Source organism: Thauera sp. (assembly GCF_034003485.1).
In the GTDB taxonomy this organism is placed as follows: Bacteria; Pseudomonadota; Gammaproteobacteria; order Burkholderiales; family Rhodocyclaceae; genus Thauera.
On sequence record NZ_JAVEYL010000022.1, the window covers coordinates 1 to 57,671 of the forward strand.

A 57,671-nucleotide genomic window follows, 5' to 3' on the forward strand; every position below is an offset into this window, starting at 1 on the left:
ATGCCGACGCAGATGCCGACGCAGATGCCGACGCAGATGCCGACGCAGATGCCGACGCAGAAGCCGACGCAGATGCCGACGCAGATGCCGCCGCAGATGCCGACGCAGAAGCCGACGCAGATGCCGATGCCGCTGCGGACGCCGATGCGGACGCCGATGCCGATGCAGACGCGGACGCCGATGCCGATGCCGACGCCGATGCAGACGCCGATGCCGATGCCGATGCCGATGCCGATGCCGATGCCGATGCGGATGCGGATGCCGATGCGGATGCGGATGCCGACGCCGATGCGGACGCCGACGCTGACGCCGACGCTGACGCCGACGCTGACGCTGACGCGGATGCCGACGCAGATGCGGATGCGGATGCGGATGCGGATGCCGATGCAGACGCCGATGCAGATGCCGATGCCGATGCCGACGCAGATGCCGACGCCGACGCAGATGCCGACGCGGATGCCGATGCCGACGCCGATGCCGACGCCGATGCGGATGCCGATGCCGATGCGGATGCCGACGCCGACGCAGATGCAGATGCAGATGCCGATGCCGATGCGGATGCCGATGCCGATGCCGACGCCGATGCGGATGCGGATGCGGATGCGGATGCCGACGCAGATACCGACGCAGATGCCGACGCAGATGCCGACGCAGATGCCGATGCCGATGCTGACGCGGACGCCGATGCCGATGCAGACGCCGATGCCGATGCAGACGCCGATGCCGATGCGGATGCCGATGCGGACGCCGACGCTGACGCGGATGCCGATGCGGACGCCGACGCTGACGCTGACGCGGATGCCGACGCAGATGCGGATGCGGATGCGGATGCGGATGCGGATGCCGATGCGGATGCGGATGCAGATGCCGATGCAGACGCCGATGCAGATGCCGATGCGGATGCCGATGCCGATGCGGATGCCGATGCCGATGCCGATGCCGATGCCGATGCGGATGCCGATGCCGATACGGATGCCGATGCCGATGCGGATGCCGATGCCGATGCCGATGCCGATGCCGATGCCGATGCGGATGCCGATGCCGATGCCGATGCCGATGCGGATGCCGATGCCGATGCGGACGCCGATGCGGATGCCGACGCCGATGCGGATGCGGATGCCGACGCCGACGCCGACGCAGATGCCGACGCAGATGCCGACGCAGATGCCGACGCAGATGCCGACGCAGATGCCGATGCGGATGCAGACGCCGATGCAGATGCAGATGCCGATGCAGATGCAGATGCCGATGCGGACGCCGATGCCGACGCCGATGCCGACGCCGACGCCGATGCCGACGCAGATGCGGATGCCGATGCGGATGCGGACGCCGACGCCGACGCCGACGGCGACGATGACCCGCCAGATCTCCCCGGTGGCTTCTGGATCTCTCCTCAGGGCAACAGGAATGAGGACCAGACCTATTCGCTCAAGGAAGGCGCCGGCAACAAATCCGAGAAGACCTTCAACGTCCAGTACGGAACGGAGCTGATGCCGAACGGATCAATGAGCGCCTCCGGCGATAAATCGCTGGGCGCGGGCGAGTCGGCAACGGTGACATTCAAGGTTTCAGGTATTGAGGGTCATCCCGCCGCATCGATGAACGATTTTGAGTTCACTGCAGCCTCTAACCGCTTCGATGTCTCGTATGAAGTCGAGGGCGACGAGATTAAGGTGACGCTGACCAACAACGGCGACTCGGATCAGAACCTCACTGGAAATCCGCTCGAAGTGACGATTCAGGCGCTCGAGGATGGTCAGTCCGAAGGGCTCGAAGGGCTCAAGCTGACTATCGTCGATAGCATCTGGCCGGAAGAAAGCAATTTCATCCAGTTTGAAATCGACGATGCGGGTGCCGGGAACGGGGGTGGATCAGGAGGGGGTAATCAGGCTGCTTCGAGGATGATGTCCTTCAGTGAAGAGGAGCTCGTGGCGATGCCGACAGCGTTTGCTGAGCAGAAGTCGTCGGCGCCCGAAGAGCCTTCGGAGCAGGACAGTCTGGATGTCAGGGAGGTTCTGCCCGAGGAGGAGGATGAAGATCTCCTTTCCGGACTCTCCTCATCAAGTTCTGATGCGGGTCGCGGCGAGCCATCCGATGAGGCTGGGCAGATCGATGGCGGAATCGAGCCTCTGGACGCCTTTGAACCGGATTTCGGGGAGCTTGGGGTAGGCGACAATCAGGTTGACGGTGCGATCGACGACCTCACCAAGCCCGCATCCGAGTAAGAACGGCGCCGCCAAGGCGTAACGAGGGCCCTGCTTCGCCGAATGGTGAGGCAGGGCTCGATATTTTCGTGTTCTGGCCCTTGTATCTGCCTGCGCCCGGGTGCTTGCTCAAGGCAAGACGGCGGGACGTGGTGGGCGCTCAGAAACGCTCTTCGGCAGGTGCCGTGGGCCCTTGGGCGGCCTGGATGCACGCCTGAATTGTCTTCAGACCAACCCCGCCGAGGAGATCGTGAAATCTGGGCGGGCTCGCCGGGATGTCTCGGAGTTCGACGTGGTGTCCTGCTTTTGCCACCACGTCGGCAAACTTCTTCTGCAGGTCAAATGGGGTGACCTGGTCTGCGGCGTTGCCGAGGACGTAGATTCTGCGTGAGGGGCTGAAGGCGATGCCTTCGACATGATGCAAAGGGTCGAATGGGGCGTTGACACCAGTTGTGTCACGATTCTCCGCTTCGCTGCGCCCTGTCGCCGCAGCGCGCCGGCGGGCGCGTTCGTCGAGGTCGAACGCGCCCGAGCTCAGGACCGCACAAAGGATATCTTCTCGTCCGAGTGTGAGGATACCGGCGGCTGCGGTTGCGCCCCCGCTATGTCCAAGCAGGGCAAACTGGCCGATCCCGTACCGTTTTTTAAGGGACGATAGCGCTGCATCCAAGGCGCGATATTCCCGTGCCTGGCGACGTTTGAGATGGTTGCCCGAGGAGCCGTAGATGCCCGGTCTAGAAACCAGCACGACAGGAAGACCAGATTGCCGTGAAAACTTGGCAGCGATCGCTTCACGTGAGCGACGTGTATTGCCGGGGATTTCGTCCGACCTGTATTTCAGAAGTCTGTCCCGGTCGCCGCTGAAGATCGCGACGACGATCGGTGCCTTTTCGAGATCGCCCGCTGCAAAATAGCGGATGCAGTCGCTGCCCTCCGGATGGGTGACCCAGGCAAAACTTGACGTGTCCGGGCAATGTGCTCGCTCGGCTGCAGCTCCCCAGGGGAGCGGCACCTCATGGTCCGGTTCTTCAAGCGCGAATGCCCTGCATTGCAGGTTGATCAGCGCACAAGCGATCAGGGCGTGTCTTATTGCGAAACGGAACATAGGGTAGCGCCAAGCTTATAGCTACTGAGGCAGTCGGCCCCCCGCGGGAGGCCGGCAAACACCGTCTTCAATCAAGCGTTCGAAGCTTGTGCAAGCAAGGACGGGATGAGGCCGAAGTCGGAGTCCCTGCGTGAGCCCTTGACGAGGACTACGTCACCAGCTCTCAGCGTCTTTGTCATGTACTCAACGAGTTCAGGTGCGGAGGAGAAATGCGGTCCCAGCATCGTTGAAGGCAACATTTCACGCAGGTAGCACATTTCAGCGCCGTGCGTCACGACGTGATCCACGCCGTTGGCCAGGAGCGGCTCCGCGAGGCATTCATGGAGCGCTTGTGCTTGATCTCCCAGATGGACGATTCGGCCGAGCACTGCGATGCGTCTCGCCTCGCTCGATACCTTGTGCATGGCGAGAACCTCGAAGGCGTGAATCATGGAGGCGACCTCGGCGTTATAGCTATCGTCGATTAACGTCACCAGGGAGCCATTTATACGGATTTCCCCGGGCACGAGCCTGCCTTCCGGTGAGCGATATCCTGAGAGTCGCGCTGCGCATTGTTCGACATCGTAGCCGAGTGCATAAAGCGCGGCCAATGCCGCCAGTGCATTGCGCAGCATGCCTTTTCCCGCCACTGGGAGCTCAAGCGCAACAATGCGACCGCCGACAGACAGTGTCGCGGACTGGCTCAGAACGCCAGGCCTTGATTCGAGCAGCCGCACCTCGGCGGTTGCGCTTTCTCCATAGACGACAATCCTTTTCGCGAGCCCACGCGCGCTATCGGCGATGCGCTGGAATCCATGCAGGTGATCACCGATTACGGCGATTGCCGGGCCGCTCAGACCTTCGAAAATCCTCGACTTCCAGCGAACGACATCGTCGATGTTTCTTACCATCGCGTTCGTTTGGGAGAGCGCGATTTCCGTGATGATGGAGACCCAGGGTCTCACCAAACGGGTAATCGGGCCGCGCCGCATCCAGAGTGCGCTTTGTGCGATTTCGAGGAGTGCTGCGTGATCGTCGGCTGCGAGGCTTGCAAGCATGGCTGGAACACCGACGCGCGAGTTGTAATTGTCGATTGTCGTAAGGGCCCGTCCATGCACTCTGAGCATTTCCTCGAGCATGTGCAGCGTGCTCGATTTCCCGACCGTGCCAGTGATGGCGATCACCGGATGCTTGTACCTGCTTCGTGCGGCCAGGCCGAGTTCGATCAAGGACCGGATGGGATCCTCCACCTGAAGGATGGGAAAGGTGGTTGGCAATCGTGATGAGATTTCCGGGGTGCGAACAAGCGCCCCGGCCAAGCTCGAGACCTGTCCGGAAATCACCGAGTGGCGGTCGAAGTTCTTCGCGGGCAATTTGCTTTGTTCGTGCCGACAACGATCGTGTGAGTCGTGTCCGATGAACAGCGTGGGTGCAGGCAGCAGGTCAATGTGCTTTGTACCCGCGACCACCGAGCGCACGAACCAGCCTTCCGGGGGGCGTACCAGCCATTTCCCGCCCGTCACGGCTTCGAGTTGCGCTGCCGTCCAGGTCTGGCCGGGAAGGCAGTCGTGGATGATCGAGGGGAATTCGGTGCGATAGCTTGGGGTGGTCGGCGCGGGGGGCGCCTCGTCCTTGCCGGGCACGGCAAGGCGCACGAAATACGGCAGTGTGGTCGTGCACGGTGCGTGCTGCCTTGAAATGATGCCGATGCTCAGTTGCAGGTCGACGTTCTTCCAGTCCTTCAGGTAGGGGGGGCGCAGCCCGTAATGGTCACGGTAGATCACGCCCGGCTGCCAGCGGCTGGTGGGCATCATCCAGTCACAGGGATCGTGGTCCATGCCTTCGCCCCATGGACGCATCGTGGTCGGGCGCACCGGGACGCCGCGGATATCGAGACGAATGTCCTCGTCGATGGGCCCATCACTACGCCAGAAGGTCTCCACCCACAGCATCCGGCGGCGGGTGAGCGCCTCCAGGGGCTTCATGCGCACACCGAGCAGGGTGAGTGGCCCGAAGCGCAGGGGTTCGATGCGTGCGTCTGAAGGGACCTCCTTGACTTGCCAGGCGTCGGTCCCCTGCGCCTGCATCTCCTCGAGACAAGCCAGGTCGTAGCGGGTGGTGGGCGCAGGCGGCAACGGGCGGTGTGCTCGGGGCGGCGGATGCAGGTCAATAAAGGCAAGCCCTTCCTGGGTGAGTTGCAGGTGAGTGCCCATGGTTTCGCAGCATCGTGCGTAGTCGCGGGCAGCGGCCACGGCCTCGGCGCCTGAATGCTGCGCGGAAAAGCCGAAGCCGACGCCGACCGGTACGAATGTCACGCGCTTGACGCCGTCGGCGCCGAGTTCCAGTTGGAACACGCCGCTCTGGCCCGGCGTCTTGCGTATCGAGTCGAACAACAGGTCGCCCGCGTCGTAGATGATCGGGCGTCCCTGATGGATTTCAATGCCTTGCAGTACGTGTGCGGAGGCGCCCAGTACAGCGTCCGCCCCCGCATCGATGAGTGCATGGCCTGCGGCGATCTCGTCGGCACCGGGCTCGCGCGCGAGATTTGCGCCCCAATGCACCGCGACCAGGACGATGTGAGCCTGCACGCGGGCGCGCGCGATGAGAGGGGCAAACCTGGCCTTCCAGGTCGCAGGGTCCTGTAGAGGCAGGTGGGCGCAGCCGGGGGTGTCGATCGTGGCCGCAAAGCGGTGCTGTGTCGCATCGAGCGCGAATACGGCCACATTCAGACTGCCTGCCCGCCGCAGTGCTGGCGTGAACGCCTGTTCGGCGTTCTTGCCACTGCCGGCGTGGGCAATACCGAATGCATCAAGCCAGCCTGCCTGCTCCAGCAGCGCTTCAGGACCGTAATCGCCACTGTGATTGTTGGCCACGGTGACGAGGTCGATGCCCGCGCTCGCGAGTACGCGCAGCATCTCCGGGCGGGCGCGATAGTAGTACGGACCCCCTTCGCCTTTGCGGACGCCTTGCTCACCCTGGGTGGCGACGACGCATTCGAGGTTGACGATGCGAAGGTCTGCATCGCGCAGGGCGGGAATGCGCAGGACCTTGTCGGCACCCAGCTCCGCGGTGCGATAGTGCTGGCGACGGCCTAGATTTACGTCGCCCCCCCATGCGACGACGGGGCCACGAGGCTCGCTGGCCGCGGGAGATGGCAATGGATCGTTGTCTGCCTCAGGCGGCCGGCGCGGACTGGAGAGCAGTTTCCAATACGCCACGAACCCCGACAGATAATGCTCGACGTCATCGATCCGCACCCGGAAGCTGTGATGGCGAATGAAGAAGCTGCCGACGACACTCTCCGGCCTGGCGAAATACATCGCCAGCTCCGGCCAGAAAAAGCCGTTCAGCAGATAATGGGCACGGTGATGCAGGGCCCGGTGGAATTTGTCGACATCGAATCCATCGAGCACATGCTGCATCTCGGGGATCTGGCGGATGCGACCGAGCATTTGCTCGAAAGCCATGGCGAGCTCGAGCAGGGTCGGGAAAGTTGTTTCGCGCGTGAGGATGAAGTCGAGGTAATCGGCGATGTTCTGCACGCCGAAGCGGAAGTATTTCTCTTCCGGCTTGTAGCGCGTGAGCTCGTTGGCGCAGTAGGACAGCCAGTGGTCGTGCGCCTTCCAGTGATCCGCGGCGAGGAAGTGGTCGAAGGCCTTTTCGACGATCGCCAGCCAGCGTGGGTCGCGCGTGAGGCCGTAGAGGCGCATCAGTCCGAAAGCCGCCTCGCCGTCGTAGTAGATGATGCGAAAGGCGTCCTTGGTCGACAGGTCGGCGGCGTTGAGGACGTGGATGAACTTACCGGTGGAAGCATCCTGCATCTGCGCGATGCCGAGCGCCAGCCCCTCCATCAGGGGGCGGTAGCGATCATCGCCGGTGAGTTCCTCATACTTGACGAGGGCGAGCAGGCTGACCGCATTGGCGCCGAGCTTGATCTCGTCGTTGATATCCACGTTGAAGGCGATCGTGCCGCCGTCCGGGCGCGGGTAATGGCGGATCAGCTTTGCGGTGAGGTAGTCCAGCGCGCGCTCGATCGCCGCCATCAGCGGGGCAGCGCGGGTGAGCTCCCAGGCTTCGAGCATCGAATAGACCGAGCTGGCGTGGCGCAGCGCGTTGTAGGTGGGGATCTCGCGGCCGAAGCAGGGGAAATGGCCGTAAATGAAGCGACCATCCGCCTGCACCTGGCGGGCGAGGAATTCACTGCTGCTGCGGATGAGCGCGAGCGTGGCGTCGGTATCCAGAGGGGAGACGTCGCGGTGTCCGCTCTCGAGCGTGAGTGCGCTTTTCCAGCGCGCGTGGGGTGCGGTGTCGGGCCCAGGGAGGGCTTGCGCTGCGCTGCCGCCCGGCAGGGCGCTCAGCGCGGGCTCGTCCGAGAGGAAGAGGCCTTCGCTGGCAAAGCGCCAGACCGGCGTTTCAGCCGCGAAGTCGGGCTGGAAGGTGGCGCCGAAGCGTCGGGACAGGTAAGCGGCAAAGTTGTGGGTGTTGCGCCGTGCTGCGGCAAGCTCGTTGCCGCCGTACAGCATGGCGTTGGCGTTGAGCTCCTGCTCGAGCAGGGCGTGCTCGAAGCCTGCGTCAAAGGCCAGGCCGTAGCGAAAGTAGTTGCGTTTGGTCTTGGCGAGATCTGCGTCGAGCTCGCCCCAGGTGGTGGCGAAGACTGCGCTCACCCAGTCGACTCGCAGCCAGCTGACCTCGAGCTCGCGGGTCTGAGCGAGGCGCCGGCAGCGTGCTACGCCCTCTTTCCATGCGGCAGAGAAGTCCGCACCGCTTGCCCGGCAAACGCGCGCCCGCGTCTTGCCGTCCGAAATGGAAAAAAAAAGGATACAGGCGGGATGACGGGGGGCTAACTGGGTGTGCTCTCCAAGACGACCAGTCACCAAGGGCTGCGCGCCAGCCAGCAGGGATGAGAGCGACATCGACCGGGGTCTCCGCTGTATCAGGCGACCTTTCTCCGGCGGGTGAACCCAAGCACGGCAACCCCCAGGCCAAGAAGCCCCAGCGCGCCGGGCTCCGATACGGGCTGCGGCTTCGCGTTGGCAATGGTCATGTCATCGAAGCCGAACCAGTCCGTGCCGGAGTTCGAGTTGCCAAAGCGGATCGATGAAAATGGGTTTTCCGCGTCGATCAGCCCCCAGTAGAGGACCCCGCCGCCAGGGGAGCGGTAGGTGTCGTCGAGTGAATAGCTGGTCGATACGCCGTTGGGGCGGAACACCTCGAGCGTGAAGCGTCCGCTGAAGTCACCGATGTCGATACCGTAGAAGCCGAAGGCCGAAACAGGCTGCGAAAAGTTGAGCTGGAAATGGCTTGAGCTGACCTGCAGATAATTGAGGCCGGAGATGGCATAACGGCCCTTGGTGTTGGTCGTGCCCAAGGCGACGGCATCGACCCACAAGGATTTGTTGTTGTCGGTGCTCTGCAGTGTGCTGGTGCCGAGGGCACCGAAATCGAGCGAGAGGCCTGTCTGGTAGCCGGCGTACTCGCGGAAGCGCTCGAAGTCTTCGGTGATCGCGTCGTCAAGCCGGGCGAGGAAAGCGTCGCGTGCGGCGTCTGCATTTGCGGTGGTCGTCAGCCGAACCTGTTCGCCCAGTCCTCGGTCGTGGCCATACAGGACCAACGGGGCTGCATGGGCGGCGATGGGGAGGAGGAGCGTGCATGCGAGTGCGGGCAGGATTCTCATTTTCATTGGGGCTCACGGTTGCTGAATCCGGGCAGGCCCTCGAGCTTCGCGGCAGGGCGTGCGGACGATAGTAATGCCCATGAGTCTAGGGCTGGGCACCCTTGTCGAGTGCCAACTTGGGCACGAACCCGTTTCGATTGCTTGTCTGTCGGGGCTTGAGCTCCCACCCTCGATCGAACTGGATTACTCGGGCCTGTGCTGCGAACCCAGCGCCCCGCTTACCGACACGCCATCCACGCCCAGCGCGAACAGTTGCCGAGCGCGACCCTCGTCCGAGATCTGCTCGGCAATCGCGATCATGCCGATGGAGTGCACCAGCGAGCACAGGCCGCGCAGGAAGGCGGTGCCGGCATTGCCGTCGTCGTCGGTCGTGAGCGCGAGGCTGATCTTCAGGTAGTCCAGGCCGAGATCGTGCAGCCCCTCGAGGGTGCTGAAGTGCTGTCCGGCATGCTTGAGCCCGACCTTGCAACCCAGCGCGCGCAGTTGCATGCACAGGGTACGGAAGGCTGCGGGGTGGCGTAGCGCGCTGCCCTCAAGGACGTCGATCCAGAGTCGTCCGGCGGCGTCCGGGTGGGCGCGCAGGGTGGTCTCGAACTGGGCGTGGAAGGCGACATCCCTGACCGCGTCGTCGGACAGATTGATCGCCAGACCGACCAGATTCGGGTCCGCGTCCAGCGCGCGGCAGGCGGCTTCGAGCACGGCGCCGTCGATGCGGGTCAGCAGGCCGAGGCGCGTCGCCCAGGGCAGGAACTGCCCCGCGTTGCGCCACTCGCCTTCCAGGTGCAGACGTACCGGGGCTTCATGGTGCAGGGTCTGCTGCAGGTCGTTGGCGAGCACGGCGAACTGCGCGAGTTTGAGGTGGCCATGATCCAGCGCTTCGCCCAGCGCGCTGCGCCAGGCGTCGAGGCTGGGGTAGAGCATCGGGTGGTCCGACGCAAGCAGCAGCTCGCGTTTGTTCTCCTGCTCGCCACTGGCCAGGGCGCCGTCGAGTCGCATGAGCACCTTGCCGAGCGCGTCACCGGCTTCGTAGTGGGTTGCGGCGATGAACAGCTGGTCGGCCAGCAGCGGGTTGCCGTGCTCTGCCTTGACGAGCGCTTCGATTTCACCCCTGATGTCCTCGGTGGCAAGCACACCAGGGGCCAGCAGGGCGAACTCTGCGGCGTTGAGCCGCCCACACTCCCAGGAGGGGTGGCGGGAGACGCACCGATCCAGGCGCCTGGCGAAATCGACGAGGTGGTGGTCGGTGGCGTTGCGGCCGAATTGCCGGTTGAACTCGGCCAGCTGGGCGAAGCGGATCACCACCACGACCCCGGATGCTTGCGCGTCGTCGCGTGCCAGCGCGGCCTCGAGCTCCTTGATGAATTGACGGCGGTTGAGCAAACCGGTCAGTTCGTCGTGCTGGGATTGCTTGCGCAGGGTTTCGAGTCGCTGCGTTTCTTCGGCCAGCATGCTGCGCACCCGGTCGGAGAGGGCGTTCATGGCCTGCACGACCCGGCGGAATTCCTCGGTTCGAGGGGCTTGGGTGGTGATGAAGCGGCGCTGACCGATGGCCTCGGCCTGGTTGACCATGCTGCCGAGCGGGCGGGTGATGTATTTGAGTGCGAGCGTTCCGATCAATCCGGCGAGAAGGCCTGCCCCCACGAACCAGAGCAGCAGGTGTTGGGTGGCTCTCCAGAGCGCGTCGTAGGCGTAGCGGCTGTGGGTTTCGACGGTAAGCGTGCCGAACTGGTGCCAGCCGTCCTGCACCTGCGCAATGCCGGGGGCGACCTCGATCGGGATCAGACTGACGAACCACTCGGGCGTGCTGCCGTTGCTGCCCTCGTAGGTGCGCTCGACCAGCGTTTCCCCGGTGGGGCTGCGCAGTCGGATCTGGCGATAGTGACCGGTGTCGAATTGTGCGGACACCTGCAACTCGACGGTCACCTCGTCCTTGGGGAGCTGCGACAGGGACAAGGCCAGTGACGTGGCGTTATCCATGTTCTTGATGGCGAGCTCCTGCGCCATGTAGTTGCGCGCAGAGAGCGTGCTGACGACGAAGCTGCCGCCCAGGCAGGTGAGCGAGATCAGGATGATCGCGATCCAGAGTTGCTTGATCAGGGACATGAAATGCGTGCTCCATGACTTCGGGCCGCGCGTGTGAGCGAGCGCGGCTTCATTGTGTGAGCGTTAGCCCTTCCCGTTGCATGCGCGCGAGGACATCGCGCCAGCGGGACAGGCGGGCGGTGGGGTCGGCGGCCGAGGTGCTTGCGCCTGCGACCCAGAGCCCCGCGCTGTTGAAACTGAAGACCGGCGTGAGGTCGGGTCGGCGCGTCGCTGGCCGGATCTCGCCGGTGAGGTTGTCGAGAATGAGCGGGTCGGCGGTGGGCGTCTCGAAGTAACCCAGCACCATATGTGCCTGGGAGACGCCGCTGCTCGGACCGCCGATCTGAGCGCGGACGTAGATGAGGCGCAGTCTGTCATCCGGGACGCCGAGCAGCCTCAGCGTGACGTACTTCGCGATCGCAAAATCCTCACAGTCGCCAGCCCTGCGGCTCAGGCTCTCGATCGGGGTTGCCCAGTAATCCTTCACCTTCCATATTTCGATGTCATCTTCGAAGCGAAGCCGACGGTTGAAGAAGGTGTTCGTCCGTTCGAGTTGCTGTGCGGGGGGAAGGGCGCTGACTTCCTCCTGCATGCGTATCCACTCGGACACCTGCGTGCCCGTTTCGGCGCCGTGAGCACTCGTCGCCCGTCTTTCCAGTGTGACCAGGGCAGGGTTGCCGAGGGCTCCAAGGTGGACTGACAGGCATGCGACGAGCAGCAGTCGAGCCAGGGAGCGAGCTCCGGGCCGAGGTGCGTCGGGGCGTTGCGTGGCAGGCTTGTGCATCGAGGTCCAGTGCGCCGTGCGGGGGGTGGGCAGTGTCTCGTGAGGGGGGGCGTGCCATGCAGTGTGATCCATAGCGTTGCATAGTTCGCGGTCGGCGCCGGGGGATCAGGATAGCATTCGCTTCAGTATGGTTCGCGACAGATCGCTTGCGACCTGCTCCAACTACTCCATGTGAGACGCACCGTGACACTGAAAAATCTCCGTCTGGGCATCATGTTCGTGGTGAGCGTCATGCCCATGACCGCGCTCGCCGAGATCCCCGAACAGTTGCGTGACGCCGCACGTAAGGCGGTGGTTTCCAATCCGGAAGTGCAGGCCAGGTGGAACGCGTTTCTGGCCTCCGATGCTGCGCAGGATGTGGCGCGTGGAGGGTACTACCCGCAGGTGCAGCTCTCGGGCGGCGTCGGCCGTGAGAGTACCCGCTCACCCGCGGGGGTGACCGAGCGCTTTTCCACGCGTGGCGCGCAGGTGAGCCTGAGCCAGGTGGTGTACGACGGCTTCTACACCAGCAGCGAGGTCGAGCGCTTCGCCTACCAGCGCCTCGGCAGTTACTACGCTTTACTGGAGGCCTCCGAAAGCGCGGCGAGCGAAGCGATCAGGGCTTATGCGGATGTTTTGCGCTATGGCCGCCTTGTTGACCTTGCCAAGCAGAACTACGTCGAACACAAGGTGGTTCACGACCAGATCGCGGAACGCACCGCGGCAGGTGTCGGCCGTCGGGTCGATCTCGAGCAGGCGAGTGGCCGTCTCGCCCTGGCCGAGTCGAATCTGCTGACCGAGGTGACGAACCTTCACGACGTCAGCGCCCGCTATCAGCGTATCGTCGGTGAGTTACCCGAAGGCAAGCTGGCGGACTTGCCCGCGAGCATGGCAGGAGAGTTCATGCCGAAGTCGGCTGTCGAGCTCTTGCGTGAGGGCTTCAACGCCAGCCCCAGTCTGAATGCGGCGGTGGAGTCGGTGCGAGCGGGTCAGGCTCAACTCAGCGCCTGGCGCTCGGCGCATCACCCGCGGCTGGATCTGCGTGCCCGCCAGTCGCTGAACCACAATCTCGACGGCGCTTCCGGAAATACCCGGGAAAGCGTGGTGGAGCTCGTGCTCACCTACAATCTGTTCCGTGGTGGATCGGATCAGGCGCGGATCAGGCAGGCGGCCGACGAGTTGAACGTCGCGAAAGATCTCCGCGAGAAGGCGTGCCGCGACGTGCGCCAGAACCTGACGATTGCCTTTAACGAGACTGCGCGTCTCGGCGAGCAGCTCGGTTACCTCGACCAGCATCAGCTCTCCATCGAGAAGGCGCGTGAAGCGTACCGGCGTCAGTTCGACATCGGGCAGCGCACCTTGCTCGACCTGCTCGATGCGGAAAATGAATACTTCCAGGCGCGCCGCGCTTATGTGATCGCGGTCTATGACAAGGCGACTGCCGAGACGAGGACGCTCGCGGGCATGGGGCGTTTGATGCAGGCGCTGGGTGTCGCGCGGGATGACTTGCCCAAGCTCGCCGAACTCGAACGCAGCCGCGAGCAGATCGACGTGGCCGACCTGTGCCCTACGGATGCACCTGCGTTCGTCGAGATCGACAAGGACGCCTTGTTTGCCGAGGCGATGCGTGAGGCCGGGAAGTAAGCAGGTCTGTCAGGTCTGTCGGCTCAACGCCCCGAGAACTGCGGCGAGCGCTTGTTCAGAAACGCGTCCAGCCCCTCCCGATAGTCTTCCGTATCGAGAAAGGCGAACGCGTCCCGCTTTTCTGTCTCGCTCAATACCCCGCCCGCCATCAGCCGCCGCACCCACTGCTTGTGCCAGCGCGCCACCAGCGGCGCGCCCGCACAGATTCGCGCGGCGCAGGCGGCGGTCTCCTCGAACACCTTCTCGTCGTCCACCACCCTGCTCAGCAGGCCCTTCTGCAGTGCTTCGCGCGCAGACAGGATCCGCCCTTCGAGCAGGATCTCCAGCACCACCGCCGGCCCTACCAGCGCGAGCAGGCCGGCCATCTCTCCCGGGTACATCGAGAACCCCAGGCGGTTGATCGGCGCGCCGAAGCGCGACGATTCCCCCGCGATGCGGATGTCGCAGCAGCCCGCGATCTCCAGCCCGCCGCCGACGCAGGCGCCGCGAATGGCGGCCACCGTGGGTACGGCGCAGTCGCGGATCGCGTTGAGCGCGCTGGCCACCAGGTCCTCGTGGTAATGCAGCGCGTCGTCGACGTTGGCGCGCACGCGCACGAACTCCTCGATGTCGCCGCCCGCGGCGAAGGCGTCGTCTCCGGCGCCGCGCACAATCACGCAGCGCACGCTGTCATCGCCCGCAATCTGCGCCATCGCTGCGGACAGGCCGCGCCACATCGCGGCATTCACCGCGTTCAGCTTGGCCGGGTTGTGCAGGGTGACGGTGGCGAGTCCGTCGCCGATTTCGAGGTCGATGCGTGTGCTCATAGGAGGAGACTTTTCGATAAATAAAATTTTTCCATACGGACCTGTATGGAGTCTTATGGATGATATATCATCCGCTCGCTCGACAAGCCGCGTCAGACGGATCGGTCGACAGGAGGAGGGTGGAGGCGAAGCGTTTCGTGCGTTGCTTATCCATGGGAGGGAGAAAGTGTCTATTTCAATGTATGCGCATATCAGGCGCAATCCGCGGTTTACGGAACTGGTGGCCAAGCGGACCCGCTTCGCGGGCATTCTCGCGGCGATCGTCCTGATCGTCTTCTACGGCTTCGTGCTGCTCGTGGCCTTCGCGCCCGAGCTCATCGGCATGCGCCTGTTCGAAGGCAGCAACCTCACCTTCGGCATCCTCGCGGGCCTGTTGCAGTTCATCTTCTTCTGGGTCCTGACCCTGGTGTACGTCCGCCGTGCCAACGGCGAGTTCGACGACATCAACAAGGAGCTCGTCAAGGCCGCATGGAAGGACGAAAAATAATGACCGCCAAGTTCCTTTCGCGCTTCGGCGCCGGCCTCCTGGCCCTGTCCGTCAGCCCGCTCGCGCTCGCTGCCGGCCCGGCAATGGACTCCGCAGAGAAGCAGCCGCTCAATCTCCATGCCATCGGCATGTTCTTCGTGTTCGTGCTGCTGACCCTGGGCATCACCTACTGGGCGGCCAGCCGCACCAAGACGACCGCCGACTTCTACACGGCTGGCGGCGGCATCACCGGTTTTCAGAACGGCCTGGCGATCGCGGGTGACTACATGTCCGCGGCCACCCTGCTCGGTCTCACCGCGATGATGTACGCGCAGGGTGTCGATGCCTACATCTACATGCTGTCCTTCTTCGTCGGCTGGCCGATCATCCTGTTCCTGATGGCCGAACGCCTGCGCAACCTCGGCAAGTTCACCTTCGCCGACATCACGGCCTACCGCCTCGACCAGGGCAAGGTGCGCACGATGGCGGCGATCAGCTCGCTGGTCGTGGTGTGCTTCTACCTGGTGGCGCAGATGGTCGGTGCCGGCCAGCTCATCAAGCTGCTGTTCGGTCTGGACTACAACATCGCGCTCGTCGTCGTCGGCGCGCTGATGATGGTGTACGTCACCTTCGGCGGCATGGTCGCCACCACCTGGGTGCAGATCATCAAGGCCTGCATGCTGCTGATCGGCGGCACTGCGGTGGGCGTGCTCGCGTTCAGCCAGTTCGGGTTCTCGTTCGACGAACTCACCACCCGTGCGATGGAAGTGCACAAGCTGGGGCAGGGGCTGCTCAACCCCGGCAGTCTGCTCGCCGACCCGGTTACCGCGATCTCGCTCGGCCTCGGCCTGATGTTCGGTACCGCCGGCCTGCCGCACATCCTGATGCGCTTCTTCACCGTGACCGACGCCAAGGAAGCGCGCAAGTCCGTGCTCTACGCTTCGGGCATCGTCGCTTACTTCTTCAACGTCATCGCCATCATGGGCCTGTGCGCGATCGTCATCGTCGGCCAGAACCCGCAGTTCTTCGAGGGCGGCGTCATCGGCGGCAAGGTCATCGGCGGCGGCAACATGATCGCCATGCACCTGGCCAACGCGGTCGGCGGCAACCTGCTGCTCGGCTTCCTGTCGGCGGTGGCGTTCGCGACCATCCTCGCGGTGGTGGCCGGCCTGGCGCTGGCCGGTGCCTCAGCGATCTCGCATGACATCTACTCACGCGTGATCATGAAGGGCAAGGCCGACGAAGCTACCGAACTGAGGGTGTCGAAGTTCGCCACCATCGGCCTCGGCGTGGTCGCGGTGCTGCTCGGCATGGCGTTCGAGAAGATGAACATCGCGTTCATGGTCGCGCTCGCCTTCGGCGTGGCGGCTTCGGCCAACTTCCCGGTGCTGATCCTGTCGATGTACTGGAAGGGCCTCACCACCAAGGGCGCCCTGGTCGGCGGCTACTCCGGCCTGATCAGCGCGGTGCTGTTCGTGCTGCTGTCGAAGTCGGTTTGGGTGGATGTGCTGGGCAACGCCTCGGCGATCTTCCCCTACACCCAGCCGGCGCTGTTCTCGATGCCGATCGCGTTCTTCACGACCTGGCTGTTCTCGACGCTTGACAGCAGCAAGGCTGCCGCGGCCGAGAAGGAAGCCTTCGAAGACCAGTACGTGCGCGCCCAGACCGGCGTGGGTGCGTCGGGCGCTTCGTCGCACTAAACGTCCGCGCCGCCCGGCCTGTGTCGTGCAGGCCGGGTGTTGCGGATCGCAGATCGTCTCCCTGGGAGCGGGCTTGCCCGCGAACCGGGCGACTTTCGCGGGCAAGCCCGCTCCCACCGAATGCGTTGGGGGCGGGCTTTTTCGTCAACGGGGCGCGCCGCAGTGCCAACGGCGCCTGGCGGCAACGCCTGCAGGCAGCGGGTGGTAGACTCCTGCGGCTGATTACCCGTGGTTTTGCCGTCCGGCGGGGCCTTCATCCCAAAGGAGCGTCGTTGTGCCGTTCAACGAGCTGTTCGTCATCCTGCTGCTGATTGCGGCGAGTGCCTTTTTCTCGATGGCCGAGATTTCGCTTGCCGCCTCACGCAAGATCAAGCTGCGCCTGCTGGCCGAAGCCGGCCATGTGAATGCCCAGCGAGTACTGGCGCTGCAGGACAGCCCTGGTACCTACTTCACCGTCGTGCAGATCGGCCTCAATGCCGTGGCCATCCTCGGTGGCATCGTCGGCGAGCAGGCCCTGTCGCCCCACGTGGCGGGACTGCTGCGGGCGGTCTATGACGGCCCGGCGCTCGGCACCCTGAGTTTCGTCTTCTCATTCGTGTTCGTGACCTCGCTGTTCGTGCTCTTCGCCGACCTCATGCCCAAGCGCCTGGCGATGCTCCGACCCGAGCGCATCGCGGTGGGCGTGGTGCGGCCGATGCAGGTGTGCATGTGGGTCCTTGCGCCGCTGGTGTGGGTCTTCAACGGTGCGGCCAACCTGATCTTTCGCTGGTTCAAGGTGCCCAGCGTGCGCATCGAGGACATCACCGCCGCCGACATCATGGCCATGGCCGATGCCGGGGCGCAGGCCGGCGCGCTGTTGCGCCAGGAGCAGCACCTGATCAGCAACGTGTTCGAGCTCGACTCGCGCATCGTGCCGTCGGCGATGACTTCGCGCGAGAGCATCGTCTTCCTCACCCTCTCCGAATCCGAGGAGAGCATCCGGCGCAAGATCGCCGGACATCCGCACGGCAAGTTTCCGGTATGCGAGGACGGCATCGACAGCGTCATCGGTTATGTCGACGCCAAGGACATCCTGCCGCGCATCGTGCAGGGGCAGGATCTGTCGCTGCGCACCCAGCCGATCGTGCGCAAGGTGTTGATGCTGCCCGACAGCCTCACCCTGTTCGAGGCGCTCGAGCGCTTTCGCGATGCCAAGGAAGACTTCGCGCTGATCCTCAACGAGTACGCGCTGGTGGTCGGCCTGCTGTCGCTGCAGGACGTGATGAACACGGTGATGGGCGACCTGGTGAGTCCCTTCCAGGAAGAGCTGATCGTGCGCCGCGACGACAATTCCTGGCTGATCGACGGCGTCACGCCGATCGAGGACGTGATGCAGGCGCTCGAGATCGACGTCTTCGAGGGCTTCCAGAATTACGAGACGGTGGCCGGCTTCCTGATGTATCGCCTGCGCAAGGTCCCCAAGCGGACCGACTTCGTGACCTACCTCGGCTACAAGTTCGAGGTGGTCGACATCGACAACCATCGTATCGACCAGGTCCTGGTGACGCGCGAGGATCCCGCACCCCCCGGCGAGGGTGGGCGCACCGGCAAGTAGCGGCCTGGTCGACTTCCCCGGTCCCGCCTCGGGTGCGGGTGTCGGTGCGGGGTGTCAGGCGGCAGTGGTGGTCTTGGTCGCCGCGATGCGGGCGAGCGCGGCGCGTCCGCTCAGGATGTGCGTGCGCATCAGTTCTTCGGCGCGGCTGCCGTCGCGGGCGAGCAGGGCCTGCAGGATGTCGCGGTGCTCGGCAAGCGACTGCGCCAGACGACCTTCGGAGAACAGCGAGTGGTGGCGCGACAGCTTGATGACCTTGCGCAGGTCCTCGATCACCTGCAGCAGCCAGCGGTTGTCGGCAATTTCGTGAAGGGCGAGATGGAAGGCCTGGTTGGCCTCGAAGAAGCCGTCGATGTCGCCTGCGGCGGCGGCGTTCTCCAGGTCGGTGTGGATGGCCCTCAGGCGCTCGAGATCGGCCGCGCTGGCTTTCATGGCCGAGGTGCGCGCGCATTCGCCTTCGAGCATCGACATCACCGTGAACACCTCGTCCAGGTCGCGTTCGGAGATCTCGGTCACGTAGCAGCCGCGGCGCGGCTTGAGCGTGACCAGCCCTTCGGAGGCCAGCACCTTCAGCGCTTCGCGCAAGGGCGTGCGCGAGATGCCGTAATGCTCGGCCAGCGCCTGCTCGTCCACCCAGGTGCCGGGGGGCAGTTCGTGCGAGAAGATGCGCTGGCGCAGCCGCTCGGCCACTTCCTGGTACAGCGCGATGGGGGCGATGCGTGTTGCGTTCATGGGCGGATTCGGGTGTGCAGGCTGCGGAGCGTTGGCGCAACGTCGGTCGATGTCATTCCAGCGCGTGGACCATTGCGTTCATAATTATGGATAAAGTATTATTTTACTGTTAAGCAAGTCAACTTCCACGCGCGACGCGTCATGGGAGGCGCCGGACATGTTCCGGCGGAAGAGAGGGGGCGCGTCGTTTCCTGGAGCGTCGACGGCCGTCCGCGGTTTCTGCTGCGGACGGCACCGTCGCCGCATGGTCTCTGCCTGCCCGGGGATGGACCCGCGATGTCGCCCCGAGCATCCGATTTTGTGCCCGCAGCCCTCGAGGCTGCAGATTTCTAGAGGTTTTTCATGTCGCAAACCTACGACGCCAATGAGCCCGTCTATCCTCAGCCCGACCTGGAGGCCTGGAGAAAAGCTGCAGCCAAGCATTCTCCGGGTGGTGATGTCGAAAAGCTCAACTGGATCACGCCCGAAGGCCTGACCGTCAAGCCGCTATACACCAGGGCCGACACCGAAGGCCTCGCGCACACCGACACGCTGCCCGGCTTCGAGCCCTTCCTGCGCGGCCCGCAGCCCACCATGTATGCGGTCAAGCCGTGGACCATCCGCCAGTACGCCGGGTTCTCCACCGCCGAGGCCTCCAACGCCTTCTACCGCAAGGCCCTCGCCGCCGGCGGGCAGGGCGTGTCGGTGGCCTTCGACCTCGCCACCCATCGCGGTTACGACTCCGACCACCCGCGCGTCACCGGCGACGTCGGCAAGGCCGGCGTGGCGATCGACTCGGTCGAGGACATGAAGATCCTGTTCGACAGCATCCCGCTCGACAAGGTCTCGGTGTCGATGACGATGAACGGCGCGGTGCTGCCGATTCTCGCCGGCTACATCGTCGCCGCCGAAGAGCAGGGCGTCAGCCAGGACAAGCTCTCGGGCACGATCCAGAACGACATCCTCAAAGAGTTCATGGTGCGGAACACCTACATCTATCCGCCCACCCCGTCGATGAAGATCATCGCCGACATCTTCGGCTACACCGCGCAGCACATGCCGAAGTTCAACAGCATCTCGATCTCCGGCTATCACATCCAGGAGGCGGGCGCGAACCAGGCGATCGAACTGGCCTTCACGCTCGCCGACGGCGTCGAGTACGTGCGCACCGGCATCAACTCCGGCATGGACGTCGACACCTTCGCCGGCCGCCTGTCCTTCTTCTGGGCGGTGGGCATGAACTTCTACCTCGAGATCGCCAAGATGCGCGCCGCGCGGCTGCTGTGGTGGCGGCTGATGAAGCAGTTCAACCCCAAGAGCCAGAAGTCGATGATGCTGCGCACGCACTCGCAGACTTCGGGCTGGTCGCTCACCGAGCAGGACCCGTACAACAACGTCGTGCGTACCACCATCGAGGCCATGGCCGCGGTGTTCGGCGGCACCCAGTCGCTGCACACCAACGCGCTCGACGAGGCGATCGCGCTGCCCACCGAGTTCTCTTCCCGCATCGCGCGCAACACCCAGATCATCATCCAGGAAGAGACCCACATCTGTAACGTGGTCGATCCGTGGGCCGGCTCGTACATGATGGAAAAGCTCACCCAGGACATGGCCGACAAGGCCTGGGCCCTGATCGAAGAGATCGACTCCATGGGCGGCATGACCAAGGCGGTCGAGTCCGGCTGGGCCAAGATGAAGGTCGAGGAATGCGCTGCCGACAAGCAGGCACGCATCGATTCGGGCAAGGACGTCATCGTCGGCGTCAATAAGTACAAGCTCGACAAGCAGGACCCGATCGACATCCTCGATATCGACAACCACGCGGTGCGCGAGTCGCAGATCGCCCGCCTCAACAGCATCCGCGCCAGCCGCGACGCCGCCGCCGTGCAGGCCGCGCTCGATGCGCTCACCCGGTGCGCCGAGACCGGCGACGGCAACCTGCTCGACCTGTCGGTGAAGGCCATGCGCCTGCGCGCCACCGTGGGTGAGATCTCGGATGCGCTCGAGAAGGTGTTCGGGCGCTATCGTGCCAACCCGCAAGCCGTGTCCGGTGTCTATGGAGCCGTCGTGGAAGAACAGGAAGACTGGAAGGCCCTCAAGGCCGACATCGAGGCCTTCATCGCCGAAGAAGGCCGCCGCCCGCGCGTGATGATCGCCAAGCTCGGCCAGGACGGCCACGACCGCGGCGCCAAGGTCGTCGCCTCGGCCTTCGCCGACCTCGGCTTCGACATCGACATCGGCCCGCTCTTCCAGACTCCGGAAGAAGCCGCCCGCCACGCGGTCGAGAACGACGTCCACGCGGTGGGCTGCTCCAGCCTCGCCGCCGGTCACAAGACGCTGGTGCCGGCCGTCATCAACGAACTCAAGCGCCTTGGCGCCGACGACATCATCACCTTCGTCGGTGGCGTGATCCCGGCGCAGGACTACGACACGCTCTATGCCGCCGGCGCCAAGGGCATCTTCGGCCCGGGCACGCCGATCCCGGCCGCAGCGCGTGAGGTGCTCAAGCAGATCCGCGCCGCACGCAAGACGTCCTGAGTTCGCGCAATCACGGCCCCGCGCGGACCAGTCGCCGCGCGGGGCCGCGCAACATTCCTTTTCGATGCCGATGAACAAGCCCGAACCCCTGTCCGCCACCGTGTCCGTCCCCGTGGTCGAACCGCTCGATGCGGCCGATCAGGCCCTGGTCGATGGCGTGCTGGCGCGCCAGTTGCGTCCGCTGGCCAAGACCATCACGCTGACCGAGTCCTTGCGCGAAGACCACAAGGCGCGCGCGCAGAAGGTGCTCGAAGCGCTGTTGCCGCACACCGGCGGCGCGATGCGAGTGGGTATTTCCGGTGTGCCGGGCGTGGGCAAGTCCACCTTCATCGAGGCGCTTGGCCTGCATCTGATCGAGCAGGGCTTGCGGGTCGCCGTGCTGGCGGTGGATCCATCGTCGTCGGTGACCGGCGGCTCGATCCTCGGCGACAAGACGCGCATGGAGTTGCTGAGCCAGAACCCGGCGGCGTTCATCCGTCCGAGCCCATCGGCCTGCAGCCTGGGCGGGGTGGCGGAGAAGACGCGCGAGACGCTTCTGGTGTGCGAGGCCGCCGGCTTCGACGTGATCATCGTCGAGACCGTGGGCGTGGGGCAGAGCGAGACCGCGGTTGCCGGGATGACCGACATCTTCTGCCTGCTGCAACTGCCCAACGCCGGCGACGACCTGCAGGCGATCAAGAAGGGGATCATGGAGATCGCCGACCTGATCGTGATCAACAAGGCCGACATCGACCCGGCTGCGGCGATGCGTGCGAAATCGCAGATCAAGACCGCGCTGCACATGCTGCGCCCGGCCAGCCCCAACTGGACGGTGCCGGTCTTGACGCTGTCGGCGCTGAAGAAGGACGGCGTCACCGAGTTCTGGGACACGGTGATGGATTACCGCAAGGCGCTGACCGCGTCGGGCGAGCTCGCTTCCAAGCGCCGCCATCAGGCCCTGGCCTGGATGTGGGAAATGATCGACTCCGAGCTGCGCAGCCGTTTCCGCAGTCATCCGCAGGTGAAACAGGAACTGCCCGGGCTGGCGCAGGCCGTGGAGGCGGGGGAGGTCACCCCCTCGGCCGCGGCGCGCCGGCTGCTTGGCCATCTTTGAATCAAATCAAGGGCCCGCGCCTGGCGCGGGCAGACAATCGTAGGATCTGACAGGAGATCATCAATGCACGACATCATTCGCCAGCTGGAGGAAAAGCGCGAGAAGGCCCGCCTCGGCGGTGGCCAGAAGCGCATCGACGCCCAGCACGCCAAGGGCAAACTGAGCGCCCGCGAACGCATCCTGCTGCTGCTCGACGACGACAGCTTCGAAGAGTGGGACATGTTCAAGGAGCACCGTTGCAACGACTTCGGCATGAACGCCGACCACATCCCGGGTGACGGCGTCGTCACCGGCTACGGTACGGTCAACGGGCGCCTGGTGTTCGTGTTCTCGCAGGACTTCACCGTGTTCGGCGGTTCGCTGTCCGAGACCCACGCCGAGAAGATCTGCAAGGTCATGGACCACGCGATGAAGGTCGGCGCGCCGGTGATCGGCCTCAACGACTCGGGCGGCGCCCGCATCCAGGAAGGTGTGGATTCGCTCGGCGGCTACGCCGACGTGTTCCAGCGCAACGTGCTGGCCTCGGGCGTGGTGCCGCAGATCTCGCTGATCATGGGGCCGTGCGCAGGCGGTGCGGTGTACAGCCCGTCGATGACGGACTTCATCTTCATGGTCAAGGACTCGTCCTATATGTTCGTGACCGGTCCCGAGGTGGTGAAGACCGTGACCCACGAAGAGGTCACCGCCGAAGAACTCGGTGGTGCCGTCACCCATACCAGCAAGTCGGGCGTGGCCGACCTCGCCTTCGAGAACGACGTCGAGGCGCTGATGATGACCCGCCGCCTGGTGGGCTACATCCCGGCGAGCAACCGCGACAAGCCGCCCGTCGTGCCTTGCGTCGATCCGGCCGACCGCCTCGACTTCTCGCTCGACACCCTGGTGCCGAGCAACCCGAATCAGCCCTACGACATGAAGGAGCTGATCATCAAGATGGTGGACGACGGCGACTTCTTCGAGCTGCAGCCCGATTACGCCAGGAACATCATCATCGGCTTCGCGCGCATGGAAGGCGCCCCGGTGGGCATCGTCGCCAACCAGCCGCTGGTGCTGGCCGGCTGCCTCGACATCAAGAGCTCGATCAAGGCCGCGCGCTTCGTGCGCTTCTGCGATGCGTTCAACATCCCGGTCGTCACCCTGGTGGACGTCCCCGGCTTCATGCCCGGCACCGCGCAGGAATACGGCGGCATCATCAAGCACGGCGCCAAACTGCTCTACGCCTACGCCGAGTGCACCGTGCCCAAGGTCACCCTGATCACGCGCAAGGCGTACGGCGGTGCCTACGACGTGATGTCGTCCAAGCACCTGCGCGGCGACGTCAACTTCGCCTGGCCGAGCGCCGAGATCGCGGTGATGGGTCCGAAGGGGGCGGTGGAGATCATCTTCCGCGAAGAAAAGAACGACCCCGAGAAGATCGCCGAGCGCGAGGCGATGTACAAGCAGCGCTTCGCCAACCCCTTCGTGGCAGGCGCGCGTGGCTTCATCGACGACGTGATCATGCCGCACGAGACGCGCAAGCGCGTGTGCCGCTCGCTGGCGATGCTCAAGGACAAGCAGCTCGAAAACCCGTGGCGCAAGCACGGCAACATCCCGCTCTGATCCGCGCACGAGGAAAACATACATGTTCAAGAAGATCCTGATTGCAAACCGTGGCGAGATCGCTTGCCGCGTCATCAAGACCGCCCGCAAGATGGGCATCGCCACCGTGGCGGTGCATTCGGAAGCGGACAAGGATGCGCTGTTCGTAGATTTGGCCGACGAGGCCGTGTGCATCGGCCCGGCACCGTCCAAAGAGTCCTACCTGGTCATCGACAAGATCATCGCCGCCTGCAAGCAGACCGGTGCCGAAGCGGTGCACCCGGGCTACGGCTTCCTGTCGGAGAACGCCGAGTTTTCGCGCCGTCTGGAAGAGGAAGGCATCAAGTTCATCGGCCCGAAGCACTATTCGGTCGCCAAGATGGGCGACAAGATCGAGTCCAAGAAGCTCGCGATCGCAGCGGGCGTGAACACCATCCCCGGCTACAACGACGCGATTGCCGGTCCCGACGAGGCCGTCCAGATCGCGAAGAAGATCGGCTACCCGGTCATGATCAAGGCCTCTGCCGGCGGTGGCGGCAAGGGCCTGCGCGTGGCCTTCGACGACAAGGAGGCGCATGAAGGCTTCTCGTCGTGCGTCAACGAAGCGCGCAACGCCTTCGGCGACGACCGCGTCTTCATCGAGAAGTACGTGCTCGAGCCGCGCCACATCGAGATTCAGGTGCTGGGCGACTCGCACGGCAACTACGTGTACCTGAACGAGCGCGACTGCTCGATCCAGCGCCGTCACCAGAAGGTCATCGAGGAGGCGCCGAGCCCCTTCGTCGACCCGGCGATGCGCAAGGCGATGGGCGAGCAGGCGGTGGCGCTGGCGCGTGCGGTGAACTACGAATCGGCCGGCACGGTCGAGTTCGTGGTGAGCGGCGCGACCAAGGAGTTCTACTTCCTGGAGATGAACACCCGCCTGCAGGTCGAGCACCCGGTCACCGAGTTGATCACCGGGCTGGACCTCGTCGAGCAGATGATCCGCGTGGCCTACGGCGAGAAGCTGCCGCTGACCCAGGCCGACGTGAAGATCGACGGCTGGGCGATGGAGTGCCGCATCAACGCCGAAGACCCGTTCCGCGGCTTCCTGCCCTCCACCGGCCGCCTGGTGAAGTTCCAGGCACCGGCCGAAGGCAACGGCGTGCGCGTCGACACCGGCGTGTACGAAGGTGGCGAGATCTCGATGTTCTACGACTCGATGATCGCCAAGCTCATCGTGCACGGCAAGGACCGCCAGGACGCCATCGAGCGCATGCGCGACGCGCTCAACGCCTTCGTGATCCGCGGCATCAGCTCGAACATCCCCTTCCAGGCCGCGCTGCTGCAGCACCCGCGCTTCTGCTCGGGTAACTTCAACACCGGCTTCATCGCCGAGGAGTACCCGCAGGGCTTCGACGCCTCGATGGTGCCGCACGATGATCCGGCGCTGCTCGCCGCGGTCGCCACATTTGCCCGCAGCCGCTACATCGAGCGCGCGGTGCAGATCGAAGGCCAGCTTGCCGGTCACGGCCGCAAGGTCGCTGCCAACTGGGTGGTGGTCATGTCCGGCAAGCAGTACCCGGTGCGCACCCAGGCCATCGACGGTGGCCTGGCCGTGACCCATGAGGGCCGTACCTACAACATCGTCTCCGACTGGAAGTTCGGCGAGCTGCTGTTCACCGGCACCGTCAACGGCGCCCCGGTGTGCATGCAGATCGAACGCCGCGGCCTGCGCTACCGCATCTCGCACTTCGGCCTGCAGGTCGAGCCGATGGTGATGACGGTGCGCGCCGCCCATCTGCTGTCGCTGATGCCGGCGAAGCTGCCGCCCGACTTGTCCAAGTTCCTGCTGTCGCCGATGCCCGGCCTGCTGCGCGAGGTCTCGGTGGCCGAAGGCCAGGACGTCAAGGCCGGCGAAAAGCTCGCTGTCATCGAAGCGATGAAGATGGAGAACGTGCTCAAGGCCGAGCAGGACGGCAAGGTCAAGAAGATCGTCGCCAAGCCGGGCGCCAGCCTGTCGGTGGACGAGATCATCATCGAGTTCGAGTGATCATCACCCGCTATCCGTTTTGATCGATGGGGAGGGAGACCCGGGCCGCAAGCCCGGGTGCCTGTCGGACGAGGCCTGCGCAAGCAGGCCTTTTTTTCGCCGTGCGCTCGCGAAGGCCCGGGCTGAACTTTTCCCCTCGTCTGCTGGTCGTATTTGCACAAATTAAATTGCCGGCCTATTATCCGGGCCGACACCCCCGCTCCCGCGTCGCGGGAGCCTGTAATCCGGGTCCAGGGCTGCCGTGCAGCCTCCTTCACCGCGGGGCCCGTTCATAAGAAAGCCGCCGATCACCCATGCTGCCATCGCAGCATCCGGTCGCGGCGCCGTGGGCGACGCGCAGGCGCCGCCCCTGCAAATACGAAAGACAGACCAGGAGGACGATTCATGAGCGCTCAAGTGCATGCTCTCAAGGCCATCAACACCCGAGTGGAGGCCCCGGAGGAAGGCGCCGCCCTGTTCGGACCGGTGCCGTTCAAGGTCTACACGCAGCGCGATCTCGACCGCATCCCGCAACTCGCCAGGCTTTCGCCGGCGCAGCGCTTCGAGATGAAGGTCGTTTCTTTGGTGCTGCCTTTCCGTGTCAACCAATACGTGATCGACGAGCTGATCGACTGGGCGAAGGTGCCCGCCGACCCGATCTTCCAGCTCACCTTCCCGCAGCGCGGCATGCTCGCACCCGAGCACTACGACCGCATCGCCGAGCTGATCCGCAGCGACGCACCCAAGGAGGAACTCGAGCACGCGATCGATGCGGTGCGCCATGCCCTCAACCCGCACCCGGCAGACCAGATGGCGATGAACATGCCGCGCGATGCGCACGGCAAGCGCCTCGACGGCATGCAGCACAAGTACCGCGAGACCGTCCTGTTCTTCCCCAGCCAGGGCCAGACCTGCCACAGCTACTGCACCTTCTGCTTCCGCTGGGCGCAGTTCGTGGGCGACAAGGAGCTGCGCATTGCCTCGTCCGAGGCGCGGGAGTTGCATGATTACCTGCGCAAGCACACCGAAGTCACCGACCTGCTGATGACCGGCGGCGACCCGATGGTGATGAAGACGCGCCACCTGCGCGACTACCTCGAGCCGCTGCTGCAGCCCGAGTTCGACCACATCCAGACCATCCGCATCGGCTCCAAGGCGCTGACCTTCTGGCCGCACCGCTTCCTGGGCGCGGAAGACGCCGACGACTTGATGCAGTTGCTCACGCAGCTGGTCGAGGCTGGCAAGCATGTTGCGCTGATGGCGCATTACAACCACTGGAAGGAGCTCGACACCGAGGCCGCGCAGGCGGCGATCCGCCGCATTCGCAGCACCGGCGTGGTGATCCGCGCCCAAGGGCCGCTGATCGCGCACATCAACGACGATCCGGCGGTGTGGGCGAAGCTGTGGAAGATGGAGGTCAAGCTCGGCCTGGTGCCGTACTACATGTTCGTCGAGCGCGACACCGGCGCGCGCAACTACTTCGAGGTGCCGCTGGTGCGCGCCTGGGAGATCTACCAGAAGGCGATCCAGCAGGTGTCGGGCCTGGCGCGCACCGCGCGCGGTCCGAGCATGAGCGCGAGCCCCGGCAAGGTCGAGATCCAGGGCATCACCGAGATCGCTGGCGAGAAGGTGTTCGTGCTGCGCTTCATCCAGGGCCGCAACCCCGACTGGGTGCAGCGTCCGTTCTTCGCGAAGTACGACGACAAGGCGACCTGGCTAGACCAGCTCGTGCCCGCCTTCGGCGAGGCCAAGTGGTTCTGGCAGGACGAGTACGAGGCCATCCGCGACGACCGCCTGGCCGCTGCCTGAGCCGGGCATTCGCAGGGCGATGAAGGGTCCGCCTGCGCGGGCCCTTCTGCTGTGCGGGCTGCTATGATCGAATCATCGATCTGGGCAGGGAGCAGCGGTCATGGACTTTCGTAATGGCAGGGAGAGCCGCAACGTCGAGGATCGACGCGGGCAGGGCGGGCGCAGGCTGGGCGGTGGCGGAAAGATCGGCATCGGCACCATCGTGATCGCGCTGATCGCGATGTATTTCGGCATCGACCCGAGCGTGGTGCTCAATACCTCGGAGATGGCGTCGCCGCCGGCGATCGAGTCCACCCAGCCGGGGCAGCCGCGCTCGCCGGCGGAGGACGAGATGGCGCGCTTCGTGTCGATGGTGCTGGCCGACACCGAGGACACCTGGGGGCCGATCTTCAAGGCGGGCGGCGCGCAATACCGCGAGCCGGGCATGGTGCTGTACACCGGCGCCACGCGCAGCGCCTGCGGCGTCGGTCAGGCCGAGATGGGGCCGTTCTACTGTCCGGCCGACGGCAAGGTCTATCTCGATCTGGCGTTCTTCGACGAGCTCGGCCAGCGCTACGGGGCGCAAGGCGATTTCGCCCAGGCCTACGTGATCGCGCATGAAGTGGGTCATCACGTGCAGAACCTGCTGGGGATCTCGGACAAGGTGCAACAGGCCCGCCAGCGCGTGTCCGAGCGCGAGGCCAACCTGCTGTCGGTTCGGCTCGAGCTGCAGGCCGACTGCCTGTCCGGCGTGTGGGCCAACCATGCGCATCGCTCGCGCCAGGTGCTCGAGGCTGGCGACGTGGAGGAAGGGCTGGCGGCGGCGAGCGCGGTGGGTGACGACCGCATGCAGAAGCAGGCTCGCGGCTTCGCGGTGCCGGACAGTTTCACCCACGGTAGCGCGGCGCAGCGCGTGCGCTGGTTCCGCGCCGGCCTGGAGAGCGGGGAACTGCGCGCCTGCGATACGTTCTCGACGCCGAATCTTTAGTAAGCGCGAATGCGCCACCTGGCTGCCGCGCGCGTGGTGCCTTCACTCTGGTGCGCGCGGGCGAGCGGGTTTTTTCAGAAGGGTCGGTCAAGTCTTCAGTTGCCGGCAGGGCGGCGCAGCAGTGCGATGATTTCTTCGACCGACAGCGCCTCGGTCCCACCGCCCAGCCATTCGGGCCGGGGCAGGCCGGGAAGGACGAGGAAGTGGCCACCCGGTTGCGTCACCTCGAAGATCCGCTCGATCCATTGCCCGAGCTGAGCGACCCTGGCGGCGAGCGCTTCGGGTAGCGGGGCGCGTCGCAGGAAGCGCACCTGGCTGTCCGCAAGTTCGAGCGCGTCGGCGAACCGTGGCAGGCCTCGATCGAGCAGGCTGGTGAGCACCGTGGCCATCTCCTGCAGCGGTGCGGCCACGCCGAAGGGGTGTTCGTCGCCCCCGGCGAGCGCGCTGCGCAGCGACTCCGCCCACAGCACCGCCGCGTCGGGCAGGTCGGGGAACCACTGCATGAGATTGCGCGTCCAGTCGCCGACCTGTGCGAGCGTGCCGGCGCGCGCCAGCAACAACATGCCGGCGGTGGCGGCGGCCGGATAGCGCAGCTTGTCGCGCGCGGCGTCCTTGAGCCGCTCGGGGTCCGCGCGTCGCGCCGCGTTGCGCAGGCTGGCCAGTTCGGCTTCACGGGTGAGGCTCCACAGGTAGTCGTAGTGCGGGTTGCCCGGGTCGGGACCGAGCCAGGCCTGGAGCTTCTGCAGCCGGGGTGGCTCGCCCTGCGCCGCCGGGGCGATCGTCAGCGTCAGACGGATCGGGACCGGGCTGTCGGGGTCGGTGGGCAGCGCCACGGCGAGGCGCGTGCGCTGTACGTCGCGTGCGCCGTCGAACATGAGCAGCACGCCGTGCGGATGCGGACCGACCGCGAGGATGACTTGAACGATGCTGCTGGCGCCGTCGCGGGCGACCGATCTTATCCACGTCGCGTTGTCGAGCGCGCTGCCGTCCGCGAGCGAATGCAGGCGTACATTGCCGTCATGCCAGATCATCGACGCGTACTCGTGTCCGAAGCGGCTGCATGATTCGTGGAAGTTGCCCTGCAGGGCCTCGATCGGTATTTCGGCGTCCACCTGCAGCGCGGTGTCGAAGCGCGCGTCGACCGCGGCGCCGGCCGCCGCTGCGAGCTGGGCTGCGACGGCCGCGCCGCGGAACGCCGCACCCGCTGCGCCGCGGGAGAGCGTGGCCGCAGCGGGCGCGCCGCCCCCGACACCAGTGGAGGGCACCGCAGGCGGTGCCAGCTCGGTGACGATGAGATCCTCGCCTTCGCTCGAGGGCCACACGGTCTGGTCGAGCGCCGTATTGACGGCCTTCAGCAGCACGTTGATGCGCGGCCGCACGTAGTCCACGAACTCGCGGAAATCGATGCGCAGGTTGCCGGTATCGGCCCCGCCGCGCAGTGCTTCGAGGACCGCCTGGCCGAACAGGGTGAGGGGCTGGCCGGGGAACTGGTAGGCGACCATGTTGGGCGAGGTCGACGCGAGCGCGGCGGCCGCGCGCGGCGCCGGGCCGTTGGGCGGATTGACCGGGAAGGCGCCATGGGCGCTCGAGGCCTTTTCCGCCAGCGGCGAGAACTCGTTGCGGCAGGCGTCGAGCAGGGCGAGGTGCTCCGCGACCGGGTTCTCGGTCATCCAGCGCTGCAGCTCGCGAGCGCTGAAGCAGTTCTCGAGCTGCGGGTCGCCGAACTGCGGGTCGAGGTAGTCCGCGGGCAGCAGCACGGGCGTGCGGTTCGCGCCCACGCCGTGGCCGCTGAAGAAGAACAGGCTGCGGCTATGCGTGGCGGCCGGTGCCTGCTTCGGCACCGCCGCCGTCCAGCGCTGGATGCCCAGCCGCATGTGGGCGTAGTCGGGGGTGTCGTAATGGGTGAAGCCCGCGGCGTCGAACTCGGCGCGCTCCTCGGTGCTCGGCGACAGCAGGAGCATGCTCCACACCACCGGCAGGTCGGGGTAACGGAAGTCCGTGTGCAGCCAGTTGAAGACGCGCGCCGCGGTTCGCGCCGACGACAGCAGCTGGCCGAGGCCGTAGGTGTCCGGCGCGGGCGCCGAGCCGCCTTCGAGGTGGGGATAGGCGCTGATGCCGATGATCAGCGCATAGACGCCGGGCATGCCCGGTTGCCACTGCGGGTGTCGCCACAGTCCGGGCGTGCCGCTGACCGCTTCGAGCGCCATGAAGTTCTCCTAACCAAGGCGGGGAGGGAGGGGCGGCGGCGCGTCGAGCGGCGCCGGCGGCGCGCGGTGCGCGTGCGCGGCCCATGCCGTCGGTGGCAGCAGCACCAGGTCGAACGCTGCCCGCGTCGCGCCGCATTCGAGCTCGATCGCCAGCCGCCGGCTGGCGCGGTGCGCTGCGAGCTGCAGGGGCTCGGGCGAAGCGCCGTCGCCGAGCAGCGCGCCGAGCTGGTAGGCGTCGGGCAAGGCGGCGACGGCGCTTGCGCCGGACGCCGGGTCACGGACCGCGATGCGGGCCGGAGTGGGACCATCCGCGGGGCCATCCGCGGGACCACCCATCGCGCCATCCTCCACCCAGGCGCCCAGCCACAGGCATTCATCCGCTCCACACGGCACCAGCACCGCGTCGTGCTCGCGATGCAGCGGCGCCTGCCCCCAACTGCGCAGGCGTCCATCCGGGCGCCAGTGGGACGCCGCAATGCGCTGCGCGGTCACGCGCAGATCGCCCACAACGATGACGTCGCCATCCAGGCACCACTCGGGCGCAGTCGGCATCAGGCGTAGAGCTTGCGGATGGTGGCGACGTCCCCCGCCGACAGTGTCCACGAGGGCATGAAGCTCTTGCCATCGACCGTCCACCGCGCCGGAATGGTGTAGATCATCACCGAGGCCTGATCGAAGTCGGTGGTGATCACGTTCGAGGCGTCGAAGCGGGCGAAGACGTTGTAGTCGATCGTGCGCCGATCCCAATAGTTGGGCGGCCCCTCGAGGTCGGCATAGACGGCCGCGCGGTTCCACTTGATGCGGGCTTCGGGGTGGTTGTGCTCGTGCAGCAGGCCGAGTGCATGACCGAACTCGTGAATGACCACGCTGCAGAAGTCGTGCTCCGCGGTGTCGAGCGTGGCCCAGCCCAGGTTCATCGTCGGCTGCGAGGGGTGGATGCCCAGGCCGTCGGTGCCGATGTACGACCACGAGCCGCCGTTGGCATTGAAGGCGATGCGGATCTGGGCCGGCTCGCTGCTCCATGCAGGGGACAGCTTGAGGCGCACGCCATCCATGAACCATGCCGCGGCCGCCTGCAGTACGCGCGTATGAAGTTCGGGCGTGCCTTCGAGAAAGCGCACCTTGAGTTCGGTGCCGGGTTTCCACAGCTTCTTCTTTGCCGCCACGCCCATCGACACGGGCATGGTCGGCGAGCCTGCTACGCGCTCGCCCCCATCGACGTCGAGCGTGCTGCAAATCCACTGCTTGCGTTCTTCGCTCACGATGCGCTCCCCATTCAGAGTAAGGGTGGACGGCGCGGGGCGCTGCCGGTAGCCTGACCCCGTCAACACACTCTGAGCATAGACGGCACCGGGGCGAAATCCAGAGCCCGCGCAGTCGCGGGCGTCATCGAGCCTGCGGGGTGTGCGGAGCCGGTCGCGCGCCAGCGAGCGGGCGCGCGACCGGTCTCAGCCGGCGAGGCGGGCGAAGGCCTCGACCACCTCGGGCGGCGCCTGCACCAGTTCGACCAGCACGCCTTCGCCACCGATGGGGAACTCGTCGTTGCCCTTGGGATGCAGGAAGGTGATGTCGAAGCCCGCCGCGCCGCGGCGGATGCCACCCGGGGCGAAGCGCACGCCGTTGGCGCCCAGCCATTCCACCGCCCTGGGCAGGTCGTCCACCCATAGGCCGACGTGGTTGAGCGGGGTGGTGTGCACCGCGGGCTTCTTCTCCGGGTCGAGGGGTTGCATCAGGTCGACCTCTACCTTGAACGGACCGCTGCCCATGGCGCAGATGTCCTCGTCGACGTTCTCGCGTTCCGACACGAAATTGCCGGTGACTTCGAGGCCAAGCATGTCGACCCACAGGGTCTTGAGCTTTTCCTTGCTCGGACCGCCGATGGCGATCTGCTGGATGCCGAGGATCTTGAAGGGGCGTTGGGACATGGCAGCTTCCTGTTTTGCTGAAGTCGAGAATTCATAATTATAACGGCGGCAGGCCGCTTCCGAGCACCCTCGCGATGTCCTGCGCGCTCACTGCCATTCGACCTGCGCCGAGAACAGATAGCCCGCGCCGTACACTGTCTTGATCATCTTCGGATTCTGCGGGTCGTCGTCGAGCTTGCGGCGCAGGCGCGAGATACGCACGTCGATGCTGCGATCGAACGGATCGACGTCGCGTTCGCCGAGCAGTTGTTCGCGCGACAGGATCTTGTTCGGCCGCCGCAGCAGGGTGGCGAGCAGGCCGGCCTCGGCCGCCGACAGCGAGATCTCGCGTCCGTCCGGGGCGGTCAGGGCGTGCCGGCTGGCGTCGAAGTGCCAGCCTCCGAAGCGCGCGAGGTTGCGCTCGCTTGCCGCCTCGGCCGCGGGTGCGCGCTGGTAGCGGCGCAGGATCGAGCGCACTCGTGCAACCAGTTCGCGTGGCTCGAAGGGTTTGACGATGTAGTCGTCCGCACCCAGTTCGAGGCCGAGCACGCGGTCGGTGACGTCGTTGCGCCCGGTCAGGATCAGCACGGCGCAGGGGCTGCCATCCTGCAGTTCGCGCACGACCTGCATGCCGTCCATGTCGGGCAGGCCGAGGTCGACGATGCACAGGTCGGGCGCGGACTGGCGGGCGCGGGCGAGCAACTGGCGTCCGGTGCTCATATGCTCGCAGCGAAAGCCGTATTCGGCGAGGTTCATGCAGATCAGGCGCGCGATCTCGGGGTCGTCCTCGAGTACGAACAGCGTGGGCTGGGAAGGGGGGGCTTGGAAAGCGTCGGTCGGGCTCAGGGGCATTGCGGCTCGGCCTCCTTGGCAGGTTTGGGGCTCAGCAGGGCAGATAGTGCGGCGGCAAGCATCTGCTGGTCGAAGGGCTTGCGCAGCGTGGGTACGTCATCGGGGACCTCGTCCACCGGTGAGACTTCGCTGGCGTAGCCGGTCACCAGCAGGATCGGCAAGCCGGGACGCAGCGCCCGCGCATGGCGCGCGAGATCCCGCCCGCCGATACCGCCCGGCATCACCGTGTCGCTGACCAGCAGGGCGATGTCGCTGACGTTGTGCAGCAGGCCGAGGGCTTCGACCCCGTCGGCCGCCTCGATGACGGCATAGCCAAGGCCGGTCAGCTGCATGCGGACAACCTTGCGGACTTCCGGCTCGTCCTCGACCACCAGTACGGGGCCTTCCAGCGCCGGATGCGGCCCGGGCGCTACCGTGGCCGTGCGCTCGTTGCTCGCGTGGGCGCTGGTGGTGGGCAGCACGAAGCGCACATGAGTGCCGCTGCCGGGGGTGCTGCGGATGCGGATGTTGCCACCCGATTGGCGCACGAAGCCGTACACCATCGATAGTCCCAGGCCACTGCCGCTGCCGAAGGGCTTGGTGGTGAAGAAGGGCTCGAACACGCGCTGCAGCACTGCCGCGTCGATGCCCTTGCCGGTGTCGCTGATGTCGATCTGCACGTAGTCGCCGGGTGGCACCTCGACCACCTTGGCGAGGGCAGGGTCGAACTGGCGCAGTGCGCCCGCAATCGTCAGTTCGCCGCCCTCGAGCATGGCATCGCGGGCGTTGATCGCGAGGTTGAGAATGGCATTCTCGAGCTGGTGCGGGTCGACCAGGGCATGCAGGGGCGCGCTGGGCAGGCGGAGGTGGATGCGGATCGTTTCACCGAGCGTGCGCGCGAGCAGGTGGGTCATGTTGTGGACCAGCGCGCCGACTTCGACTGCAGTCGGTTCGAGCGTCTGGCGGCGCGAGAACGTGAGGAGCCGCCGGATCAACTCTGCGCCGCGCCGCGCCGCCTGCAGCGAGGGATCGACGAACTCTGCGCCGGCACCGCTGCCCACGCGCTGCTGCAGGGCGGACAGGTTGCCGATGATGATGGTGAGCAGGTTGTTGAAGTCGTGCGCGAGACCGCCGGTGAGCTGACCCACGGCCTCCATCTTTTGCGCCTGGACCAGAGCGGCCTGGCTCGCCTTCTGCTCGGTGATGTCGATCGACATCACGAAGAAGCCGACCGTCTTTCCTTCGCCGTCGAGTTCGGGGACGACGACGCTGCGGGCATGCACGATGCGACCGTCGACGCGCTGGCGCGCGTATTCGTAGCTGACCTGCTCGCCCTCGCGGGCGCGGTCGAGATGCGGCCGGATCTGTTCGAAGGTTTCAAGGCCGAACACGTCCACGAGGTTGCGCCCGGTGATCGCGTCCTTGGTGAGTCCGAACCACTCCGCGTAGCCCTTGTTGGCGAAGCGGTAGATGTTGTCGCGGTCAACGTAGGCGATCAGCGCAGGGATCGAGTCGATGATCAGCTGCAGACGGTTTTCGCTCCGACGCAGCGCATCGGCGATGTCGTCGATCTCGATGTTGGCCTGGGCGAGGCGGGTGTTTGCGGCCTCGAGTTCGGACGTGCGTTCGCGCACCCGCGCCTCGAGCTGCGCATTCTGCTCCTCGATCACCTCGGCGTAGCGGCGCTGCTCCGTGATGTCGGTCCATAGCGACACGAAGCCGAGGTTGGGGATCGGCACGCCGCGTACCGCGAGGATGCGGCCGTTGGGGCGCGCGCGTTCGACGTAGTGAGGCTGGAAGCTGCGGGCGGCGGCGACGCGCTCGCGCACCAGGGTGTCGACGTCGCCCGGGCCGTATTCGCCGCGCTCGGCGTTAAAGCGCGCGAAGTCCTCGAAAGGCGTGCCGACGCGCACCATGGACTCGGGGAAGTCCAGCAGGCGCAGCATCGCCTTGTTCCAGGTCACCAGCTTCGGCGTGGCGTCGAACACCGCGATTGCCTGGTCGAGCAGATCCAGGCCGGCGAGCAGCAGGTCATAACGCCGGCGTTGCTCGGGCGACAGGGCGGAATAGGGAATGCCTTCCTGTTCGGCTTTCGCCATGGGCGGCGGTCTCCGTCGTGATTATTGTCCGTGCGATCTTTGCACAAAGCCGGGGCCGGCGGGCGCGTCGCGTTGGGCCAGTTGCGCGCGGAAGCGTTCGGGCGACACACCGGACCAGGATACGAACGCGCGATAGAAGGTCGAGGTGTCGGCGTAACCCAGGTCAGCGGCGATGCGGGCGATTGGCTGCGTGGTCTTGGTCAGGCGGGCATAGGCGATGTCACGCCGGGTGGCGTCCTTGATGGTCCGGAAGCTCGCGCCCTCTTCCTCGAGCCGCCGGTGCAAGGTGCGTGGCGACAGGTGCAGGCGATCGGCGACCTGCTCGAGCGCGAGGTTCGTCGGCAGGGCGTCTCGCAGCAGGTCGCGGACGCGGAACACCATCTCGCGATCGCGCCGGTACAGCATCGAGATCTTGCCCGGCGCGCCGTCGAGGAAGCCGGCGAGCGCGGCTTCGTCGCGACGCAGGGGCAACTCGAGCAGGTTGGCCTGCAGGCGGGCGGCGAGCTTTGGTGCGTCGAAGCTCGAGTGCTCGGTGTACACGAGCGCGTAGTCCGCGGCGTGGGCGGGCCGAGTGTAGGGAAAGCTCACTGCGTCGAGCGCCAGACCGCGACCGACGAACCAGCTCGCCACCCCGTGCAGCAGACGCAGCAGCCATTCGTAGGCGAATACACGTCCCGGTGCATCGCGCTCGGTGCCAAGGCTGCCGGCGTCGTCGAGAATGATCTCGGCACGCGCGCCGTCACGCTTCAATTCGATCCGGAACGCCGGCAGCACGATGCGCAGGAAGCGGATGGCGCGCTGAAGGGCCTCTTCGAGCGTGGGCGCACCGAGCATGCCGCGACACAGGAACTCGAAGCTGCCACGCGGCATCGGCTGGGGCAGCAACCCGAAGGCCTCGTCGCCGAGCGCCTCGATGCACAGGTTGTAGAGCAGGGCATAGCGCTCGACCGGGATGCGACTGGCGGGATCTGCAAGGTCGATGCCGGCCCGGGAGAGCAGGGGCGCGGCGTCGTTGCCGTGCCGCAGCATGCCCGCCAGCATGCCGGTGACGAAGCCCATCGCCACCGTGGTGCCTCTGCGGCTGGTGCGCGATGGCTGGGCGCCCGGCGGCGGAGCAGGAGTCGATGTGGAGGGCTGAATGGGCACGACTGGCCTGGATCTGGTACAGATTGGCGGATTTTGCATGATTGGAGTCCGCAAGCGCAATGGCAATCGGGTTCGCAGCCTTCTAAGATTGCAGGGTTAGCCATTTGGCTCCTGGCTCGACCCCTTCAACCGGAGATGACCGACATGACCGATCTGAGCGTTGCGCACAAGCTCTCGCCCTACAAGCCGAAGAACAAGGTGCGTTTCGTCACCGCTGCGGCACTGTTCGATGGCCACGACGCCTCGATCAACATCATGCGGCGCATCCTGCAATCGACCGGCTCCGAGGTCATCCACCTCGGCCACAACCGCTCGGTGGGCGAAATCGTCAATGCCGCGCTGCAGGAAGACGTGCAGGGCATCGCCATCACCTCCTACCAGGGTGGCCACGTCGAGTTCTTCAAGTACATGATCGACCTGCTCAAGGCCAACGGCGGCGAGAACATCAAGGTGTTCGGCGGCGGTGGCGGCGTCATCGTGCCCTCCGAGATCCGTGAGCTGCACGACTACGGCGTCACCCACATCTTCTCGCCCGAAGACGGCGCCAAGATGGGCCTGCAGGGCATGATCAACAGCGTGGTCGAGCGTTGCGACGTCGATGTCACCAAGGCTGCGCCGCACAAAGCCGACGCAGTGCTCAAGGCGCTCGCCGCCGGCGACCGTCGGGCTCAGTTGCGTAACCTCGCCAAGATCATCACCGCGCTGGAAAACGGCGGCTACGGCGATGACGTCAAGAAGGCGCTGATCGACGCCGCGGCCAAGACCAAGGTGCCGACCCTGGGCATCACCGGTACCGGCGGCGCGGGCAAGTCCTCGCTGACCGACGAGCTGGTGCGCCGCTTCCGCCTCGATCAGGACGACAAGCTCAAGCTCGCGATCGTCTCCATCGACCCCTCGCGCAAGCGCACCGGCGGTGCGCTGCTCGGCGACCGCATCCGCATGAACGCGATCGAGCACGACAACATCTACATGCGCTCGCTCGCCACCCGCGACACCGGCTCGGAAGTCTCGGCCGCGCTGCCCGAAGTCATCGCCGCGTGCAAGCTGGCGGGCTTCGACCTGGTCGTCGTCGAGACCTCGGGCATCGGCCAGGGCAACGCCGCGATCGTGCCCTTCGTCGATCTGTCGCTGTACGTGATGACGCCGGAGTTCGGCGCCGCGAGCCAGCTCGAGAAGATCGACATGCTCGACTTCGCCGACTTCGTGGCGATCAACAAGTTCGACCGCAAGGGCGCTCTGGACGCGCTGCGCGACGTGCGCAAGCAGTACCAGCGCAACCGCGAGCTGTTCAGCCAGAACACCGACGAGATGCCGGTGTTCGGCACCATGGCGGCGCGCTTCAACGATGACGGCGTCACCGCGCTGTACCAGGCGATGCTGCCGGCGCTGGTGGGCAAGGGGCTCAAGGTCGCCAAGAGCAAGCTGCCGGTGGTGGCGGTGAAGGCCTCCTCCGAGGGGCGCGCCATCGTCCCCGCCGAGCGCATCCGCTATCTGGCCGACATCGCCGACACGGTGCGCGGCTATCACAAGCACATCGAGCAGCAGGCGCGCGTGGCGCGCGAGCGCCAGTCGCTGAAGATCGCCAAGGGCCTGTTCGAGCAGTGCGGCAAGGACGCGGGCTCGTTTGCCGAGATGATCGACTGGAAGGACGGCGAGCTCACCCCGGCCGCCAGGAAGCTGCTCGACATGTGGCCGAAGACGCGCGAGCTCTATGCCGCCGACGAGTACGTGGTGAAGATCCGCGACAAGGAGATCCGCACCCAGCTCACCAGCACCTCGCTGTCGGGCAGCAAGATCCGCAAGGTGGCGCTGCCCAACTTCGAGGACGCGGGCGAGACGCTCAAGTTCCTGATGAAGGAAAACGTCCCCGGCTCCTTCCCCTTCACCGCCGGCGTGTTCGCGTTCAAGCGCGAGGGCGAGGACCCCACCCGCATGTTCGCGGGCGAGGGCGACGCCTTCCGCACCAACCGCCGCTTCAAGCGGGTCTCCGAGGGCATGCCGGCGCACCGCCTGTCGACCGCGTTCGACTCGGTGACGCTGTACGGCTGCGACCCCGACCCGCGTCCGGACATCTACGGCAAGATCGGCAACTCCGGCGTCAGCATTGCCACGCTCGACGACATGAAGGTGCTCTACGACGGCTTCGACCTGTGTGCGCCGACCACCTCGGTGTCGATGACGATCAACGGCCCGGCGCCGATCATCCTCGCCTTCTTCTTCAACACCGCGCTCGACCAGCAGGTCGTCAAGTTCAAGGCCGACAACGGCCGTGAGCCGACCGAGGACGAGGTGCAGAAGATCAAGGAATGGACGCTGTCGACCGTGCGCGGCACGGTACAGGCCGACATCCTGAAGGAAGACCAGGGCCAGAACACCTGCATCTTCAGCACCGAGTTCGCGTTGAAGATGATGGGCGACATCCAGGAGTTCTTCGTCCATAACAAGGTGCAGAACTTCTACTCGGTGTCGATCTCCGGCTACCACATCGCCGAGGCCGGCGCGAATCCGATCAGCCAGCTCGCGTTCACGCTGTCGAACGGCTTCACCTACGTCGAGAGCTATCTGGCGCGCGGCATGCACATCGACGACTTCGCGCCCAACCTGAGCTTCTTCTTCAGCAACGGCATGGACCCGGAATACTCGGTGATCGGCCGCGTCGCCCGCCGCATCTGGGCGGTGGCGATGAAGAACAAGTACGGCGCCAACGAGCGCAGCCAGAAGCTGAAGTACCACGTGCAGACGTCCGGCCGCTCGCTGCATGCGCAGGAGATGGACTTCAACGACATCCGCACCACGCTGCAGGCGCTGATCGCGATCTACGACAACTGCAACTCGCTGCACACCAACGCCTACGACGAGGCGATCACCACGCCGACCGAAGAGTCCGTGCGGCGCGCGATGGCGATCCAGTTGATCATCAACCGCGAGTGGGGCCTGGCCAAGAACGAGAACCCGAACCAGGGCGCCTTCATCATCGAGGAGCTCACCGACCTCGTCGAAGAGGCCGTGCTCAAGGAGTTCGAGGCCATCGCATCCCGCGGCGGCGTGCTCGGCGCGATGGAGACCGGCTACCAGCGTGGCAAGATCCAGGAGGAGTCGCTCTACTACGAGCACAAGAAGCACGACGGCTCCTACCCGATCATCGGCGTGAACACCTTCCTCAACCCGAAGGGCCAGGCGCAGCAGGAGATCGAGCTGGCGCGTTCGACCGAGGAAGAGAAGCAGGGCCAGTTGAAGCGCCTGGCGGACTTCCACGCCCGCAACAAGGCCGAGGCACCCAAGTGGCAGGCCAGGCTGCAGCAAGCCGTCATCGACAACACCAACGTGTTCGAGGTGCTGGTCGACGCGGTGCGCTACTGCTCGCTCGGCCAGATCACCGAGGCGCTGTACAAGGTCGGCGGCCAGTACCGGCGCAGCATGTAAGCAGAATCAGGATCCTCCCCCTCTCCCAATCTGGGACACGGCGCTTCGGCGCCGTTTTTTTTCGCGGCGGCCGACGCCGTGAGGGGGCGCTAGAATGCGCGTACTCCTGCCTTGGCCACAGATACGCCATGAATCTAACCACCCCTGCGCTGCTGTTTCCGGCGATCTCGCTGTTGCTGCTGGCTTACACCAACCGCTTCCTCACCCTCGCACAGGTGATTCGCCAGCTCAACGCCTCGAGCGACCGCGGCGCGCCGCTCGTGCAGTGCCAGATTCCCGGACTCAAGCGACGGATCACGCTCACGCAGTACATGCAGGGCTTCGGCGTGCTGAGTTTTTTGCTGTGTGCGCTGTCGATGTTTGCGCTGTTCGTCGACGCACAGCGCGCGGGGCAGTGGATGTTCGGGGCCAGCATCGTGACCCTCGCGCTGTCGCTGGTGATGTCGCTGATCGAGGTGCTGATCTCGACCGAGGCGCTGTCGCTGGTGGTGCGGGATCTGGAGCAGGCTGCCCGCACCGGGGGCGGGCAGCCCTGACGGAGGCCGATTTCAGCGGCTCGTGAGCTTCAGTTCGATGCGACGGTTGCGCGCGTAAGCTTCTTCGGTGTTGCCCGCATCGAGCGCGTGGAATTCGCCATAGCCAGTGGCGGCGAGGCGCTGGGGCGGGATGCCCTGGCCGCGCAGGAACTTGACGATGGCCAGCGCGCGCGCGGTGGACAATTCCCAGTTCGACGGGAAGCGCGCATTCGAGATTGGCCGGCGGTCGGTGTGGCCGTCAACCTGCAGCACCCAGGGCAGGTCGTTCGGAATTTCGGCAGCGAGTGTCTTCAGCGTCTCGGCCAGGCGGGTGAGCTGGATCATGCCGTCCGCGCTGACTTCGTCAGAGGCGGTGGGGAACAGCACCTCGCTCGAGAACACGAAGCGGTCGCCCACGATCTGGATGTCCTTGCGTTCGCCGAGCACCGCCTGCAGGCGACCGAAGAATTCCGAACGGTAGCGCGAGAGCTCCGTCACGCGCGCGGCGAGCGCGAGGTTGAGCTCGCGGCCGAGCTCCTCGATCTTCAAGTCCTTGTCCTTGGCCGCGAGCTTGGCGGCGTCGAGCGCGGCATTGAGCTGCTCGAGCTGCTCGCGAACGGCGGCGAGCTGGCGGTTGAGCAGCTCCACCTGCGCAATCGCGGCGGCGGACATTTCCTGCTGTTCCTTGAGCCCACGCTCCGACGTGTCGAGCGCGCTGGCCAGGCGCGCGGCTTCGGCTTCGAGTTCGGCCTTCAGGCGCTGCAGCGCGGCGATGTCGGTGGCGAGGCGGGCGGCCTCTTCGCGCTGGGTCTTGGCTTCGTCCTGTGCGGCGTGCAATTCGCCGCGTGCGGCGAGGATCTCGTTGCCGAGTGCTTCGCGTTCGCGCTCGGAGGTGATGAGCGAGGCGGAGAGCTCGCCGACCTTGACCTCGGCGCGTTCGCGCGCAGTTTGCGTCAGGCTCAGGGTCTGGGCGAGCGCGGCGAGCTCGGCGTTGAGCTGCGCGAGTGCGCGGTCGCGGCCGCTGACCGCGTCGGCGAGCACGAACTGGCCGATCACGAAGATCAGGATCACGAACACCATCACCATCAAGAGCGAGGCGATGGCGTCGACGAAGCCGGGCCAGAAATCGAGCGGCCGGCGGCGGGCGAGGCGGGCCATGGCTTATTCCACCCGGCTGTTGCCGGCACCACCGAGCGCGGCGCCGATGGTGCGCGACAGCAGGCGCAGTTCAGCGCGCAGGTCTTCGGAGAATTGCGTGCCCTGGGCGGGTTGCTGCGCAAGCTGGCGGATCAGGCCGCGCAGGTCGTCCTGGGAGGCCGACAGCGTCGACAGGTCGCGTGATTCGCGGGTGATCAAGTCGGCCAGGCGGGTGAGCTGGTTGTTGAGCTCGCCCAGGTGTTCGGCGGTGGCGCGGCGTTCGCGTTCGGACTCCACCGCAGAGCGCTGCATGCGCTCGATGCTCTCGGCGGTCTGTTCGAGCAGCGCCTGTACGTAAGCGGGCACGTTGCCTTCGCCTTCCATGCCCACGCCCGAGGGCAGCTTGGTGATGTGCGAGAGCCATTCCTCGAGCTCGTTGTAGAAGCGGTTCTGCGCATGGCCCGATTGCAGGTCGAGAAAGCCGACGATCAGCGAGCCGGCAAGACCGAACAGCGAGGTCGAGAAGCTGGTCGCCATGCCGCCCAGCGGCGCGTCGAGCTTGGACTTGAGGGCCTCGAACATCGCCACCGGGTCGGTGCCGACGCTCATGCCGCCGATGATCTCGCCGATCGAACGGATGGTGGTGAGCAGACCCCAGAAAGTGCCGAGCAGGCCAAGGAAGATGAGCAGGCCGATCAGGTAGCGCGAGAGGTCGCGCTGTTCCTCGAGACGGATCTGCACGCTGTCGAGGATGGAGCGGGTGGAGGCGGGCGACAGGTGGAACTGGCCGCGCTTGCGGCTCGACAGCAGTCGCGCCATCGGTGCCAGCAGCACCGGGCGCAGTCGACCCTGCAGCGCGTCGGGGTCGGCGCTGTGAAAGTCTTCGATCCACAGCACTTCGCGCTGAAGGCGCCAGACCTGGCGCAGGTTGACCACGATGCCGACCGCCAGCACGAACAGGATCACCCCGTTGAAAGCAGCATTGGCGACGAAGGCGTGCTTGAGTTGCGGTACGAGCACGGCGGCGAGGACCGCCACCAGCGCGAGAAAGACAGCCATCCAGGTGGTGACGTGGACGGGTTTGGTGAATTCCTTGCGTTCCATCGAGGAATTTTCCTGAGTGCGTGACGTCGTGCTGCCACCCATTCCAGGGGCGGGCGCATCGTCGGGAGTCTAGCGCGAATCCTGCAGGTTTCTGAAGAAATCGCGCGGTTTGTCAGGCGAATCCGCTCCATCGGACACGTTTGGGGAATTCACTGACGATGGCGATTTTTGAGGTCGCGAGGCGCCGCCTGACCCGACCTGCAACAATTCACTACATTCCACAAACAGTTGCGCAAAGGTGGCTTGCCACACTCCAGCCTGAACTGGATCGGACGCGCTTTCGCGTCCCGCCCGGGCCTTCTACGAATACACCCATGGCCCGGGTGCGGAGACAGAAGGAACAAGACCAAAGGAGGAGTGTGGAATGGACACACGCACGAGCGCGTCCGACCACGTGCAGGGCGATGCGGGACTGGACACCTTCCCGCGTTACCTGATGCACCACGCGAAAGTTCGCCCACAGCGCCCGGCGATGCGCGAGAAGGAATACGGCATCTGGCAGACCTACACCTGGGCGCAGGTGGCCGAAAACGTGCGTGCCATTGCCTGCGGGCTGGCGCAGCTCGGCTTCAAGCGCGGTGACCGCCTGGCCGTGGTCGGGGACAACCGGCCGCGTCTGTACTGGTCGGTTGCCGCCTGCCAGTGTCTCGGTGGCATCCCGGTGATGATGTATCAGGACGCCGTGGCCCAGGAAATGGTCTATGTGCTCCAGGACGCCGAGATCAAGTTCGCCATCGTCGAGGATCAGGAGCAGGTCGACAAGATGCTCGAGATCCTGCCCGAGGCGCCGATGCTCGAGCACGTGATCTACGACGACGCGCGTGGAATGCGTCACTACACCCAGACGGTGCTGATGGGCCTGGACGAGCTGCAGGAGATGGGGCGGATCCACGACCGCAACCAGTCGGACTTCCTCGATGGCGAGATCGCCAAGGGTGCCTCCGACGACATCTCGATCATGCTGTATACCTCGGGCACCACCGGCAAGCCCAAGGGCGTGTGCCAGACCCACGGCGCCTTCATCGCCGCGGCGCGCGGCGGCATGCAGTTCGACAAGCTCACCGACAAGGAAGACATCCTGTCCTACCTGCCGATGGCGTGGGTGGGCGACCACCTGTTCTCGTTCGCGCAGGCGATGGTGGCCGGGTTCACGATCAACTGCCCGGAGTCGGGCGAGACGGTGATGACCGACCTGCGCGAGATCGGCCCGACGTACTACTTCGCTCCGCCGCGCGTGTTCGAGAACCTGCTCACCCAGGTGATGATCCGCATGGAAGACGCCGGCAGCCTCAAGCGCAGGATCTTCCATCATTTCATGGACGTCGCCCGCCGCTGCGGCGCCGACATCCTCGACGGCAAGCCGGTGTCGGGTGGCGACCGCTTCCAGTACTGGCTGGGCAACCTGCTGGTGTATGGCCCGCTCAAGAACGTGCTCGGCATGAGCCGCATCCGCGTGGCCTACACCGCCGGCGCGGCGATCGGCCCCGACCTGTTCCGCTTCTACCGCTCGATCGGCATCAACCTCAAGCAGCTCTACGGCCAGACCGAGACCTGCGCCTACGTGTGCCTGCAGCCCGACGGCCAGATCAAGCTGGATTCGGTCGGCAAGCCCGCACCCTTCGTCGAGGTCAAGCTCGCCGACAACGGCGAGATCCTGGTCAAGGGGCCGATGCTGCTCAAGGCCTACTACAAGCGCCCGGATGCCACTGCCGAGTCGATCAATGCTGACGGCTATTTCATGACTGGCGACGCCGGCTTCTTCGACGAGGACGGGCACCTCAAGATCATCGATCGCGCCAAGGACGTCGGCAAGATGGCCGACGGCACGATGTTCGCGCCCAACTACATCGAGAACAAGCTCAAGTTCTTCCAGCACATCAAGGAAGCGGTGACCTTCGGCGCGGGCAAGGAGTTCGCCACCGCCTTCATCAACATCGACCTCGAGGCCGTGGGCAACTGGGCCGAGAAGAAGGGCATGGCCTATTCGGGCTACACCGACCTCGCCCAGCAGGCGGCGGTGTACGAGCTGATCCGCGACTGCGTCGAGAAGGTCAATGCCGACCTCGCCGCCGACCCCAACATGAGCGGCTCGCAGATCAAGCGCTTCCTGATCCTGCACAAGGAGCTCGACGCCGATGACGGCGAGCTCACCCGCACCCGCAAGGTGCGGCGCAACTTCGTTGCCGAGAAATACGACGTGCTGGTCGGCGCGATGTTCGAAGGCAGGAAGAGCCAGTTCATCGAGACCCAGGTCAAGTACGAGGACGGCCGCACCGGCAAGATCTCGGCCGACCTGCGCATCGAGGAAGTGAAGACCTTTGCGCCGCAGGCCGGCAAGCGCGCGGCCTGAGGACACGAGCAATGGACATGACCGACATGAATTCCGCGACCGCCAACACCGCACCGGGTCGGCGCCAGGGCGAGGTCATCCTCGACCTGCAGAACATCTCGCTGCGCTTTGGCGGCGTGAAGGCGCTGACCGACATCAGCTTCAACGTCCGCGAGCACGAGATCCGCTCGATCATCGGCCCCAACGGTGCCGGCAAGAGCTCGATGCTCAACGTGATCAACGGCGTCTACCACCCGCAGGAGGGCCGCATCATGTATCGCGGCCACGAACGCAAGCGCCTCGAGCCCTACATGGCGGCGCGCCAGGGCATCGCCCGCACCTTCCAGAACATCGCACTGTTCAAGGGCATGAGCGTGCTCGACAACATCATGACCGGGCGCAACCTGAAGATGAAATCCAACATCTTCCAGCAGGCGTTGTTCTGGGGCGCGGCGCAGAAGGAGGAGATCGCCCACCGCGAGAAGGTCGAGGAGGTGATCGACTTCCTCGAGATCCAGAACGTGCGCAAGACCCCGGTCGGCCAGCTCCCCTACGGCCTGCAGAAGCGCGTCGAACTCGGCCGCGCGCTGGCCGCCGAGCCGTCGCTGCTGCTGCTCGACGAGCCGATGGCGGGCATGAACGTGGAGGAGAAGCAGGACATGTGCCGCTTCATCCTCGACGTCAATGACCAGTTCGGCACCACCATCGTGCTGATCGAGCACGACATGGGCGTGGTGATGGACATCTCCGATCGTGTCGTGGTTCTGGATTACGGCAAGAAGATCGGCGACGGCGCGCCCGACGAGGTGCGCAACAACGAAGACGTCATCAGTGCCTATCTCGGCACGTCGCACTGAACGGGGAACACCATGGGATTCTTTCTTGAAACCTTGTTCGGCGGGTTGATGGCCGGCATGTTGTACTCCTTGATCGCACTGGGCTTCGTGCTGATCTACAAGGCCTCGGGCGTGTTCAACTTTGCCCAGGGCGCGATGGTGCTGTTCGCTGCGCTGGCGATGTCACGCTTCGCGGAGTGGATTCCGCAGTGGCTGGGCTTCGAGAGCCTGCTGCTCGCCAACCTGCTCGCCTTCATCGCCGCGATGGCGCTGATGGTGGTGCTGGCGTGGGCGATCGAGCGCCTGTGCCTGTCCAAGCTGGTCAACCAGGAAGGCATCACGCTGCTGATGGCCACGCTCGGCATCGCCTATTTCCTCGACGGCTTCGGCCAGACCCTGTTCGGCAGCGACATCTACAACATCAACGTCGGCATGCCCAAGGATCCGGCTTTCATCCTCGAGGGCACGTTCGAGGGTGGCGTGATGATCAGCAAGGAAGACCTCGTCGCCGCGGCGATCGCCGCGCTGCTGGTGGTGGTGCTGGCGCTGTTCTTCCAGAAGACCAAGACCGGCCGCGCCCTGCGCGCGGTGGCGGACGACCACCAGGCCGCGCAGTCGATCGGCATCCCGCTCAACAAGATCTGGGTCATCGTGTGGTCGGTCGCGGGCTTCGCCGCGCTGGTCGCCGGCATCATCTGGGGCTCCAAGCTCGGCGTGCAATTCACGCTCTCGCTGGTGGCGCTCAAGGCTCTGCCGGTGGTGATCCTCGGCGGCCTGACCTCGGTGCCGGGCGCCATCATCGGCGGCCTCATCATCGGTGTCGGCGAGAAGCTGTCGGAGATCTACATCGGGCCGATGCTCGGTGGCGGCATCGAAATATGGTTCGCCTACGTGCTTGCGCTGGGTTTCCTGCTGGTCCGCCCGCAGGGGCTGTTCGGCGAGAAGATCATCGATCGCGTCTGACGCGGCTACCGACTCCGGGAGAACATCCGAATGCTGTACAGAGAAAATGGCCAGTTCAAGACGAGCTACGCGGCCGATCAACAAATCTTCCCGATCTTCCAGGAGCGCTGGGCGATGGCCCTGCTGCTGCTGGTCGCCTTCGTGGTCCTGCCGCTGGTCGGCTCCGAATACTGGTTCCGCGCCATCCTGATTCCCTTCCTGATCCTGTCGCTGGCGGCGCTGGGTCTGAACATCCTGGTCGGCTACTGCGGCCAGATCTCGCTCGGTACCGGCGCCTTCATGGCCGTGGGCGCGTATGCGGCCTACAACTTCATGGTCCGCATCGAGGACATGCCGCTGATCGTGGCGATGCTGCTCGGTGGCCTGTCGGCGACCGTGATCGGCGTGCTGTTCGGCATCCCGTCGCTGCGCATCAAGGGCTTGTACCTGGCGGTGGCGACGCTGGCGGCGCAGTTCTTCACCGACTGGGCCTTCCTGCGCATCGGCTGGTTCACCAACAACTCGTCGTCCGGTTCGGTCAGCATGGCCCGCCTCGACGTGTTCGGTGTGCCGATCGAGTCGCCGGTCAGCAAGTACCTGTTCGTGCTGACGGTGGTGTGCGTGTTCGCGCTGATGGCCAAGAACCTGGTGCGCAGCGCCATCGGCCGGCAGTGGATGGCGATCCGCGACATGGACGTGGCCGCGGCGGTGATCGGCATCCGCCCGATGTACGCCAAGCTGAGCGCGTTCGCGGTGAGCTCCTTCATCGTCGGCGTGGCCGGCGTGCTGTGGGCCTTCGTCCACCTCGGCGCGTGGGAGCCGGCGGCGTTCTCGATCGACCGTTCCTTCCAGTTGCTGTTCATGGTCATCATCGGCGGACTGGGTTCGATCGCGGGTGCATTCCTGGGCGCGGGCTTCATCGTGCTGCTGCCGCTCGCGCTCGACCAGATCCCGCACCTGCTCGGCATCCCGCTCTCCACGGCGACGATCACGCACCTGGTGCACATGATCTTCGGCGCCCTGATCGTCTTCTTCCTGATCGTCGAGCCGCACGGCCTGGCGAAGCTGTGGAGCGTGGGCAAGCAGAAGCTGCGGCTGTGGCCCTTCCCCCATTGATGCAGCGCCGCCCGGGTGCTGGGGGCCGGGCAGAAGTGGTTGTCGCAGGGATGCACCAACCGGCATGGACGCCATGCCACCGACACATAAAAGAGGAGACACATCAATGAAACTCAAGCCTTTCGCGCTCGCCGCCACCCTTGTCGCCCTTGGTGCGACCAGTTTTGCCACGCCGATCCTTGCCCAGGAGCAGTTCATTCCGCTGCTGTCCTATCGCACCGGTGCCTACGCGCCCAACGGCGTGCCCTGGGCCAACGGCAAGCAGGACTATCTCAAGTACATCAACGCCAACGGCGGCATCAACGGCGTCAAGATCGCCTTCGAGGAGTGCGAGACCGGCTACGCCACCGACAAGGGCGTGGAGTGCTACGAGCGCCTGAAGGGCAAGGGCGCGGCCGTGTTCGACCCGCAGGCCACCGGCATCACCTTCGCGCTCACCGACAAGGCGCCGGTCGACAAGATCCCGCTGATCACGCTCGGATACGGCCTGGCAGCCTCGCAGGACGGCGGCGTGTTCAAGTGGAACTTCCCGCTGATGGGCAGCTACTGGACCGCGGCCGACATCCTGATCCAGCACCTGGGCAAGAAGGAAGGCGGACTCGACAAGCTCAAGGGCAAGAAGATCGCGCTGATCTACCACGACTCGCCCTTCGGCAAGGAGCCGATCCCGGCGCTGAAGAAGCGCGCGGAGATGCATGGCTTCGACCTGCAACTGTTGCCGGTGACCGCGCCGGGCGTGGAGCAGAAGGCGACCTGGCTGCAGGTGCGTCGCGATCGTCCCGACTATGCGCTGCTGTGGGGCTGGGGCGTGATGAACTCGACGGCGCTGAAGGAAGCGATCGCCACCGGCTTCCCGCGCGAGAAGCTGTTCGGCGTGTGGTGGGCGGGTGCCGAACCCGACGTCAAGGACGTGGGCGCCAACGCCAAGGGCTACAGCGCGCTGGCGCTGAACCCGAACGGTACCGATTACCCGCTGATGCAGGACCTTCTGAAGAAGGTGCATGACGCCGGCCAGGGCTCGGGGCCGCGCGACGAGGTCGGTTCGGTGCTCTATACCCGCGGCATGATCATCTCGATGCTCAGCGTCGAGGCCGTGCGTGCGGCGCAGGAGAAGTTCGGCAAGGGCCAGGTCATGACCGGCGAGCAGGTGCGCTGGGGCTTCGAGAACCTCAACCTCGACGAGAAGCGGCTTGAAGAGCTGGGCGTGAAGGGCGTCATCCGTCCGATCAAGACCACTTGCGAGGATCACATGGGCTCGTCGTGGGCACGCGTGCACTCGTGGGATGGCAGCAAGTGGGTGATGGGCGCCGACTGGTACGAGGCGGACAAGAGCGTGCTCGACCCGATGGTCAAGGAAGCCGCAGACCGCTACGCCGCCGAGAAGCAGGTCAAGCGTCGCGACGCCAGCGACTGCAACACCTGATGTTGTTTCCAGCCGCTCGACCGTGCCGCCTCGTGCGGCTGGCCGGGTGGCCGGAATCGATCCGGGCCCTGTCGCGCGCGTCGTGGTGGGGCCGAATTTAGCGGACGAAATGATGAGCGCACCGAATCTTCTACTCAATGTGAATGGCATCGAGGTGATCTACAACCACGTCGCGCTGGTGCTCAAGGGGGTGTCCCTGCAGGTGCCCGAGGGCGGCATCGTGGCCATTCTCGGCGGCAACGGCGCGGGCAAGACCACCACGCTGCGAGCGATCTCCAATCTGCTCAAGGGCGAGCGCGGCGAGGTCACCAAGGGCACGATCGAATATCGCGGTGAGCGCGTCGAAGCGCTGTCACCGTCCGACCTCGTGCGCCGAGGGGTGGTCCAGGTCATGGAAGGGCGCCACTGCTTCGCCCACCTGACCATCGAGGAAAACCTGCTCGCCGGTGCCTACACCCGCAGCGACAAGGGCGAGATCGCCGCCAACCTCGACAAGGTGTACACCTACTTCCCGCGCCTGAAGACGCGCCGCACGAGCCAGGCGGCCTACACCTCGGGCGGTGAGCAGCAGATGTGCGCGATCGGGCGTGCGCTGATGTCGAACCCGAACATGGTCCTGCTCGACGAGCCCTCGATGGGCCTGGCACCGCAGATCGTCGAAGAGGTGTTCGAGATCGTCAAGGACCTCAACGCCAAGGAAGGGGTGAGCTTCCTGCTCGCAGAACAGAACACCATGGTCGCGCTGCGTTACGCCGACTTCGGCTACATCGTCGAGAACGGCCGCATCGTGATGGAAGGCGCGGCCAAGGACCTGGCGACCAACGAGGACGTCAAGGAGTTCTACCTCGGCCTCGCGGGCGAAGGCCGCAAGAGCTTCCGCGACATCAAGCACTATCGTCGCCGCAAGCGTTGGCTGAGCTGAAGCCCGCTGGACTGGACGCCGAAACGGACAACGCATCGAGCTGGGGAGCCAAGATGAATTTCCACGATACGCGCGAGACCCGCGATCCCGAGGCGCGCGAGCGCGAACTGCTGGCCCGCCTGCCGGCGCAGATCGCCCACGCGCGCGCCGCTGCGCCAGCGTTCGGGCGGCTGCTCGCCGACGTCGATCCGGATTCCGTGACCAGCCGTGACGCACTCGCCACGCTGCCGGTCATCCGCAAGTCGGAGTTGCTGGAATTGCAGAAGGCGGCGCGGCCCTTCGGCGGTTTTTCGGCGGTGGGCTGGGGCACGGCGTGCCGGCGCGTGTTCGCCTCGCCTGGCCCGCTCTACGAACCCGAAGGTGCGCGCCCCGACTACTACCGCCTGGCGCGCGCGCTGTTCGCCGCGGGCTTCCGTGCCGGCGACCTGGTCCACAACACCTTCTCGTATCATTTCACCCCCGCCGGCTCGATGATGGAGACCGCCGCGCACGCGCTCGGTTGCACCGTCTTCCCCGCCGGCGTGGGCCAGACCGAGCAGCAGCTCGCGGCGATCGCCGACCTGCAGCCCACTGCCTACGTCGGCACGCCATCCTTCCTGCGCATCCTGCTCGACAAGGCGGATGAGCTCGGCGTGCCGGTGTCCTTCACCAAGGCCTTCGTCTCCGGCGAGGCCTTCCCGCCCAGCCTGCGCGAGGCCTTCGCCGCGCGCGGCATCACGGCCTTCCAGGCCTACGCCACCGCCGACATCGGGCTGATCGCCTACGAAACCCCGGCGCGCGAGGGCATGGTGGTGGACGAAGATGTGCTGCTCGAGATCGTCCGCCCCGGCACCGGCGACCCGGTGGCGCCCGGCGAGGTGGGCGAGGTGGTGGTGACCACCTTCAACCCCGATTACCCGCTGATCCGCTTCGGCACCGGCGATTTGTCGGCGGTGCTGCCCGGCACCTCGCCCTGCGGGCGCACCAATGTTCGCATCAAGGGCTGGATGGGGCGCGCCGACCAGACCACCAAGGTCAAGGGCATGTTCGTGCATCCCGGACAGATCGCCCAGGTGGTGCGCCGTCACCCCGAGATCACGCGTGCGCGCCTGGTGGTGGATAATCCGGACCTCAACGACCGCATGACGCTGATGTGCGAGGCGGCCGGTGGCGGCAGCGAGGCCCTGGCCGATGCCGTCGCCGCCAGCATTCGCGAACTGACCAAGCTGCGTGGCGAGGTCGCCTTCCTGCCGGCGGGGGCTCTCGCCAACGACGGCAAGGTCATCGACGACGTGCGGGTTTATCGATAGCCACAGACGGCGCGCGCGCTGCCGGGCGCCGGCCATGGGCGGGCGTACCGGCAGCACGTGCTGCGCGCCCGGAGAATCCATGCAAGACCAGACCGCCGCGCGCCGCGCGCCACTCGAGGGCGTGCGCGTCCTCGATCTCAGCCGCCTCCTTCCCGGCCCCCTGGCCACCCAGCACCTGGCCGACTACGGCGCCGAAGTCATCAAGGTCGAGGACACCGGTGCCGGCGACTATGCGCGCACCATGGGCGCGATGGGCGGCGAGACGAGCTGGTTCTATCAGGTCGTCAACCGCAACAAGCGCAGCCTGCGACTGGACCTCAAGCAGGCCGAAGGGCGCGCGCTCTTCCTGCGCCTGGTGGAAAGCGCCGACGTGGTGGTCGAGGGCTTTCGCCCGGGCGTGATGGCGCGCCTCGGGCTGGGCTACGAGACCCTGGCCGGGCGCAACCCGCGCGTCGTCCTGTGCAGCATCTCCGGCTACGGTCAGAGCGGACCCTACGCGGCGCGCGCCGGACACGACATCAATTACCTCGGTTACGCCGGCGTGCTCGACCAGATTGGCACTGCAGGCGGCGCGCCTGCGCTGTCGAATGTGCAGATCGGCGACCTGCTCGGCGGCACCATGGGCGCGGTGATGGGCATCATGGTCGCGTTGTTCGACGCCCAGCGCAGCGGCCACGGGCGTCACGTAGACGTGTCGATGACCGATGCCACTTTCGCCCATGCCATCTTCCCGCTCACCGAGGTGCTGGCCAGCGGTCGGGTTCGACCGCGCGGAGAGGATCTGCTCAGCGGTGGCGTACCCTGCTACGGGGTGTACGAAACGGCCGACGGCCGCCACATGGCGGTGGGCGCCCTCGAAGAAAAGTTCTGGCACCTGCTGTGCGACACGCTCGGGCGCACGGATCTCCAACCGGGCCATCTGGCCGAGGGCACGGAGGGCGCACGCGTGCGCGGCGAGCTGGCGGCCATCTTCCGCAGCCGCAGTCAGCGCGACTGGGTGTCGATCTTCGATGCGGTGGATTGCTGCGTGACGCCGGTGCTGCGCCTGGAGGAAAGTCTGGAGGATGCGCAGTTACAGGCACGCGGCATGGTGGTCGAGGTGGCCGGCGTGCGCCAGTTCGGACCGGCGGTGCGCATGACGGCGATGCCGACGTCCGCGCCGCGCGCCGCACCGACGAGGGTCGGGGCAGACACCGAGGCAATACTCGCAGGCGAGGGCGTGGACGCAGATACGATCGAGCGCCTGCGCGCGGCGGGTGTCATCTGAACGGATACGGCTGAACGGATAGGGCGGAGGCGGAGCCGCCGAACGGGAACCGATGAACGCAAACGGGCGGTAGTAATGCCGCCCGCGTCAGGCATCGGCGGCGCTCAACCCGGCGCCCCGTGGAGGTGATGCTTACTTGTCGGTCGATGTCTTGCGACGCGTGCCGCGGCTGCTCTTGGCTTCGGCCTCGCGCGCCGCGGCCTCGGCGTCGGTTCCCGGCACGTTGTTCATGAGGTTCCACGGCCACATTGCCGCAGCGTTGGCGAACGGATTGTTGGCGGAGTCGCTCGCGCCCTCGCCGGCCTGCTGCGCTTGCTGGCTCATCGCCTTCACGGCAGCCAGCGCTGCGCGCTGCATGTCGAGTCCCTGGATGCTCATCTGCAGCATGTTCAGGTTCATCTTCAGCCAGCCTTCGACTGCGCGCATGTCCTTGATGCGCTTGTCGAGCTCGTCGATGTCCAGTGTCGGCGTGACCATTCCGGGCAGGGAGAAACCCATCTGGTTCCACATGCCGCGCACGAATTCCAGCGGATCCTGAGCGTTCTGGTCCTTTGACATTGGCTACTCCAGTCGGGTTGAAGGATATGAACCGATATTAACCGATACACCGCTGCGGGTGCGCGTCCTGCACGGGGCGCGCGGGGCGCAGGGGGCGCGAGGGCGGCGGGTGTCAGTGGGCGGTCAGGAGCCGATGCATCAGCGCACGCAGGCGCGCGGAGCGGACTGGCTTGTGCAGCATCTGCACGCCGGCCGCCTGGATGCGGGCGAGGCTCTCCGGCGCGGTGTCGCCGCTGATGAGCACTGCGGGCAGTCCTGCCAGTCCGGGTTGTGCCCGCACCTTGGTGATCAATGCGAGGCCATCGGTCGCGCCACCGAGGCGCAGGTCGGTGATCAGGATGTCGGGCGCGTTCCCGCTCGCGAGTGCGTCCATCAGGCCACCGGCCGATTGCGCGGCCGTCACTTCACAGCCCCAGGACTCGAGCAGGCTCGTCATGGCGCTGAGGGCGAGCGCGTCGTCGTCAGCGAGCAGCACCTGGAGGTCGCCGAAATGGCCGAGCGCGAGCGCTTCGCGGTCGCCCGGCACCGGTTCGGGTTGCGGTGCGGCCGGTATTTCGACGGCGAACACCGATCCCCGCCCGGGTGCCGAGCGCAGTTCGAGCCGATGGCCGAGCAGGTCCACCAGGCGGCGGACGATGGCCAGGCCAAGGCCAAGACCCTTGTCGCGGGCGCGCTCGGCATTACCGAGCTGAACGAACTCCTGGAAGATGACCTGCTGATCGTCGACGGCGATGCCCGGGCCGCTGTCGCGTACCTCGACGCGCAGGCGCTCGCCCCGGCGCCGGCAGGCCATGAGCACGCGGCCGTGCGCGGGGGTGTAGCGGATGGCATTGCTGACGAGGTTGGCGACGATGCGTTCGAACAGCAGCGGGTCGCTGAGACCCCAGCACGGCGGGCAGCGCAGGCGCAGCTCCAGGCCGCGCGCAGCGGCGGCGCTGGTCTGGCCGGCGATGATGTGTTCGAGCTTGGCGTGCATGTCGAACACGCTGCGCTCAGGGGCGAGTACGCCGGCATCCAGTCGAGAGATGTCGAGCAGGCTGTCGAGCAGCCCCTCCATCGCCTCGGTCGAGGCCGTCAGGCGTCCGGTGATCTGTCGACTGCGCGCATCCAGGGGTTGCTGGGCGAGTTCGGAAAGGAACAGCCCGAGTGCGTGCAGAGGCTGGCGCAGGTCGTGGCTGGCAGCAGCGAGGAAGCGGGACTTGGCCAGGTTCGCGCGCTCGGCCTCGTCCTTGCGTGCGCGCAGTTCGGAGGTGGCATCGTCGATGCGGCGCGCCATGGAGGCGTGCGCGTTCTGGAGTCGCTCGGCCATCTCGTTCACACCTTCGGCGAGGGCGCGCACGCTCCCTCCGCCGCTGACCGTGACGCGACGGTCCAGCTCGCCGCGGCCGATGCTGAGGACTGCTTCGGCGGTCTCGCGGATCGGGCCGCTGACGCTGCGACTCATGCGCCGTGCCAGCAGCAGGCTGCCCACGGCCACGATCACCATCCAGCCGGCGGCGATCCAGAGCAGTTCGCTGCGGCGCTGCTGCAGCCGGGCGAGCGACATGTCCATGATCAGCTGGCCGAGCGGTGCCTGCACGTTGTTGGCCGGCACCATGCCGCCGCTGAAGACGTCTTCGGTGGGGAGGTGGCTGGGCCGGATCGGTTCCACGATGCGCAGCCAGCGTCCGTCAGGCGTTTCCAGTGTCTGCACCCGCGCTGGATAGGGCGCCGTGGGCGGGAGCGTGGCTGCGAAGCGTCCGGTACGCACGAGTACCTGGCCGTCCGCGCCGCGGATGGCGATGGCTGCGACGTCGTCCTCGAGCATGAGGGCGTCGGCGAGCTGGCCGAGCGTTTCGCGGTCGCCGGCAAAGATCGCGTATTCGCTGGCGGCGGCGAGCTGGCGGGCATGGGCCTGGGCGCGTGCGCGCAGGGCCTGGTCGAGGTCGGACAGGCGCAGGCCGGTGTGGGTTGCGGTCATCAGCGCGGCCACCACCAGCATCGGCACGAAGGCGACAAAGGTGACGCGGGCGCGGATGCCCCAGCGCTCGATCATGGCGCGAGCCCCTCCTGCGCACGCAGTGCGTCGGTGAGCGCGTCCGCCTGTGGCAGTTGAATGCCGAGTGCGCGCGCGACGGTGGGATTGACGCCGACTTCGAACAGGGCATGGTGGGTGGGGCTCGGCAGTGCCTGCCCGGTCAGCACCTGCCGGACGACGGCCGCAGTTTCGGTTCCCGCCTGCGTCGGCGTGGTGTACAGACCGAGCACGGCACCGGCGCGCACGTAGGCAGCCGAGAAGCCGAGCACCGGGGCGTGCAGGCGAAAGGCAGTGAGCAGCACGTGATGCACGGTCTGGCTGTTGAACACCTGGCTGTCTGGTGTGATGACCAGCACCGCGGGCTGTTCCAGTACGCTGCGCAGCGCCGGATACAGCGCAGGGATGTCGGCGACCTCGGCGCTGCGGGTGTCGAGGCCGCTGCGCGTGGCGGCGGTGTTCAGCGCGCGCGCCAGGGCGGGTGTCTCGGGGCCGGCGATCGTGGCGATCCGCTCATGCTTGGGCAGCGCCAGCCGGATCAGCGCGATCTGGCGTTCGGCGGGCTGGTCCAGCACGATCGCCGACCTGGGCGCGCTGCCGGGCCGCTCGCCCAGTGCGTCGAGGGTGCTGCGCGACAGCAGGACGTGGAGGACGGGGGTCGCCGTCTCCAGCGCCACGGTGGTGTGTGCGGCATGGCTGCCGACGGTGACGATCAGGCGGGCGCCGGTCAGTGACGCCCGGTTCGCGCTTGCCGGCGCCAGGACCGACACGTCAACACCGTCGCGCTGCAGTTCGGCGTTCAGCGCGGCCACGGTTTCTGCTTGTGGCGCCTTGTCCATCTCGGCGAGCACGAGCACGCGCGAGCCTGCCGCCATTGCCGGGCTGATGAGCGGCACGACGAGCAATGCGAGCAGCGCGACCCAGCGCCACACCGATGCGCGTTTCATCCGCCATGCCCAGACAGCAGCCAGCCAAGCTGGCTCAGCGTCGAGCGGGAGACCGCGAAGGGATTCAGGCACATGGGCGAGGATGCGAATGGATCGGGTTGGGGCGCGGCACGCAGTACCTGCAGAAAGTCTGGCAATTTTCCCTTCTTTGCGCCTTCCGGCATAGGGCCGGCTGCATCCGGCATGGTATGTTCATCGCGTTCTTCAGCCGGGGCGGCGCGCTGCCGCAAGCGGGACATGACAAAGATCCTCATCGTCGAAGACCATGCGCTCGTCCGCGAGGCCATGGCGCAGAGCCTGTCGCGGCTGGAGCCCGGGGTCGAGTGCATCGAGGCGGCCGATGGCGACGAGGCGCTCGCGGTGCTCGAGCGCCAGTCGGACCTTGATCTCGCCGTGATCGATCTGATGCTGCCCGACGTCAATGGCTTCTCCCTTTTGGTCATTCTCGGCAAGCGCTTTCCTGACATGCCGGCGATCGTGGTGTCGGCAATGGACGACGACGCCTCGGTACGGCGGGCGCTGAAGGCGGGCGCTTCCGGTTTCGTGTCCAAGGCCAGTTCCGGTGAGGTGCTGCTGCGTGCGGTGCGCGAACTGCTCGATGGCGGCGTGCCGACGCCTGTGCGCAGTACCCAGAGCCCGCGGCGTTCTCCCGGCAAGGCGCCCGCTGAGCGCTTCGGGCTGACGACCGCGCAGGCTCGTGTGCTTGAACTGCTCGCCGGGGGGCGCAGTAACCGCGAGATTGCGGACCTTCTCGGCCTCACCGAAGGTACGGTCAAGGTCCACATGACCGCGATCTACCGCGCGCTCGGCGTGAGCAGCCGATCACAGGCGCTGGTCGCAATCGCGCGCAGCGGGGCGCGGCTCTGAGTGCTGCCGGGCGCGGGCGCGCCGTGCTCAGTGGCTGCGACGCGCGCCCTGGGTGAGCCGTAGCGGCATTTCGGCTG

At 65.9% G+C, this 57,671-nt stretch carries 43 protein-coding genes (1 of these 43 running past the window's edge); 22 read left to right on the top strand and 21 right to left on the bottom strand.

Going from position 1 to position 57,671, the window contains the following annotated elements:
- Positions 1-2,225 (top strand): hypothetical protein (locus tag RBT54_RS12955; RefSeq protein WP_320367489.1); only part of this gene is annotated, 2,225 nt, incomplete at its 5' end.
- 139 nt (positions 2,226-2,364) lie between these two features.
- Here the strand turns inward: RBT54_RS12955 and RBT54_RS12960 are convergent.
- The 5 genes from RBT54_RS12960 to RBT54_RS12980 form a co-directional block, all read right to left on the bottom strand.
- Complete coding sequence (locus RBT54_RS12960) at positions 2,365-3,309, bottom strand: hypothetical protein (RefSeq protein ID WP_320367490.1); 945 nt, start codon at positions 3,307-3,309, stop codon at positions 2,365-2,367.
- 71 nt (positions 3,310-3,380) lie between these two features.
- Positions 3,381-8,201 (bottom strand): CapA family protein, encoded by a 4,821-nt coding sequence (locus RBT54_RS12965; protein ID WP_320367491.1) that lies wholly within the window; start codon positions 8,199-8,201, stop codon positions 3,381-3,383.
- Positions 8,202-8,221: 20 nt separating this feature from the next.
- Positions 8,222-8,968, bottom strand: coding sequence for a PEP-CTERM sorting domain-containing protein (locus RBT54_RS12970; protein WP_320367492.1), 747 nt, complete (start codon positions 8,966-8,968; stop codon positions 8,222-8,224).
- Between the two features lie 177 nt (positions 8,969-9,145).
- On the bottom strand, positions 9,146-11,065 hold the full coding sequence (locus RBT54_RS12975; protein ID WP_320367493.1) for a LapD/MoxY N-terminal periplasmic domain-containing protein: 1,920 nt from the start codon (positions 11,063-11,065) through the stop codon (positions 9,146-9,148).
- 49 nt (positions 11,066-11,114) lie between these two features.
- Complete coding sequence (locus tag RBT54_RS12980; protein WP_320367494.1) at positions 11,115-11,636, bottom strand: transglutaminase-like cysteine peptidase; 522 nt, start codon at positions 11,634-11,636, stop codon at positions 11,115-11,117.
- 375 nt (positions 11,637-12,011) lie between these two features.
- On the opposite strand from RBT54_RS12980, the gene RBT54_RS12985 reads away from it, so the two are divergent.
- Positions 12,012-13,451 carry a TolC family outer membrane protein gene (locus tag RBT54_RS12985; RefSeq protein WP_320367495.1) on the top strand — a complete coding sequence of 480 codons (1,440 nt, stop codon included), beginning with the start codon at positions 12,012-12,014 and terminating at the stop codon, positions 13,449-13,451.
- A gap of 23 nt (positions 13,452-13,474) precedes the next feature.
- Here the strand turns inward: RBT54_RS12985 and RBT54_RS12990 are convergent, their stop codons facing one another.
- Positions 13,475-14,257, bottom strand: a complete 783-nt coding sequence (locus RBT54_RS12990; protein WP_320367496.1) for an enoyl-CoA hydratase/isomerase family protein — start codon at positions 14,255-14,257, stop codon at positions 13,475-13,477.
- 178 nt (positions 14,258-14,435) lie between these two features.
- On the opposite strand from RBT54_RS12990, the gene RBT54_RS12995 reads away from it, so the two are divergent.
- The 3 genes from RBT54_RS12995 to RBT54_RS13005 all read left to right on the top strand — a co-directional run bounded on the left by RBT54_RS12995 (position 14,436) and on the right by RBT54_RS13005 (position 18,017).
- Positions 14,436-14,744, top strand: a complete 309-nt coding sequence (locus RBT54_RS12995) for a DUF485 domain-containing protein (protein WP_320367497.1) — start codon at positions 14,436-14,438, stop codon at positions 14,742-14,744.
- Positions 14,744-16,423, top strand: coding sequence for a cation acetate symporter (locus RBT54_RS13000; protein ID WP_320367498.1), 1,680 nt, complete (start codon positions 14,744-14,746; stop codon positions 16,421-16,423). The genes RBT54_RS12995 and RBT54_RS13000 overlap by 1 nt, the downstream gene beginning before the upstream one ends.
- Positions 16,424-16,697: 274 nt before the next feature.
- Positions 16,698-18,017, top strand: a complete 1,320-nt coding sequence (locus tag RBT54_RS13005; RefSeq protein ID WP_320367499.1) for a hemolysin family protein — start codon at positions 16,698-16,700, stop codon at positions 18,015-18,017.
- A 54-nt stretch (positions 18,018-18,071) separates the two neighbouring features.
- Here the strand turns inward: RBT54_RS13005 and RBT54_RS13010 are convergent, their stop codons facing one another.
- Positions 18,072-18,746, bottom strand: coding sequence for a GntR family transcriptional regulator (locus tag RBT54_RS13010; protein ID WP_320367500.1), 675 nt, complete (start codon positions 18,744-18,746; stop codon positions 18,072-18,074).
- A gap of 342 nt (positions 18,747-19,088) precedes the next feature.
- On the opposite strand from RBT54_RS13010, the gene scpA reads away from it, so the two are divergent.
- From scpA to RBT54_RS13040, 6 genes are all read left to right on the top strand, one after another.
- On the top strand, positions 19,089-21,263 hold the full coding sequence (gene scpA, locus RBT54_RS13015) for a methylmalonyl-CoA mutase (RefSeq protein ID WP_320367501.1): 2,175 nt from the start codon (positions 19,089-19,091) through the stop codon (positions 21,261-21,263).
- A 64-nt stretch (positions 21,264-21,327) separates the two neighbouring features.
- Positions 21,328-22,356 (top strand): methylmalonyl Co-A mutase-associated GTPase MeaB, encoded by a 1,029-nt coding sequence (gene meaB, locus RBT54_RS13020; protein ID WP_320367502.1) that lies wholly within the window; start codon positions 21,328-21,330, stop codon positions 22,354-22,356.
- 63 nt (positions 22,357-22,419) lie between these two features.
- A complete protein-coding gene (locus tag RBT54_RS13025; RefSeq protein ID WP_320367503.1) occupies positions 22,420-23,952 on the top strand; it encodes an acyl-CoA carboxylase subunit beta in 1,533 nt (510 codons plus the stop codon).
- Positions 23,953-23,974: 22 nt separating this feature from the next.
- Complete coding sequence (accC, locus tag RBT54_RS13030; protein WP_320367504.1) at positions 23,975-25,963, top strand: acetyl-CoA carboxylase biotin carboxylase subunit; 1,989 nt, start codon at positions 23,975-23,977, stop codon at positions 25,961-25,963.
- A 384-nt stretch (positions 25,964-26,347) separates the two neighbouring features.
- Entirely contained in the window at positions 26,348-27,751 is a 1,404-nt protein-coding gene (locus RBT54_RS13035; RefSeq protein ID WP_320367505.1) for a lysine 2,3-aminomutase, read from the top strand.
- Positions 27,752-27,851: 100 nt separating this feature from the next.
- Positions 27,852-28,718, top strand: a complete 867-nt coding sequence (locus RBT54_RS13040; protein WP_320367506.1) for a neutral zinc metallopeptidase — start codon at positions 27,852-27,854, stop codon at positions 28,716-28,718.
- A 95-nt stretch (positions 28,719-28,813) separates the two neighbouring features.
- Here RBT54_RS13040 and RBT54_RS13045 read toward each other — a convergent pair whose 3' ends face one another.
- The 7 genes from RBT54_RS13045 to RBT54_RS13075 form a co-directional block, all read right to left on the bottom strand.
- Entirely contained in the window at positions 28,814-30,925 is a 2,112-nt protein-coding gene (locus RBT54_RS13045) for a caspase family protein (protein ID WP_320367507.1), read from the bottom strand.
- A 9-nt stretch (positions 30,926-30,934) separates the two neighbouring features.
- On the bottom strand, positions 30,935-31,477 hold the full coding sequence (locus RBT54_RS13050) for a hypothetical protein (RefSeq protein ID WP_320367508.1): 543 nt from the start codon (positions 31,475-31,477) through the stop codon (positions 30,935-30,937).
- On the bottom strand, positions 31,477-32,187 hold the full coding sequence (locus tag RBT54_RS13055; protein ID WP_320367509.1) for a M12 family metallopeptidase: 711 nt from the start codon (positions 32,185-32,187) through the stop codon (positions 31,477-31,479). The genes RBT54_RS13050 and RBT54_RS13055 overlap by 1 nt, the downstream gene beginning before the upstream one ends.
- A 186-nt stretch (positions 32,188-32,373) precedes the next feature.
- Positions 32,374-32,850: a VOC family protein gene (locus RBT54_RS13060; RefSeq protein ID WP_320367510.1), complete on the bottom strand. Its 477-nt coding sequence runs from the start codon at positions 32,848-32,850 to the stop codon at positions 32,374-32,376.
- An 87-nt stretch (positions 32,851-32,937) separates the two neighbouring features.
- A complete protein-coding gene (locus tag RBT54_RS13065) occupies positions 32,938-33,681 on the bottom strand; it encodes a response regulator transcription factor (RefSeq protein WP_320367511.1) in 744 nt (247 codons plus the stop codon).
- Entirely contained in the window at positions 33,672-35,759 is a 2,088-nt protein-coding gene (locus tag RBT54_RS13070) for a PAS-domain containing protein (RefSeq protein WP_320367512.1), read from the bottom strand. Before RBT54_RS13070 ends, RBT54_RS13065 begins: the two co-directional genes overlap by 10 nt.
- A gap of 21 nt (positions 35,760-35,780) precedes the next feature.
- Entirely contained in the window at positions 35,781-36,818 is a 1,038-nt protein-coding gene (locus RBT54_RS13075; protein WP_320367535.1) for an AraC family transcriptional regulator, read from the bottom strand.
- A gap of 231 nt (positions 36,819-37,049) precedes the next feature.
- Between RBT54_RS13075 and icmF the strand changes: the two genes are divergently transcribed.
- Positions 37,050-40,328 (top strand): fused isobutyryl-CoA mutase/GTPase IcmF, encoded by a 3,279-nt coding sequence (icmF, locus tag RBT54_RS13080; protein WP_320367513.1) that lies wholly within the window; start codon positions 37,050-37,052, stop codon positions 40,326-40,328.
- 128 nt (positions 40,329-40,456) lie between these two features.
- Positions 40,457-40,864, top strand: a complete 408-nt coding sequence (locus RBT54_RS13085) for a DUF2721 domain-containing protein (RefSeq protein WP_320367514.1) — start codon at positions 40,457-40,459, stop codon at positions 40,862-40,864.
- A gap of 12 nt (positions 40,865-40,876) precedes the next feature.
- Here RBT54_RS13085 and RBT54_RS13090 read toward each other — a convergent pair whose 3' ends face one another.
- Complete coding sequence (locus RBT54_RS13090) at positions 40,877-42,001, bottom strand: peptidoglycan -binding protein (RefSeq protein WP_320367515.1); 1,125 nt, start codon at positions 41,999-42,001, stop codon at positions 40,877-40,879.
- Positions 42,002-42,004: 3 nt separating this feature from the next.
- The gene (locus RBT54_RS13095; protein ID WP_320367516.1) at positions 42,005-43,084 is read right to left on the bottom strand and encodes a flagellar motor protein MotA; all 1,080 of its coding nucleotides are present in this window, start codon (positions 43,082-43,084) and stop codon (positions 42,005-42,007) included.
- Positions 43,085-43,448: 364 nt separating this feature from the next.
- Here RBT54_RS13095 and RBT54_RS13100 point away from each other — a divergent pair, with 364 nt between their 5' ends.
- The 8 genes from RBT54_RS13100 (at position 43,449) to RBT54_RS13135 (ending at position 53,208) form a co-directional block, all read left to right on the top strand.
- Positions 43,449-45,434 (top strand): AMP-dependent synthetase/ligase, encoded by a 1,986-nt coding sequence (locus tag RBT54_RS13100; protein ID WP_320367517.1) that lies wholly within the window; start codon positions 43,449-43,451, stop codon positions 45,432-45,434.
- Positions 45,435-45,445: 11 nt separating this feature from the next.
- Positions 45,446-46,270, top strand: a complete 825-nt coding sequence (locus RBT54_RS13105) for an ABC transporter ATP-binding protein (protein WP_413788451.1) — start codon at positions 45,446-45,448, stop codon at positions 46,268-46,270.
- 12 nt (positions 46,271-46,282) lie between these two features.
- On the top strand, positions 46,283-47,212 hold the full coding sequence (locus RBT54_RS13110; protein WP_320367519.1) for a branched-chain amino acid ABC transporter permease: 930 nt from the start codon (positions 46,283-46,285) through the stop codon (positions 47,210-47,212).
- A 30-nt stretch (positions 47,213-47,242) separates the two neighbouring features.
- Entirely contained in the window at positions 47,243-48,307 is a 1,065-nt protein-coding gene (locus RBT54_RS13115) for a branched-chain amino acid ABC transporter permease (RefSeq protein ID WP_320367520.1), read from the top strand.
- A gap of 106 nt (positions 48,308-48,413) precedes the next feature.
- Positions 48,414-49,730: an ABC transporter substrate-binding protein gene (locus RBT54_RS13120; RefSeq protein WP_320367521.1), complete on the top strand. Its 1,317-nt coding sequence runs from the start codon at positions 48,414-48,416 to the stop codon at positions 49,728-49,730.
- Between the two features lie 112 nt (positions 49,731-49,842).
- Positions 49,843-50,652, top strand: a complete 810-nt coding sequence (locus RBT54_RS13125) for an ABC transporter ATP-binding protein (protein ID WP_320367522.1) — start codon at positions 49,843-49,845, stop codon at positions 50,650-50,652.
- A gap of 53 nt (positions 50,653-50,705) precedes the next feature.
- On the top strand, positions 50,706-51,941 hold the full coding sequence (locus tag RBT54_RS13130) for a phenylacetate--CoA ligase family protein (protein WP_320367523.1): 1,236 nt from the start codon (positions 50,706-50,708) through the stop codon (positions 51,939-51,941).
- 79 nt (positions 51,942-52,020) lie between these two features.
- Positions 52,021-53,208: a CaiB/BaiF CoA-transferase family protein gene (locus RBT54_RS13135; RefSeq protein ID WP_320367524.1), complete on the top strand. Its 1,188-nt coding sequence runs from the start codon at positions 52,021-52,023 to the stop codon at positions 53,206-53,208.
- A gap of 132 nt (positions 53,209-53,340) precedes the next feature.
- Here the strand turns inward: RBT54_RS13135 and RBT54_RS13140 are convergent, their stop codons facing one another.
- The 4 genes from RBT54_RS13140 to RBT54_RS13155 all read right to left on the bottom strand — a co-directional run bounded on the left by RBT54_RS13140 (position 53,341) and on the right by RBT54_RS13155 (position 56,966).
- Positions 53,341-53,766: a PhaM family polyhydroxyalkanoate granule multifunctional regulatory protein gene (locus tag RBT54_RS13140; protein WP_320367525.1), complete on the bottom strand. Its 426-nt coding sequence runs from the start codon at positions 53,764-53,766 to the stop codon at positions 53,341-53,343.
- Between the two features lie 112 nt (positions 53,767-53,878).
- Positions 53,879-55,801 carry an ATP-binding protein gene (locus tag RBT54_RS13145; RefSeq protein ID WP_320367526.1) on the bottom strand — a complete coding sequence of 641 codons (1,923 nt, stop codon included), beginning with the start codon at positions 55,799-55,801 and terminating at the stop codon, positions 53,879-53,881.
- Positions 55,798-56,727 carry an ABC transporter substrate-binding protein gene (locus RBT54_RS13150; RefSeq protein ID WP_320367527.1) on the bottom strand — a complete coding sequence of 310 codons (930 nt, stop codon included), beginning with the start codon at positions 56,725-56,727 and terminating at the stop codon, positions 55,798-55,800. Before RBT54_RS13150 ends, RBT54_RS13145 begins: the two co-directional genes overlap by 4 nt.
- Positions 56,724-56,966 carry a hypothetical protein gene (locus RBT54_RS13155; protein ID WP_320367528.1) on the bottom strand — a complete coding sequence of 81 codons (243 nt, stop codon included), beginning with the start codon at positions 56,964-56,966 and terminating at the stop codon, positions 56,724-56,726. Before RBT54_RS13155 ends, RBT54_RS13150 begins: the two co-directional genes overlap by 4 nt.
- Between RBT54_RS13155 and RBT54_RS13160 the strand changes: the two genes are divergently transcribed.
- A complete protein-coding gene (locus RBT54_RS13160) occupies positions 56,965-57,594 on the top strand; it encodes a response regulator transcription factor (RefSeq protein ID WP_320367529.1) in 630 nt (209 codons plus the stop codon). The genes RBT54_RS13155 and RBT54_RS13160 overlap by 2 nt on opposite strands.
- A 27-nt stretch (positions 57,595-57,621) precedes the next feature.
- Here RBT54_RS13160 and RBT54_RS13165 read toward each other — a convergent pair whose 3' ends face one another.
- Positions 57,622-57,671, bottom strand: the final stretch of a protein-coding gene (locus RBT54_RS13165; RefSeq protein ID WP_320367530.1) for a hypothetical protein. It continues 658 nt past the right edge of the window; 50 of the gene's 708 nt are visible here — the last part of the coding sequence; the start codon falls outside the window, past its right edge; it ends in the stop codon at positions 57,622-57,624.

Coding starts and splice junctions, on each gene's coding strand:
- RBT54_RS12960 (WP_320367490.1), bottom strand. CDS start 3,309: ATGTTCCGTTTCGCAATAAGACACGCCCTGATCGCTTGTGCGCTGATC.
- RBT54_RS12965 (WP_320367491.1), bottom strand. CDS start 8,201: ATGTCGCTCTCATCCCTGCTGGCTGGCGCGCAGCCCTTGGTGACTGGT.
- RBT54_RS12970 (WP_320367492.1), bottom strand. CDS start 8,968: ATGAAAATGAGAATCCTGCCCGCACTCGCATGCACGCTCCTCCTCCCC.
- RBT54_RS12975 (WP_320367493.1), bottom strand. CDS start 11,065: ATGTCCCTGATCAAGCAACTCTGGATCGCGATCATCCTGATCTCGCTC.
- RBT54_RS12980 (WP_320367494.1), bottom strand. CDS start 11,636: ATGCAGGAGGAAGTCAGCGCCCTTCCCCCCGCACAGCAACTCGAACGG.
- RBT54_RS12990 (WP_320367496.1), bottom strand. CDS start 14,257: ATGAGCACACGCATCGACCTCGAAATCGGCGACGGACTCGCCACCGTC.
- RBT54_RS12995 (WP_320367497.1), top strand. CDS start 14,436: ATGTATGCGCATATCAGGCGCAATCCGCGGTTTACGGAACTGGTGGCC.
- RBT54_RS13000 (WP_320367498.1), top strand. CDS start 14,744: ATGACCGCCAAGTTCCTTTCGCGCTTCGGCGCCGGCCTCCTGGCCCTG.
- RBT54_RS13010 (WP_320367500.1), bottom strand. CDS start 18,746: ATGAACGCAACACGCATCGCCCCCATCGCGCTGTACCAGGAAGTGGCC.
- scpA (WP_320367501.1), top strand. CDS start 19,089: ATGTCGCAAACCTACGACGCCAATGAGCCCGTCTATCCTCAGCCCGAC.
- meaB (WP_320367502.1), top strand. CDS start 21,328: ATGCCGATGAACAAGCCCGAACCCCTGTCCGCCACCGTGTCCGTCCCC.
- RBT54_RS13025 (WP_320367503.1), top strand. CDS start 22,420: ATGCACGACATCATTCGCCAGCTGGAGGAAAAGCGCGAGAAGGCCCGC.
- accC (WP_320367504.1), top strand. CDS start 23,975: ATGTTCAAGAAGATCCTGATTGCAAACCGTGGCGAGATCGCTTGCCGC.
- RBT54_RS13035 (WP_320367505.1), top strand. CDS start 26,348: ATGAGCGCTCAAGTGCATGCTCTCAAGGCCATCAACACCCGAGTGGAG.
- RBT54_RS13040 (WP_320367506.1), top strand. CDS start 27,852: ATGGACTTTCGTAATGGCAGGGAGAGCCGCAACGTCGAGGATCGACGC.
- RBT54_RS13045 (WP_320367507.1), bottom strand. CDS start 30,925: ATGGCGCTCGAAGCGGTCAGCGGCACGCCCGGACTGTGGCGACACCCG.
- RBT54_RS13050 (WP_320367508.1), bottom strand. CDS start 31,477: ATGCCGACTGCGCCCGAGTGGTGCCTGGATGGCGACGTCATCGTTGTG.
- RBT54_RS13060 (WP_320367510.1), bottom strand. CDS start 32,850: ATGTCCCAACGCCCCTTCAAGATCCTCGGCATCCAGCAGATCGCCATC.
- RBT54_RS13065 (WP_320367511.1), bottom strand. CDS start 33,681: ATGCCCCTGAGCCCGACCGACGCTTTCCAAGCCCCCCCTTCCCAGCCC.
- RBT54_RS13070 (WP_320367512.1), bottom strand. CDS start 35,759: ATGGCGAAAGCCGAACAGGAAGGCATTCCCTATTCCGCCCTGTCGCCC.
- RBT54_RS13075 (WP_320367535.1), bottom strand. CDS start 36,818: ATGGGCTTCGTCACCGGCATGCTGGCGGGCATGCTGCGGCACGGCAAC.
- icmF (WP_320367513.1), top strand. CDS start 37,050: ATGACCGATCTGAGCGTTGCGCACAAGCTCTCGCCCTACAAGCCGAAG.
- RBT54_RS13085 (WP_320367514.1), top strand. CDS start 40,457: ATGAATCTAACCACCCCTGCGCTGCTGTTTCCGGCGATCTCGCTGTTG.
- RBT54_RS13090 (WP_320367515.1), bottom strand. CDS start 42,001: ATGGCCCGCCTCGCCCGCCGCCGGCCGCTCGATTTCTGGCCCGGCTTC.
- RBT54_RS13095 (WP_320367516.1), bottom strand. CDS start 43,084: ATGGAACGCAAGGAATTCACCAAACCCGTCCACGTCACCACCTGGATG.
- RBT54_RS13100 (WP_320367517.1), top strand. CDS start 43,449: ATGGACACACGCACGAGCGCGTCCGACCACGTGCAGGGCGATGCGGGA.
- RBT54_RS13105 (WP_413788451.1), top strand. CDS start 45,446: ATGGACATGACCGACATGAATTCCGCGACCGCCAACACCGCACCGGGT.
- RBT54_RS13110 (WP_320367519.1), top strand. CDS start 46,283: ATGGGATTCTTTCTTGAAACCTTGTTCGGCGGGTTGATGGCCGGCATG.
- RBT54_RS13115 (WP_320367520.1), top strand. CDS start 47,243: ATGCTGTACAGAGAAAATGGCCAGTTCAAGACGAGCTACGCGGCCGAT.
- RBT54_RS13120 (WP_320367521.1), top strand. CDS start 48,414: ATGAAACTCAAGCCTTTCGCGCTCGCCGCCACCCTTGTCGCCCTTGGT.
- RBT54_RS13125 (WP_320367522.1), top strand. CDS start 49,843: ATGAGCGCACCGAATCTTCTACTCAATGTGAATGGCATCGAGGTGATC.
- RBT54_RS13130 (WP_320367523.1), top strand. CDS start 50,706: ATGAATTTCCACGATACGCGCGAGACCCGCGATCCCGAGGCGCGCGAG.
- RBT54_RS13135 (WP_320367524.1), top strand. CDS start 52,021: ATGCAAGACCAGACCGCCGCGCGCCGCGCGCCACTCGAGGGCGTGCGC.
- RBT54_RS13140 (WP_320367525.1), bottom strand. CDS start 53,766: ATGTCAAAGGACCAGAACGCTCAGGATCCGCTGGAATTCGTGCGCGGC.
- RBT54_RS13145 (WP_320367526.1), bottom strand. CDS start 55,801: ATGATCGAGCGCTGGGGCATCCGCGCCCGCGTCACCTTTGTCGCCTTC.
- RBT54_RS13150 (WP_320367527.1), bottom strand. CDS start 56,727: ATGAAACGCGCATCGGTGTGGCGCTGGGTCGCGCTGCTCGCATTGCTC.
- RBT54_RS13160 (WP_320367529.1), top strand. CDS start 56,965: ATGACAAAGATCCTCATCGTCGAAGACCATGCGCTCGTCCGCGAGGCC.
- RBT54_RS13155 (WP_320367528.1), bottom strand. CDS start 56,966: ATGTCCCGCTTGCGGCAGCGCGCCGCCCCGGCTGAAGAACGCGATGAA.